This window comes from Streptomyces sp. NPDC047017 (assembly GCF_040644175.1).
Taxonomy (GTDB): domain Bacteria; phylum Actinomycetota; class Actinomycetes; order Streptomycetales; family Streptomycetaceae; genus Streptomyces.
On the sequence record NZ_JBEYVW010000029.1, the window covers coordinates 1 to 56,587 of the forward strand.

The window sequence follows — 56,587 nt, forward strand, 5'->3', positions numbered from 1 at the left end:
CGCCGGCCTCGTCTCCGACCGCACTGTCAACGTCTGAAAACCGGCCACGGCAAGGCCGAACACGCCTCACCCGCTATCACGCACCAACTCGTTAGCAGCTGGCGGTCGCAGCATTTCATGGATGCGGCCCATCGAGGTCCGGTGGCGGACACGGTCGGCGCACGCACGCCAGCGAGGAGCAACTGCACTAAGGAGAGGGCGACTTGGCCGGGCGGAACATGGCGTACCTGCGCAGGCACGAGGTGGAGAAGCTCCTCCACCTGGACAAAGGTGAGCTGGACCGACTGCTGGAGGAAGACGAAGACTTCCCTGAAGGGTCCCGGGATCATCACGACCTGTTCGACCAGGCACTCGGCAAGCAGCCGCCCGTGACGTGGGACGGCGGCTCGGTCTACATCTGGGCCGCCCGCTCAAGCCGGTTTCGTGAGCGAGGAGCCGTGCTGCTTGATCCTGCCCTGGACACACGGTCCGTCGCGCCCGGCAAGTGGCTCGGATTCCAGCCCACCTCGCAGGGCCCGGCCATGGACTGGGACACCGACCTCGGCATCGTGCGCATCGTCCACACCACTCGCCATGGCGCAGCCTGCGCTATGGCCGAAGAACTGGCCGAGGACTTCGGAGCTCAGGGCGTGATCACCGTATGCGCCCTGTTCGGTGATATCGGATTCTCGGGACCGGCCTTGATCGCGGCCGACACCGCGCAGCCGTTCCTGGAGTACGAGACCCAGTGGGGCCTTGCGACCCGGCTCGTCGGCCAGCCGCTGCCCTGGTGGCCCCGTGCGCTGCGACGCTCCGACGTGATCAGCCAGTGGTCGCCGGGCGCACCCGTCACCCTCGCCGAAGTCCTGCCCGACGAGAAGGAGACCACCCTGCGGCAGGCAGCCACCGTCCGATGGCCTGATGACGCCGCCAAGACGGCACTTGTGGACCTGGCCAACTCGCTGCGCAATCACGACATCGACAGCCTCGACAGCGAGATTCGCATCTTCGCCGAACACGGTGGGCACCCCCATGGCGACCCGCTCCTCATTGCGGCCCGACACCGTACTGAGGGCTACCCCCTGCCCCGCACCGATGACCGTGATCTGCTCGCTGCAGGCTGGCGCACCATCGCTTCCAGCCAGCTCTTCGAAGCCTACGAACCCATGGAGATCGGAATGAACTACGCCGTCGATCTCCTGCCGTACGGTCCGCGCACCGAAGTGCGCCTGCGAGGCCCCGCGGCCCGCCGATGGGGGCAGCAGCTCACGGCGTGCACACCCACCGCCGTACACGCCGTCCTCGCCGGTGACGCCCACGACGTGACCTTCCACACCGACCGCACCACCGGCATTCCCATCGTCCGCAAGGGATCCTCCCGCGAGGGCACCTGGGTCTTTCTGGCCCCACTGCAGCTAGAGGACCAAGGCGCCCAGCTCAAGTCCGTGATCCTGGAAGACACCGTATGGGTACAGACCACGGACGGCCGGATCCATCCCGGGCCGTGTACCCCAGGCGACCACCTGTGGTGGGGCCCCGGCGGAGGGGACCGGCCCACGGAAGCCGCCTGGGTCATCTCCCAGCTCATGGACGACATCAGTACGCGAGTGAGCCTGGCCGACCACTGGGACCACGCCCCCGCCGGCCTGACGAAGCTCCTCAACAAAACCCGCGGGTACGGCACCGAACTCCCGAGGGCCGTGCTCGAGCATGCCCGGACGCAGCAGGTCGACGGCCTTTCTTAGTCGACCGTCCATGCCGCCTCATCTTGATTCTCGCCACTCCTGCTGGGCCGCGAGCAGGCGAGGGAGAAGTGCGGCGCCGGCGGGTCTTACCCGCCGTCTGGGTGTGCGCCCGGGCCGTCGAGCTCGACCAGGCCGTCATCCAGGCGCAGTACCCCCCCGGTCGCCTCGGGCAGCCGGAGGGGTGTAGGTGGAGCCGGTGATGGCGATGGGTGAGTCCGTGAGAAGCACGCCGATCTCGTCGGTGGTGCGGCCATTCGCCCAGCGCACGCAGTACCGGCCATCAGGCCGGTGAGCCGGGGTGGTGGTGCCTTCATGCCCCCAGCAGCTCCACCACAGATACGCCCGCGTCAGCAGGGCACTGCGTAGCGGGGTGCAGGCGACGGGGGTCCAGTAGTGGGCGAGGTTCGTCTCGGTGGGCGTGAGCAGTGGGGCGTTCTTGAGGAGCTGTCGCTCGAAGGGCTCGTCCAGCAGCGCAAGGTCCCATCGGCCCAAATGGCCGCTGGTATCCAGGAGCTCAAGGCACGAGCCGGTCGGCAGGTGGCGTAGGACGAGGCATCGCTTGCCGACCGACTCCAGCCGCAGCCCGGGCAGGCCGGTGAGCTCGATCGTGCCGTCATCGTTGGTGCGCTGGGTGGGCAGCAGGAAGCGGGCGATGCGGGCGGCGCAGCTCAGCCGAAGGACGAGGCGATCCGGCCGGGAGCTGAGGCCGCCGAAGTAGAGCAGAAGGTCGGGAAAGCTCCGCCCCTCCATACGGTCAAGGGGGTGCTCGCGATCGCGGCTGAACAGGCAGGTGTGCAGCATCGCCTGGAAGGCCTGCTGCCCTTGATCCGCAGTGCCCAGGACGATCCGGCCGCTGCGGTCGAGTACCGGATGCAGATCGTTGTGGGACAGACCGAGCAGATGGCGACAGGCGGCGCGGTGGGTTTTGTCGCGGACGTAGGGCATGGCAGTTCTCCCTGGTGTTGTTCGCTGCCCGGTCAGCACAAGGGGAAAGCCGTCATAGGTGTGCCGCTGTCGCGAGGAGACTGGGTATCGCACCCTTTGGCCCGTGGCGGGCCCGTCCGGGGTGGGCCCTTCGACCGGCAGCCGGTCTCCGCGGCTGCGTCGAGCGGGACGCTACGCCGCCTTACGGCGCGGATCGGTGTCCGACATTCGGAACCGCGCCGCCCGTACCCGATTGGACGCGCCGTCATGTCGCCGGCAGGGCTCTTGCTGCACGGGCGTGACACCAGGAACTCTGGCTCGTTGCTCAGCGTGGGCCGCCGTCTGCGTCGGCCCCGGCTCCAGTGCGTCCTGCCCCGTGAGCGGGACACACGATCAAACGCCGAAAGTGGCAGGGCAGCGACGCAGATCACCGGTGCTGGCTCGTACCTTGACGCGCACCAGGTCACGGGACGATGTGCGCGCCACGAAGGGACACGAGCGTTATGAACCCCAACCACCGTGACAAGCAGGCGGCGAAGGCCCGCCGCGAGGCGGACGGCCGCCCGTATGCTGCGCATCTCGCCGACGTCCGGCGTGAACGTCTGGAGCACCTCGGCCGCGTCGAGCACGAGGAGTTCGTGCCCGACAAGCTCAAGGCGGACGATCCGATGCCCGCGGAACTCCCGCTGCTCGTGCGCCACCACATCAGCGAGATCAACCGCTATTTCTGCGACGTGCTGATGCACGCCTATCACGCCGACACTTACGCGGAATGGGCACGGATCGCGCTGTACCGGCTGACCGACGCTCTGGAGCACTTCCATCTGATGATCGGCACGACCGTGGCGCACCTGCAGTACAACCACATCTCCCCCGACCGGATCCGCACCTACGTCCAGGCCCGCACCTATAGAGACGTCGAGGCGTTCGTCACCCCGAAGGCCAAGGAACACCTAGACGGCCTGATCGGCAGGAACGAGACGGCCGACGGCAGGCAGCACTCCGGCATCAGCCATCACGTCGGGCGCCGCATCGCAGAGCGCACCGAATGGGCAGAGCCGGACCGCGAGGACACCCTGGAAGCCTTCCTCGCCGTGCTCTACAACAACTATCCCGACGACCCGCAGGCCTTCAGCGCCCTGCCCGAACACATCCGGGACTGCGCACTCAAGACCGCACCGCACTCCCTGGTGACGATCTCGGACGACGACGAAAGCTGACCCTTCGGGCGTAGCCCGGTGGGCGATGGTCTCCAGCACCACCGGGCTACACCGCTTACGCGGCAGGAACGGACCGGGAAACCACCTGGTCACAGGCCTGCCGCCTGAGACCGGCGAAGGGGCTGAGGGGCCGAGTTTTCGAGAAAGGCACTGGCGAGGAGAACGTCACGGACCGGGGCGACAACGGCGAGTTCGACGACACCTGGGCCGACACCGCCGGCCGCCTTGCCGAAGCCGCGGAACTCGAAGCGGAGAAGACCTGCGAAGCCTGTGGTGAGCCCGGACGCGCCCGCTTCCACGGCGACCAACACGGCACCTGGATCAAGGCCCTTTGCGATGGCTGCAGGGCAGTCCCTGGCTCCGCTCTATGTCATTTCGCGATCGGACAAGCGAAGAAAGTGAGCACATTGGGTCGCAAACATTCGACGCTCCACGCCAAATTGTGGTCAATTTCGAAGAAGGGTCGCCATCTCTGGGCAGAGGGTGCTGCCGTGGATAAATGGGCGGCGCAACGAGGGCAGTGATCCCATCGGAGTCAAGTCACCTTGACCAGTTGGCCATTGAGTATGACGGGGATGTCACCGAGCGGGATCGGCTACGGCTCGATGACGACTGGCCTCGTCGGTGGAGTTCGTCATGGCGGGTGGGTGCTGGTGAAGTCTGTTGGCCGATCCGAGACATGGCGCACGTGCCGGTGCTGTCGTCACGTCCGATGCGGGGGTTCACATGGCGGGCGAAGCAGCGGCATCGCCCCGGCCTGGAGGTGATGGTCTCAACAGGCAGGCAACACGGCTTCGAGTCGCTGGAAGAGATGCGCCTGCTGGTCGCGCTGGACTTCTTGAGGGCATCGGAGGTTCTGTCGCAGCCGTTCCGGCTGGACTTCGAGCATGTGGGCGGACAGCCCTGGCACATCCCGGACTTCCTAGCTGTGATCGACGGCGGGATGTGGCTGCTGGACGTCCGGCCGATGAAGCTGATCAAGAAAGAGGACGCACTGAAGTTCGCGGCGGCCAGGGAAGTGGCGGCCGCCTGCGGCTGGCGGTACTCGGTGATCGCGGGCTGGCGTCCGCATGTCTGGAGCGTCCTTGATCATCTGTCCTCTCGCCGGCGGCCGGCGAGGGACCTGCTCGGCATGCGGGACCAACTGCTCACCGCTATCGGCGGGCGGCCGGGACGGATGATGACGTTCTGCGAGCTGGCGGACTCGACCAGCGTGCCTGCCGTTGGCCGGGCGAACATCGTCCGGCTGCTCTGGCACCGCGAGCTCGGCGTTGACCTGGGCAGTCCTTTGCGGGACAGCTCGCTGATCTGGGCGGTGTGATGGCAGCCAGGGGCTTCCTGCAGATCGCACCGGGCAGGCGGGTCGCGCTCAACGGCATCGAGTGGACGATCGAAGCCGTCCACGGTCAGTACGGCCGGCTCGTCCTCACGGACGACGACGGCCGCGCGGAGACCCGCTCGTTCCGCTGGCTCATCAACCATCCCGACCTGCGGCTCCTGCCGAAGCCCCGAGAGCCGGGGCACCCGTCGCCAGTCGCCCAGCAGCCGAGGACCCTGGCCGACCTGACACAGGACCAGCTGGAGCGGGCCCGACTGCGGGCTGCGCACGTGCTGGAAGCCGAGACGGGGTTCCGGGAGGGCTACCCGGCTCGGGCCCTGCCGGGTGAGCCCCGCCCTGCCTACGACCCGGACCGCACGACGCTGACCGAGCGCCGCCGCTCGAAGGCTGCGGAGATGGAGGCGATGCCCCGCCCGGAAGCGGTCCGGCTCGGCCTGCAGCACCTCAGCTACCGGACGCTGATGCGTCTGTCGGGACTGTCGGGCGACAGTCTCCTGCTGGCCTGCGCGGACGGGCGCTGGACACGGCGACGCAGCGGGCACCGCAGCATCACCGAGGAGGTCCGAGAGGCGATCTTCGCGGTCAAGGCCGAGTGCCGCGAACGCGCCGGCCTGAGTCTGGCCGCCAGGCACCGGTTGATGCACCAGTACATGCGCGAGCGGTTCCCGGCCTTCCCGACCGAGAAGATCCCTTCCCGCTGGACGTTCGCGACAGTCTGGGAGGAGTGGTTCGGACCCGGCGGAGCCCGGCCGCGCTACGGGCGAACGGCCGAGGCCGCCGCGGAGGCCGGGGTCTCCGGCCGGGTGGTGGTCCACCGGCCGGGCCAGGTTCTGGTGCTGGACTCGACCCCGATGCCGGTGAAGCTGCGCGAGACCGTCTTCGGTGATGCGGTCACCGCGACGCTCACCCTCGCGCTCGATCTCTACACGCACGGGCTGCCGGCTTTCCGGCTGACGCTGCAGTCCGACACCTCGGTCGATGTCGCGATGCTGCTGAGGGACGTGATGCTGCCGCTTCCGATGCGGGACGGCTGGGGCGAGGACATGGAGTGGCCCTACGCCGGCGCTCCGGCCGACGTGATCGCCGAGTTCACCGGGCACCGGGTCGCCGCCCTGCCGTTTTTCGCCCCGGAGACGGTCACCACCGACCACGGCGGCCCCTACAAGAACCACGACCTGGTGGAGGCCGAGCGGGAGATCGGCTGCCGGATCCTTCCTGCCCGCGTCCTGCGCCAGACCGACAAGTTCGCGGTCGAGCGCCAGTTCCTCACCGTCCAGACCATGCTCTTCGAACACCTGCTGGGTTTCACCGGCGGTGACGTCGCGGACCGCGGGGCCGACCCGGAACGCGATGCGAGCCTCACACTCGCACAGGCCGAGCACATCATCGCGACCTGGATCGTCCAGATCTGGCAGAACCGCAAACTCGGCGAATACGCCCCGAGTTGGGCGCCGGGCGAGGATCACAGCCCCAACACGCTGTTCGCCGCGGCGATGGAACAGGGCGGCTTCGACCTGGACTTCCCCGAACCGAGCCTCTACTACAAGGTCCTGCGCAAGCACCACGTGAAGATCCATCCGCGTCGCGGCGTGAAGATCCTCGGGCTTTGGTATCACGACCCGGTCCTTGACGAGCCGCGGTTCCAGCAGCCCTCCGCCCGAGGCGGCAAACACGCGCGCCAATGGGTGGTCCGCAGCGACCGAAGGGACCGTCGGCAGGTGTTCCTCCAAGACGACGCCGACCATGAGACCTGGCACATCCTGCGCTGGCGAGGACTGCCTCCCGACGGCGAGATTCCCGCCTTCTCGGACAAGACCGCAGGCGCCCTTCTGGCGCACGTGAAGGCGAACAACATCAGGATCCACTCGGAAAGCGAGCTCCTGGAGCATCTGCTCGGGATCCTCGGCTCGGTCACCCCCGTCGATCAGTGGCCCAGCCAGGCCAAGAAGAAGGCCGGGAAGAAGCGACGCGTCGCCCAGGCCCGCGAGATCACCCGAGCAGAGGCCGCCGCGGCCGACCGCCCTGCCACACCGGCACCCGCCGACGAGCAGATCCCGGCCGAAATGCCCGCGGCCTGGGCCGAGCACGCCCGCACGATCGACCACGCGGTCGACGCCGACCGGCGTCGGCGACGCGAAGAAGCACTCGCCGGCACCAGGCCCGTCGCCCCAGCAACGCTGCACGCAGCCCTGAACCGGCGTCGCATGTTCCGGCTTCCGCCTTCCGACGACTCGGAAGCCGACACAACTGTCCGAGAGGACGACACGTGACCCAAGCTCTCTCGCACGACGATTCGGTGGAGGGCCTGCCTTCACGAGCCAGGATCGCCGAGTTGATCCTCGGCAGCCGCCCATCCCTCGACACCTACGCCGGCTGGCAGCACTATCGCGCCCACTGCGATCTGCTCGTCCCTGCCTCCGTGATCTCACCGAAGCAGTGGTCCATGCTTCCCGAGAGCCGCCAGTACGACTACGACCTCTACCGAGAGCTGACGAACGCGAACCTCCCCCTGCAGGACACCCCGATGCACGACAAGGTCGGCAGGCTGATCCGGCGCCGGTTGAGCGGCAACACGAGGAAGAAGAACGACCCTACCCGCGCCGGCGTCATGATCAGCGGCTGGGGCAACTACGGCAAAACCGCGTCTGTCATCTCAGCCGGGGCCGTCTTCGAAGACCAGTGGCTGGAACTGCACAGCCACCTCAACCCCGGGGCCATTCCGGGCACTCGGGACCTTCATGCGCCGGTCGTCTATGTCTCGACCCCGGTGACCGCGACCCCGAAGAGCCTTTGCGTATCGATCCTGGCCTTCTTCCGCGCCCAGACCCGCAAGTCGGCCACGCTGCCGGAACTGGTACGGCAGGTCGCCGACTCCCTCCACGACCACGGCGTCAAAGCGCTGATCCTGGACGACATCAGCCGGCTGCGGATGCACAGAGCCGACGATCAGGACGTCCTCGACCTGATGCGGGCCTTCATGAGCCTGGACGTCACCCTGATCCTGACCGGCGTCAACATCCCCGGCACTGGGCTGCTTCGCGAGGCCACGTGGAACAAGAAGACCCGGCAGTGGGAAATGCCGCCGCTGGAGTCGACCCGCATCCACGGCTTGGAGATCACCCAGACCGAGCACCGCTTCGAACTCATCGAGATCGACCGCTTCCGCTACACCACCCCGGAACAGATCCAGGCCTTCGTCGATCACCTGGAGGGAATCGAGCAACATTTGCGGCTTTCCAACGCGAAGGCGGGCATGCTCACTGACGGCACCATGCCGGAGTACCTGATGCGCCGAACCGGCGGTGTCATCGGCCTGCTGGGACGCCTGCTCGAAGACGGTGCTCAAGAGGCCATGGAGTCCGAGAAAGAACTGATCGACGAGAGCCTGCTGGACGAGATCGTGCTCCGACGGGACGCGCCCGAACAGGCACCGGACGAGCCCGTGATCCCGGCCGGCCCGCCGACCGCTGACAAGAAAACCACACCGGCGAAGCGCCCCCGGAACACCGTCTTCGATGACGCTGGCCCGGCCGCCCGCGCAGGCGCCTGACGGGTGAAGCCACGATGCATCCACTGCCCCGGAGCCTCGAACCTCTGCCCGGAGAGTCCCTGGTCAGCTACATGCTGCGGCTTGGGCACCGTCTCGGCCTCTCGCCTCTCCACCTGATTCGCGCGGCAGGCTGGATCAAGGACGGCGCCAACCCAAATCACTTCCCCGGCAGTCTGCTGCTGGACCTTCCCAGTCCTCAGATCGACGCATTCGCCCAGCTCACGGGACAGACGGCCGGGGAAGTCTCCGCTCTGACGCTGGCGCAGTGGCGAGACCGCTACCCGCCGATCGCCCGGTCCCTCCCCGACCTGGGGCGCTTGATGAGGCCAGATGCATGGCTCTACGTCGGCTCGCCCCGCTTCTGCCCATCCTGCCTGGCGGGCGACGGCACCAGGGTCCAACAACTGCACGGCGGGCCCTGGCTCAAGCTCTGGCACCTGCCCATCATCTTCGCCTGCACCGAGCACCGGACCTACCTGGAAGCGGAATGCCCGCACTGCGGTCAGCCGCACGACACACAAGGCCCCCTGCTCCAACGAGCCAACGACCATACGCTGCATCCAGCGCAATGCCGGTGGACGGTCAACACTGCCGCACCGAGGAGGAAGTCTTTCGCCTGCGCCGGCAGACTCGACCACCTCACCGCCTCTGCGCGTGACCAGCCACAACCGACCGCGGACATCATCCGCTTCCAGAAGTTCCTGCGCGACCGCCTGGAATCGCCCACTCGAACCACGGACACGTCCGAGTACTTCACCGATCTCCGGCTGGCCACCGCACTGATCAACGCGACATGGCCTCACAGCCGGGACCTCCTCGACGCCGACACCGCTGAGCGAATCGACGCCAACTCGCGGAAAATGCAAGACAGTCCGAGCAGGAGATACAACCAACAAGTCCACGACACGCCACCGCGTGACCCCATTGCCTGCGGAGCCCTGCTCATGGCCGCAGACCACCTGCTCTCGAGAGACGACCTGCCCGACCTCATCTCGGATCTCACACGCGCTGCCTTCGGCAGCCCTTCAAGCCGAACACCATGGGCCGTTCTCTACGACAGACACAAGAGCGACTGCTCCGAGCGACTCCGCCAGGTCGCTGAGCCCGTCACTCGGACGTTCCCCCAGGTCAGTGGCGGCCGCAGAGGCACACGAGGACCGCTCCGAAGCGGCTACCAGCCCGAGCACATCCCGGCGTTCCTGGAACCCGACTGGTATCAGCGCTACCTGGCCCGCTGCGCGGGCTCGGAAGTCAAGTCCGTGCGCAGGGCCGCGGCCGTCCGACTCGTCCAGTGGGCCAAGGGCGGAACCTACGACGACGCCGCAGAGTTCCTCGGGATCGCTCCCGTCCAGACACATCTACTCACTGGACGGGAGACCCGGCGCTCAGCATGGACGCGATGCAACCCCCTTGAGGTCGACAACGCCCTTCGCGCTCTTGCCTCAGAACTGCAAGCACGACGTCAACCACCAATTGACTACCAGCGCAGGCGACAAGCACTTCACGAATGGGTGCTCAGCATCGATTCCTGGGAAGCGCTATTCAATGAACTCCCGTCCGTCCGCACCCAGACCCGCACCCGGACCGACGACCGCAAGCGCCAGGACGCCTCGGTGTTCATCTGGACGCTCATCACGCGAGGCGAGCACCTCTTCGCTCCCCGCCCACTCGAAGCCGCACAGCCCACCGAGATCCAGCAAGAGTGGGCCGCGCGGCGGAACACCGCATGGTTCCAGTTCTCCCGCCCCGATCCACTGCGTCACTACGCGGACCTGCGCCGACTCCTCACCAACTACGCGCAGCGACTTGCCCGGGACATCGACTCAGGCGCTGGACAGATCATCAACATCAACACCTTCGGCAATCACCCACAGTGAGCATGCATGCCCTTGAGGTGCCAACTATCCCGCTCAGAATGTGCCAACAAGAATTCTCCACCTCGCTCTGACCTGCACAGCTCAGACCGAGATGTGCCAACTAAAGGTCTCGGTCACAGTCGGTCTTGGGCAGCATGATCCAGCGGGAGACCACGAAGGTGACCGGGATCGCCGCCGCCGAGGCGAGCAGCGGGGCGAACCGGCTCCCGGCGTGCAGCACGTCCACGATCACGTAGACGCCCGCCGTGGTGATCAGGAAGTTGGCCGCGTTGGTGAGCGGGAACAGCAGGAACTTCCGCCAGGTGGGCCGGGTGCGGTAGGTGAAGCGGGCGTTCAGGAAGAACGAGCCGATCATGCTCAGCCCGAAGGCGAGCACATGCGCGAGGAGGTAGGGCAGGCGCATGAGGAACAGCAGGTACAGGCCGTAGTACGTGGCCGTGTTGATGACGCCGACCACGGCGAAGATCAGGATCTGCCGCGGCATCGGGCGGGCCATCGCGTTGCGCATCAGGGAATGAGGTCCTTCGTCCGTTCCACGTTGCTCTCCTTCACCAGGAAGTGCGGGCGGCCCTTGACCTCGTAGTAGATCCGGCCGGTGTACTCCCCGATGACCCCGAGCATGACCATCTGGACACCGGCGAGCGCGGTGACCGCCGTGATGATCGTGACATATCCGGGGGTCTGCACGCCGTTGACGAGCGCGGCCCCCACGATCCAGGCCGTGTAGACCCCGGCGCACAGCAGCAGGCCCATGCCCAGGTGCAGGGCGGCGCGCAGCGGCCGGTTGTTGAACGACAGCAGCCCGTCCAGCCCGTAGTTGAGCAGGGCCTTCAGCGTCCAGGAGCTGCGGCCGTGCTCGCGTACGGCGTTGCGGTACTCGAAGGTGGTGCTGGGGAAGCCGACCCAGGCGAACAGGCCCTTGGAGAAGCGGTTGTACTCGGTCAGGGCGAGCACCGCGTCCACCACGCGCCGCGACAGCAGCCGGAAGTCGCCCACGCCGTCGACGAGTTCCACGTCCACGAGCCGGTTGACCAGCCGGTAGTACAGGCGGGCGGTGAGGGTGCGGGTGACGCGGTCGCCGTCCCTGCTGCGCCGGGCCAGGACCTGGTCCCAGCCCTGGTCGCGCAGCTCGACCATGCGCCGGATCAGCTCCGGCGGGTGCTGGAGGTCGGCGTCCATGACGATCACGGAGTCCCCGGAGGCGTGGCGCAGGCCGGCGAGCAGGGCCGCCTCCTTGCCGAAGTTGCGGCTGAAGGAGACGTAGCGCACCCGCGGGTCGCGGCCGGCCAGGCGCTGCAGCAGGGTCAGGGTCCGGTCGCGGCTGCCGTCGTCGACGTACACGAACTCCATGTCGTGGCCGAGCGGCAGCAGCTCGTCCGCCACCTTCTGGACCGCGTCGTGGAAGCGTTCGACGACGTCTTCCTCGTTGTAGCAGGGCGCGACGATCGAGATGAGCATGGTCTCCCCCGGGGGGCGCGGTCAGAGAGCGCTGGTGGTGCGCTCGCGCGGGCGTGTGGTCGGGCGGGGCAGGGGGCGTCCGCCGGCGCGCCGCGCGCGGACGGCGGCGAGGGCGCCCAGCAGGGCCAGGATCAGGAGCGAGGCACCGCCGACGGCCGCGCCCAGGCGCAGGCCGGGCGGCCGGAAGGTGCAGGTCACACTGGTCGCGGAGCCGTCCAGGGGCACGGCGATCAGCCCGTAGAACTGCCGGGCGGGCTCGGCCGGGCCGTCGCCCGCGGCGCACCGCCAGCCGGCGATCCGGGGGGCCGCGAGCACGGCGGTGCCCGTGCTGCCGGGCGGGAGCTGCGCCCGGACGGTGCCGTCCGAGACGCGCACCTCGGTGGCGCCGGTGGACGTGAGCCGCCGCACGGCGGTGCGCAGCCGGGCGGGGTCCAGGCAGCCGACCGCGCCGTCCGGGACGGTGCCGGTGCGGTTCGGGGACAGGTCGACGCGCACCTGTCCCGAGGCCGGGACCGTGCCGAGCCGCTGCATGGCGGCGATCTTGGTGACGGGGTGGTCGGAGCGGAACCGTCCGACGGGGGCGGCGGCCGCGGCGCCGGCCAGCCGCGCGGTGCCGGAGAAGTGCGGCGCCCACAGGTACACCTCGTCGCCCGCCGCGCACCGGGCCGTGATGGTCGGCCCGCGCCCGGCGGCGGTGCCGCGGGCCGGGGCGCCGATGCGCAGGCCCGGCCGGTCGTCGTCGCTGGGGTCGGGCCGGCCACCCGCGGCGGTGCGCACGGTGAGGCGGGGCACGGTGTAGACGCGGGCGCCCAGCAGCAGTTCCTGGTTGCGGTACGGGGACGGGCCGAAGGCCGAGACCCCGGTGTGCGCGGTGGGCGCGGCGGCGGGCCGCACCGTGACCAGCGGCGGCACCTCCTCGCGGGACACGGTCACCCGCTCGCCGTCCGGCGGGTACCAGTTCTGGTGCGGGTCCGGCGGCGAGTGCACCCGGGCGCCCACGGAGAAGACGGCGTCGGTGACGTCGTTGTCCAGGCTCTGCAGGCTCCGGCCGCGCGAGGTCCAGCCGTCACCGAGGGCGGTGAGCATCCGGCTGAGCACGTCGGCGGTCAGGCTGCTGTAGTACTGGGCGCCCTCGCCGCCCACCAGCAACGGGTCGTTGCCGACGGTCTGCTCCCGGCCGGGGTCGGTGCGGTAGCGGGGCCAGCCGTCGGCCCGCGCGATCGCGTCCGCCTGCGTCCGCTGCCTGCTCCCCCAGGGCGCGTAGTCGTCCAGGTGCGCCAGGCGCAGCCGGGTGGCCACGGCGGAGGTGGCGGTGGCCTCACCGAGCTGGGCGCCGGTCAGCAGCAGCACGGCGAAGCCGACGAGGAGGGAGCGGTGGCGGCCCGGGCGGGGGGCGCGGCCCGGTGGGGCGTCGGATGTCCCGGTGCCGGCGTCGCCGTCCGCCTCGGCGGGGTCGTCCGCCGCCGTACGCCCGCTCCGGCCGCCCCGCTCCGCGCGGGCGAGGAGGGCGAGGCCGCCGAGGGCGCCGGTGGCGCCCAGGGCCAGCACGGGCCAGGCGACGGAGCGCACCACGCCGCTGCCGCTCGCGGCGGCGGCGATCACGGCGAGCAGCGCGCCCGCCGCGCCCAGCGCGCGCGGGCCGGGCGCCCCGTAGGAGAGCGCGTACCAGGCGGTGATCACCAGCAGCGCGCACAGGACGAAGGTCTGGCGGTAGGGGCTGCCGTTCGGGGTGGCGAAGGCGTGCCAGGCCAGATGGGTCGGCGTCCACTGCAAGGACAGCGTCACCAGGGCCACCAGCACCGGCCACCCGGCGCGCACCCGCCCCGGGGCCGCCCGGTGGAAGGGCAGCGCGAGGGCGAGCAGCAGTGCCGTGGTGCCCACGAAGAGGGCGGGGCTGCTGAAGCTGTACGTCGTCGGCAGCAGCCGCGCCAGCAGGTCCTCGGTGCCCACCGGGGCGAAGTGGGTGACGCGGCCCGGGTAGGCGTGCTTGGTGCCGTAGTAGATCACCGTCACCAGCGGCGCGGACAGCCCCACGCCGAGGGCGACGGTGGCCGCGGCCCGGCCCGCGACGGCCAGCGCCCGGCGGCGCTCCAGGCCCAGCAGCCACAGCCGCAGCAGCAGCACCAGGCCGGCGCCGAGCGTGGCCATGTACGCGGTGTAGAAGTTGGCGATCCAGGCGAGCGCCACGACCAGGACGCCCGCCAGGCGGTGCCGTCCGGTCAGCGTCCACTCGCCGACCAGGCACAGCAGGGGCAGGGCGACCAGGCCGTCGAGCCACATCGGGTTGTAGGCGGCGTCCGCGAGGGTCCAGCCGCACAGGGCGTACGCGGCGCCCAGCAGCCCGGCCGCCCACCACCGGCCGGGGCGCAGCCGCGGCAGCAGCCAGGCCATGGCCGCACCGGCGCACGCCGTCTTCAGCACGGTGACCACGTAGACGGCGAGGTCGATCTCGTCCCGCGGGAAGACCGCCACGAGCAGCGCGAACGGGCTGCTCAGATACGTCCCGAGGTCGGGCAGGAAGCTGGAGCCGTACCCGGACTGCCAGTTGACCAGCAGGCCGCCGTCGGCGCGGCCGTGCAGCAGGTCCCACAGGTGGGCGTGGAACGGCACGTACTGGTTGCCGAGGTCGTTGACGCTGCGGGTGCGCGGGCCGAAGGGGTAGCTGCGGGCGACGGCGTCGGCGGCGCAGAAGGCGGTGACGGTGAGCAGCGCGGCGAGCGCGGCGGCCCGTCCGGGCCGGGACTCCGGGGCACCGGGGAAAACGGCCCTCGACAGGGTAGAGCGGTCCATTCTCGGCAGGCTCCCAAAGAATTCGGCACCGCGAATTCGAATTCGCAGGCATTATTCTCCGGCACCCTGTTTCCGTCAGGGAAACAAGAGCCGTCCCGTAAATGAGCCGAGGATTAATTGCCTTCCGCGGGCGCCCTCGGGACGCCCCGGGCCCGACCCTCGGGGGCGGCCCGGCGAGCGGCCCGCGACCCGCGCTTGACCTGGAGCACGCTCCAGGTTCTAGGGTGTTCCCATGACCAGCGGACAGCCCCTCCGGCAAGGCGGGGAGACCACCCTGACCATCGCCCAGGTCGCCGAGCGCACGGGCCTCACGCACGACACCCTGCGCTACTACGAGAAGGCCGGCCTGATCGAGCGTGTCGGCCGGACCACCGGCAACCAGCGGCGGTACCAGACGGCGGACCTGGCCTGGCTGGAGTTCCTGCTGCGGCTGCGCGAGACGGGCATGTCCATCGCCGACATGCAGCGCTTCGCCCGGCTGCGGGCCCGCGGCGACGCGACGGTCCCCGACCGGCTGGCGATGCTCCGGGAGCACCGCGCCGAACTGGCCCGCCGGATGCGCGCGCTGCGCCGCAGCGCGGGCGCGCTGGACGACAAGATCGATCATTATGAACGGCTGCTCGACGAGACGGACGAACAGCCGGGAACGGAAGAGACGACATGAACGAGAACACCACCCGCAGCGCCACCGCCGGCACCACCCGTGACGAGCGTTTCGCCCACGGACTGGAGATTCTGCGGAAGATCGACGGGGACGCCGGGCAGCGGGTCGTCGATTCGCTGGCCGACGTCAGCCCTGAGCTGGGCCATCAGGTCGTGGCCTGGGCGTTCGGCGACATATACGACCGGCCGGGCCTCGCGCCGCGCGACCGCCAGCTGGTCACCCTGGGCATGCTCACCGCGCTCGGCGGCTGCGAGGCCCAGCTCGACGTGCACGTCAACGCGGCGCTCAACGTGGGCCTCACGGCCGAGCAGATCATGGAGGCGCTGCTGCACTCGGCGGTCTACTGCGGCATGCCCAAGGCGCTGAACGCCACCTTCGCCGCGAAGAAGGTCTTCGCCGAGCGCGGTCTGCTGCCGGTCGGCGGACCGGCCGCCGAGGGGGCCGCGGCCGCCGCCGTCTGAGGCGGGGCGACAATGTCGGTCGGCAGGCGGAGGCGGACGAGACGGGAAGCGGGGCGCGGATGGGCGAGTTCTGGCCGGTGCGCGACGTACTGGCCCATCTGGCCGGGAGCTGGCGGGTGGAGCGGTCGGTGCGGGATCTCGCGGGCGGGGACGCGGGCGAGTTCACCGGGGTGACCGTCTTCGGGCCGCTCGCGGGCGGCGGGCTGCTGCACCACGAGTCCGGGACGTTCCGCTGGCGGGGCGTGGCCCGTCCCGCCGAACGCACCCTGCGGTTCCTGCCCGGCGCCGCTCCGGGCACGGCCGACGTGCGGTTCGCGGACGGGCGCCCCTTCCACGGCCTCGACCTCACCTCGGGCCGGCACGTCGTCGGCCATCCGTGCGCGGCCGACCTCTACGAGGGCGAGTTCACCGTCCGGGACGCCGGGCACTGGCGGTCGGTGTGGCGGGTGGGCGGCCCCGCGAAGGATCTGGTGCTGGTCACGGAGTACACGCGCGGGGACTGAGCATCCGCTGAGCGCCCCCTCCTCCCCCCTCTTGCGGCACCTCCCGTTGCCCTGTGGCACCTCCCTCGACCGTGCCGGTCTCACCCGAACACCTCGTCGCAGGCCGTCCGTAGCCGTCGTACGCCCTCCGCGATCTCGGCCGTCCCGCCGACCGCGGCGAAGCTCAGCCGGGCGTGGGCGGCGGGCGGTTCGGCGCTGAAGTACGGGCGGCCCGGGGTGAGCGCGACACCGGCGCGCAGGGCGGCGGCGGCGAAAGCGGACTCGTCCGCGCCGTCCGGCAGGCGCACCCACAGGTGGTAGCCGCCGGCCGGGACGTGCGAGAGGGCGAGTTCGGGCAGGCGCAGCCGCAGGGCGGCGGTCATGGTGTCCCTGCGGGCCTTCAACTCGGCGGACAGGGCGCGCAGATGGCGCGGCCAGGCGGGCGAGCCGACGAGTTCCAGGGCGGCCTCCTGGAGCGGCCGGGGCACGAAGAACGTGTCGACCACCTGGATCGCGCGCAGCCGTTCCAGCACCGGTCCGCGGGCGGCCAGCGCGCTGACCCGGAAGCTGGGCGAGGTCGCCTTGGTCAGCGAGCCGACGTGCACGACGACCCCGTCCGGGTCGGTGGCGGCCAGCGGCGGCGGCAGCGGGCCCGCGTCCTCGTGCACGAGCCGGCGTACGAAGTCGTCCTCGACGACGAACGCGCCGGCCTCGCGGGCGATCCGCAGCACCCGGGCGCGCCGCTCGGGCGCGAGCACGGCCCCGGTGGGGTTCTGGAACAGCGGCTGGCAGACGAAGACCCGGGCGCCGCTGGCCCGGAACGCCTCGGCCAGCAGTTCGGGCTTCACCCCGTCGGCGTCCACCGGCACGGGCACCGGGCGCAGTCCGGCGGACCGGGCGATGGCCAGCATGCCCGGGTAGGTCGGGGACTCCACCAGCACGGGGGCGCCCGGCGGGGCCAGGGCGCGCAGGGCGGCGGTCAGCCCGGACTGGCCGCCGGCGGTGACCAGCACCTCGGCGGCGGTGACCGTACCGCCGGGCCCGCCGATGCCGCGGGCGAACCACTCGCGCAGTTCGGGCAGTCCCTCCAGCGGCGGCCGTCCCCAGACGCCGGGGCGGCGCCCGGCCCGGGAGAGCGCGGCGGCCATGGCCCGCTCGGGCTGGAGGCAGGGGTGCAGATAGCCGCCGTTGAACTCGATCACACCGGTCGGCGGCGCGGCGAGCGAGACGGTGACACCGGAGGCGTCCACCGTGCGCGGGACGAGGTCCGCTGCGGCGTCCGCGCTGAGCGCCACCGCCTGCCAGGAGGTGTCCCCGGCGGCGGGCGCGGCGGCGGGCGGCCGGGCGCGGAAGGCGCCGGCGCCGGGGCGGGTCACCACCAGGCCCTCGGCGGCCAGCCGCGCCAGGGCGCGGGAGACGGTCACCGGGCTCACCCGGTACCGCTCGACGAGAACCCTGCTGGACGGCAGCTTTCCGCCGGGTGAGTAGCGGTCCAGATCCTGTCGCAGCTGTTGGGCCAGCTGGGCGACGCTGCTACGCTCTTGCATGGAAGCACAGAGTAGCGCTACTGCGCGGCCCCGGATAGCGGTCGACCGTCAGTCATCCGACGGCGACCCGTCGGCCCCACCGGCCGCCGCGGCCCCCGCCGCCCCGCGCGTCCCCGCCGCCCCGGGCTCCGCCGCCCCCGGCCCCGCCCGCCCCGGTCTGCTCCAGGCCGGCCTCGGGGTCGTCGCCTTCTCCCTCACCTTCCCGGCCACCGCCTGGGGCCTGGAGGGCTTCGGTCCCTGGTCGCTGGTGGCCGTGCGCAGTGTGCTCGCCGCCCTCGTCGCGGGCGGCTGCCTGCTGGCGCTGCGGGTCCGGCTGCCCGCGGCCCGGCACTGGGCCTCGCTCGCGGTGGTGGCCGCCGGTGTGGTCCTCGGCTTCCCGCTGCTCACCACGATCGCCCTGGAGACCTCCACCACCGCGCACGCCGCGGTCGTCGTCGGCCTGCTCCCGCTCACCACGGCCCTGCTGTCCGCGCTGCGCGTGGGCGCCCGGCCGTCGCGGACCTTCTGGGCGGCGGCGCTGGCGGGCGCGGCGGCCGTGGTCGCCTTCACCGTGCAGCAGAGCGGCGGCGCCCTGACCGCCGCCGACGGCTATCTGTTCGCCGCCCTGCTGGTGTGCGCCGCCGGTTACACCGAGGGCGGCCGGCTGGCCCGGCTGATGCCGGGCTGGCAGGTGATCGGCTGGGCGCTGGTGCTGTGCCTGCCGGTCACCGTGCCCGTCGCCGCGGTCGCGCTGTCGTACGAGCCGGTGCAGCTGGGGGCGCACAGCGTGGCCGGGCTGCTGTGGGTCGCGGTGGGCTCGCAGTTCCTCGGGCTGGTCGTCTGGTACCGGGGCATGGCCGCCGTGGGCATCCCCAAGGCCAGCCAGTTGCAGCTGGCGCAGCCGCTGCTCACACTGGTGTGGTCGGTGCTGCTGCTCGGCGAGCGGCTGACGCCGGCCGCCCCGCTGACGGCCGCCGCCGTGCTCGTCTGCATCGCCGTCACCCAGCGGGCGCGCGGCTGACCGGCCCGCACACCACGGTCCCGGCCCCGCCACAGACGCACACATCCAGGACAGCTGCCCCCGAATCCGGTGAGGAGGCCCCGCCCATGCGCGCAGCCAAAGGCGACCAGCTCGTCCAGCACGGCCGGGTGGTCGGCCAGCACGACCAGATCAGCGAGGTCGTCGAAGTGATGGGCTCGGAGGGCAATCCGCCCTACCGGGTCCGGTTCGCGGACGGGCACGAGGCCGTGATGTCGCCCGGCCCCGACTGCCAGATCCGCCACAAGGAAGAGGAACACCGGCACATCTGACCCGTCTCGTCCCCGACTGGCCCGACGGTTCAGCGCGGCGGGCTCGCCGGCTCGCGGTAGTGGTCGGCGACCACCCGCGCCAGCGCGCCGGACGGGTCCGCCGCGACCTCCTTGGCCGCGAAGAAGACGTGCCCGCGCACCTCGGGGTACTTCTTCGCCAGGGCCAGGTGCCGGGACAGCTCGCCCGGGTCCCGCCAGGCCGACCCCGGCGCCCCGCTGCCCGCCCGGTACAGCCCCTCCCCCACGTACAGCCGGGTCCGGCTGCCCCGCGCCACCTCGGCCCACCAGGGCAGCAGGGCGGCGTAGTCGGCGGCGGCGAAGCCGATGTTCCAGTACAGCTGCGGGACGACGTAGTCGATCCAGCCCTCCCGCACCCACTTGCGGGTGTCGGCGTACAGGTCGTCGTACGTCTGCGCGCCCGCCTTGGTGTCCGAGCCGCGCGCGTCGGTGGCGGCGTTGCGCCACACGCCGAAGGGGCTGATCCCGAACGGGGTGCCGGGCCGGACGCGGGCGATACCGGCGGCCGTCTCGCGCACCAGGCGGTCGATGTTGTCGCGCCGCCAGTCGGCCCGGCTCGTGAAGCCGCCCCCGTACCGGTCGTAGGAGGCGTCGTCGTCGAAGGTCTGCCCGGCCACCGGGTACGGGTAGAAGTAGTCGTCGAAGTGGACGCCGTCCACCGGGTACCTGCGCACCGCGTCCAGCATCGCCTGCCGCACGAAGGCCCGAACCTCGGGCAGCCCCGGGTCGTAGTACAGCTTGCCGCCGTGGCGCACCACCCAGTCGGGGTGCTTGCGGGCCGGGTGCGAGGCGACGAGCGCGGACGGGTCGTCGTGCAGGGCGACGCGGTACGGGTTGAACCAGGCGTGCAGGCGCAGGCCGCGCGCGTGCGCCTCCTCGACGGCCGTGCCCAGCGGGTCCCAGCCGGGGTCCTTGCCCTGGGTGCCGGTGAGGAACCGCGACCACGGCTCGTACGGCGAGGGCCACAGCGCGTCGGCGGCGGGGCGCGCCTGGAACATCACCGTGTTGAGCCTGCGGCGCACCGCCGCGTCGAGCAGCGCGGTCAGCTCCCCGCGCTGGCGGGCGGTGCTCAGCCCGGCGCGCGAGGGCCAGTCGCGGTTGTCCACGCTCGCCAGCCACATCCCGCGCATCTCGGTGACCGTCCGCGCGCCGCGCGCCCCGGCGCTCGCGCCCGGCGGCTGGGGCGCGGCCTGCGCCCCCCGGGCCACCGCCAGGGTGGACAGGGCCGCCGCGGTGAACGCCCGCCGGGTCACTCGGCCCATCCGGGCACCCCCAGTACGCCGTGGATCCGCTCGGTCACGGATCGTGCACCGGGTCAGCATGCCCGACCCGGCCGGTCGATCCGCGGCACGACGGGGGTAACGTGCACGATCGGAGCAGGCATGCACGAGGGGCCGCCTGCCACAGCCGAAGATCAGCAGCGAAAGGGACGATGTGACCGACATCGAACGCGTCGGAGTGGTGGGCTGCGGCCAGATGGGCGCGGGCATCGCCGAGGTGTGCGCCCGGGCCGGCCTGGACGTCCGGGTCGCCGAGACCACCGGCGAGGCCCTGGAGATCGGCCGCACCCGGCTGTTCAACTCCCTGGCGAAGGCGGCCGAGCGCGGCAAGATCTCCGAGGAGGAGCGGGACGCCACGCAGGCGCGCCTGAGCTTCACCACCGACCTCGGCGAGTTCGCCGACCGCGATCTGGTGATCGAGGCCGTGGTGGAGAACGAGCAGGTCAAGACCGAGATCTTCCAGGTGCTCGATCAGGTGGTGGCCCGGCCGGACGCCATCCTGGCCTCCAACACCTCCTCGATCCCGCTGGTCAAGCTGGCCGTCGCCACCGCACGGCCGGACCATGTCATCGGCATCCACTTCTTCAACCCGGCCCCGGTGCAGAAGCTGGTCGAGCTGATCCCGGCGCTGACCACGTCCGAGGGGACGCTGAGCCGGGCGCAGCTGTTCACCGAGAAGGTGCTCGGCAAGCACGCGATCCGCGCCCAGGACCGGTCCGGTTTCGTGGTCAACGCGCTGCTGATCCCCTACCTGCTCTCCGCGATCCGGATGTTCGAGTCGGGCATCGCCTCCCGCGAGGACATCGACAACGGCATGGAGCTGGGCTGCGCCCACCCGATGGGCCCGCTCAAGCTGTCCGACCTGATCGGCCTGGACACGGTGGCCTCGGTCGCGCACTCGATGTACGAGGAGTACAAGGAGCCGCTGTACGCCGCTCCGCCGCTGCTCCAGCGCATGGTGGACGCCGGCCGGCTGGGCCGCAAGAGCGGCTCGGGCTTCTACACGTACGCCTGACCGCGCGCCGCTCCCCACCGGGCCCGGCGCCGTACAGCGGGGCGCCGGGCCCCGGGCTAGCCGAGCCGGAGATGGTGCAGGAGCAGCAGCGCGGCGGCCATGTTGGCGGCCGGGACGTCGCCGCGGGCGATCAGGTCGGGTACGAGCTTGAGGGGCACCCACGCGCGGCGGTCGGACTCGAAGTCGTCCACCGGGTGACCGGTGTACTCGGCCCGGTCGGACCAGTAGATGTGGTGGCGGGCGTCGGTGAGGCCGTTGGACGGCTCCACGCTCATCAGGTGGTGCAGCGGACCGGGCCGCCAGCCGGTCTCCTCCTCCAGCTCCCGGGCGGCGGCGCGGGGGACGTCCTCGCCGTCCTCGACGACACCGGCGGCCAGCTCCCAGCCCCAGCTGTCGGTGATGAAGCGGTGCCGCCACAGCAGGAGGACCTCGTCGGCGTCGTTGACCACCGTGGCCACGGCGACCGGCCGCAGCCGTATCAGGAAGTGGTCGAGGTGCCGGCCGTCCGGCAGTTCGACATCCGCGAGGTTGACGGTGAACCAGCGGTTCGCATACACCGTTTGTTCGTTCTTGTTCGCCCATTGCACGGTTCTGCCACCTTCCGTCGGGTCAGTGGCAATATCGCAGCCGGTACGGCCCCCGCAGCAGGCGCACGGCGGGCCGCGCACGGGGCACGGTTCGGCACGGCGGTCGTCACAGCGGCACGCGCAGCGCCCCGTCGATGAGTTCGGCCGCCTCCGCGGTGCCCGGGCAGCCGCTGTGCAGCAGGTGCTCACGCACCGCCCGCAGCCGGTCCCGCAGCCGCTGCGACTCCATCCCCCGGGCCTGCTCGGCCATGCGCACGGCCGTGAGCACCGCCTTGTCGGCGTCGCCCCGGCGCAGCTCGACGGTGCTGAGCATGGCCAGCCGGTGCACCCGGCCGCGGTCGTGCGCGGGGTTGTCCACCGCGGCCGCGGCGTGCTCCCCGGCGGCGGCCAGCTCACCGAGGCCGAGCAGCGCCTCTGCCACCTGGACATTGACCAGGCCCGGCTGGACATAGCCGGTCTCGTCGGGCTCCTGCCCGCGCCGGATGCGCTCGGCGGCCTGCTCGGCCTGCCGGATGCAGGACAGCGCGCCGGGCCCGTCGCCGAGATGCGCGTACGCCTTGGCCTGCATCGCGTACAGATCGGAGGCGAGCGCGGGAGTGAGCCGGCGGCCGGCGGCGCGCAGCGCGGCCTCGGCGAAGGCGACGGCCTGCCGGTGCTCGCGCAGGAACAGCGCCTGGTTCACCAGCAGCGCTATCACATAGGCCCCCAGCCCCCGGTCCCCGCTGGCCTTGGCCAGCCGCAGCGCCTGGTGGAAGTAGCGCTGGGCGAGCCCGTGCGCGTCCGAGTCGTACGCGCAGATGCCCGCGATCGCCACCAACGCGCCGGTGGCCCGGTGCAGTTGGCGGCCGGTGGCGTCGGTGTAGCCGCCGCGCAGCAGCGGGGCGGCCTCGGCGTTGAGGAAGCCCACCACCCGGCCGCGGGTCGCCACCCCGCCGGTCTTGCGGTACATCTGCTCGTAGTGCGCCCGGGCCGCGCGCAGCATCTCTATGTCTCCCGGGGTGACCCGGTGCGGGCCGCCCCGGGAGACGTCCGTGTCCTCGGGCGGGTTCTCCCACTCCCACACCGGCATCACCGCGGGCGTGCCGGTCATGGCGGGCGCGTCCAGGACGTGCGGGCGCTGCTGCTCGTCGCCGCGCCACAGGGCGGTGGCACGCTCCACGAAGCCGGGCAGCGAGCTGGTGTGCGGGGCGGCGGGAGCGCCGGGCACGCCCAGGCCGATGTCGTCGAGGGTGACGGGCCGGCGCAGGCGGGCCGCCAGCACCTGGCAGATGAGGTCGGGCACCTGGCCGCGCGGCCGCTGGCCCTTCAGCCAGCGGGCCACGGCCGTGTGCTCGTAGCGCAGCGCCAGGCCGCGGGCCCGGCCCGCCTGGTTGACGTGCGCGGCCAGCCCGGCGTGCGAGACGCCGGCCTCGTCCAGGATCGCGTCCAGCAGAGTGTTGGGCTGCATGTCGGGCCCCCCGGTGGCTCGGTGCGGACAGCGTAGTGCGGACGGGTTCACACGGGGTGTGAACGCAGTGCGCGCATCCGTGGCGTGCGCGCGCTGTCGCGGACGGTGACCCGCCGCTTCACTGGATCCCTCGCAAGAGGCCGGCCGGGCCGCCGGCTCCCCCTCGTACAGTGCGGCGGCCCGCCGCGTCGTCGCCCGTCCCGTCGCCCGACACTCCACGGGGCGGGCGGCGGCCACCGGCGGGCGTGTCCAGGGCCGTGGGCGGTTCAGGCGGCGGGTGCCGGGGTCAGCGTCAGGACGGCCGCGTCGTCCGTCGGCCCGGCGCCGGCGTGCTGGGCGAGCCGGGCGAGGACGGCGTGCAGGAGGGGCCGCGGGGAGGTCAGTCCGGCCCGGGCGGCCTCGGTCAGTACGTCCGGCAGCGGGAAGAAGCGGCCCCGGGCGTCCCGGGCGTCCTCGACCCCGTCCGTGAAGAGGACCAGGGCCTCGCCGGGCAGTAGCCGCCCGGCGGTCTCGACGGGCAGGTCGGGCGGCAGCGGGAAGGGGCCGAGCGGCGGTAACGGGGCGATGCGGGAGACGGGTTCGGCGCGCTCCCCGCTCAGCCGGTACGGCCAGGGGTGGCCGCAGTTGAGGGCGCGCAGGGTGCCGTCCCGGGCGATCTCCACCAGGAGCACGGTGACGAAGTCCTCGGTGACCGGATGGCCCGTCCCCTCCCGGGTGCGCAGGTGGCGGGCGAGCGCCCGCTCCAGGCGGCGCAGCACGCCCGCGAGTTCGGGCTCGTCGTGGGCGGCCTCGCGGAAGCTGCCGAGGACGACGGCGGCGGTGCCGAGGGCGGCGAGGCCGTGCCCCCGGACGTCGCCCATCACCACCCGTACGCCGTGCTCGGTGGCGATCACCTCGTACAGGTCGCCGCCGACGGCCGCGCCGCGGTCCGCGGACAGCAGGGCGGCGGCCACGGCCAGTCCGGCCACCCGCGGCGGCAGCGGCCGCAGCAGCGCGTCCTGGGCGGCGCCGGCGACCGCGCGGGCCTGCCGCAGCTCGCGCAGCATGGCCCGCCGGGCGTGCAGGAAGAGGCCGGTGCAGGTGCCCACGGCCAGGACGACGGCGCCCTGCCGCACTCCGCGCGGAGCCCCAGCCCTGATACGGATCATGACCATGGCCCCCCAGAAGGCGCTGACAGCGCGGACCGGCCCCGAGGGGCCGGTCCGATTCTGTCGATCCCGTCCGGCGGAAGGAACCGGAACCCCGGCTTCTACCACCCGAACGAGTGAGAGAGCGGCGAAGCGCGCCCCGAAAGGGGCGCGGGGCGCTTTCAACAGCGGCTCCGCCGCGCGGGCGCGACCGGCCACACCGGACCCGCACCCGGCGGACCGGACCCGCAGTCCCCCACCGCTTCCCCGCAAAAAAGCGCGGCTAGCCGCGCAACACCGCCCCCGTCCGCTCAGCGGCCAGCGCCACCGCCGCGTCACGGGCGGCGGACGCCTCGTCCACCGTCAGCGTGCGGTCGGCGGCCCGGAAGCGCAGCGCGTACGCCAGCGACTTCGCGCCGTCCCCGAGCTGCTCGGCGTTCTCATAGACATCGAACAGGCGGATGGACTCCAGGAGTTCACCGGCGCCCTCGCGCAGCGCGGCCTCGACGTCGGCGGCCGGGACCGGCTTGTCGACGACGAGGGCGACGTCCTGCGTGGCCACCGGGAACGCCGAGATCCGCGGCGCCCGCGCGATGCCGTCCCCGGCCTGCTGGAGCAGGTCGAGGTCGATCTCCATCGCGCAGGTGCGCTCCGGCAGGTGCATCGCCTGCACCACGCGCGGGTGCAGCTCACCGGCGTGGCCGACGAGGGTCTCGGCGCCGTCCACCGCGACGTACAGCGCGGCGCAGCGGCCCGGGTGCCAGGGGGTGTGCCGGTCGGCGCGGACGGTCAGCTCCACGCCGGCCTCGCGGGCGACGGTGCGGGCCGCCTCGACGGCGTCCGCCCAGTCGGCCGGGCGGCCCTTGCCCCACCAGCCGGCCTGCTCCCGGGCACCGGCGAGCACCACGGCGGCCCGGCGGGGCTGGCGCGGCAGCGCGGCGTCGAGGGCGGCGAGCTGCTCGTCGGTGGGTCTGCGGTCGGCGGGCAGCCGCAGGGCCGTCTCCTCCGCGCCGGTGGGCCGGAAGACCAGGCCGGTCTCGAACAGCGCCAGGTCGTGGCCGCCGCGCCCGTCGTTGCGGCGCAGCGCGCCGAGCAGGCCCGGCAGCAGCGTCGTGCGCAGGGCCGGCTCCTCGTCGGAGAGCGGGTTGACGAGGGTGACCTGGGTACGGCGCGGGTCGTCGGCGGCCAGGCCGAGCTGGTCGAGGGCGGCCGGGCCGACGAACGGGTAGCTCGGCGCCTCCACGTACCCGGCGCCGGCCAGCGCGCGGCCGACCCTGCGGTGCAGCCGCTGGCGGCCGGTCAGGCCGCGGCCGGGCACCGGCCGGGGCAGCGTGGAGGGCAGGTTCTCGTAGCCCTCCAGGCGGATGACCTCTTCGGCCAGGTCGTTCGGTTCGGCCAGGTCGGGCCGCCAGGACGGCACGGTGACGATCAGCTCGTCCAGCCCGCCCGTCGCCCGACCACCACCCCTCAATGACGCGTTCCACGCGGCAGTATTTCCCATGACGTCGCAGCCGACCTGCTGGAGCCGCCGTACGACGGTCTCCCGGCCGTAGGTGACGCCCGCGACCTTGTCGGGGTGGTCGGCCGGGACGGTGACCGTGCGCGGCGCGGAGGGCGCCACGATCTCGGTGACGCCGGCCTCGGCGGTGCCGCCCGCGAGCAGCACCAGCAGGTCCACGGTGCGCTGCGCGGCGGCGGAGGCGGCCTGCGGGTCGACGCCCCGCTCGAAGCGGCGGGACGCCTCGGAGAACAGCTTGTGCCGGCGGGCGGTGCGCGCGATGGTGACCGGGTCGAAGTGGGCAGCCTCGACGACGACCTCGGTGGTGGTGCCCTCGGTGTCGTCGATCTCGGTGTCGGCGCCGCCCATGACGCCCGCCAGGCCGATGGCGCCCCGGTCGTCGGTGATGACGAGATCGTCGGTGGAGAGCGTGCGGGTGACGCCGTCGAGGGTGGTGAGCTGCTCACCGCGCTCGGCCCGGCGCACGCCGACGGTGCCCTGGACGCGGGTGCGGTCGTAGGCGTGCAGCGGCTGGCCCAGCTCCAGCATCACGTAGTTGGTGATGTCCACGGCGAGCGAGATCGGGCGCATGCCGGCCTTCTGCAGGCGGCGCTGGAGCCAGATCGGGGAGCGCGCCTCGGGGTCGAGGCCGGTCACCGTGCGGGCGGTGAAGCGGTCGCAGCCGAACGGGTCGGAGATCTGCACCGGGTGGCCGAAGGCGTTGGGCGCCGGTACGTCCAGCAGGGCCGGGTCGAGCAGCGGGCGGCCGTAGGCGATGGCGGCCTCGCGGGCCACGCCGCGGATCGACAGGCAGTCGCCGCGGTTGGCGGTGACGGCGATGTCGAGGACCTCGTCGACGAGCTGGAGCAGCTCGATGGCGTCGGTGCCGGCCTCGTGCTCCGGCGGCAGCACGATGATGCCGTGCGTGCCGTCGTCGCCCATGCCCAGTTCGCCGGTGGAGCAGATCATGCCGTGGGACGTCCTGCCGTACGTCTTGCGGGCGCTGATCGAGAAGCCGCCGGGCAGGGTGGCGCCGGGCAGGACCACGACGACCTTGTCGCCGACGGCGAAGTTGCGGGCGCCGCAGACGATCTCCTGCGGTTCACCGGTGCCGTTGGCCCGGCCGACGTCGACGGTGCAGAACCGGATCGGCTTCTTGAAGCCCTCCAGCTCCTCGATGGTCAGCACCTGGCCGACCACCAGGGGGCCCTTGAGGTCGGCGCCGAGCTGCTCGACGGTCTCGACCTCCAGGCCGCTCGGAATGAGCTTGGCCTGCACGTCACGGCCGGTCTCGGTGGCCGGCAGGTCGACGTACTCCCGCAGCCAGGAAAGCGGGACCCGCATCAGATCTCCATCCCGAACGGCCGGGTGAACCGGACGTCACCCTCGACCATGTCTCGCATGTCCTCGACGTTGTGGCGGAACATCAGCATCCGCTCGATGCCGAACCCGAAGGCGAAGCCGCTGTACTTCTCCGGGTCGACGCCGCAGGCGGTGAGCACCCGCGGATTGACCATGCCGCAGCCGCCCAGCTCGATCCAGCCCTCGCTGGAGCAGGTGCGGCAGGGCCGGTCGGGGTTGCCGACGGACTCGCCGCGGCAGACGTAGCACACCATGTCCATCTCGGCGGACGGCTCGGTGAACGGGAAGAAGTTCGGCCGCAGCCGGGTCTTCATGCCCTCGCCGAACAGCGACTGGACCATGTGGTCCAGGGTGCCCTTGAGGTCGGCCATGGTCAGCCCCTCGTCCACGGCCAGCAGCTCGACCTGGTGGAAGACCGGGGTGTGGGTGGCGTCCAGCTCGTCCGTGCGGTACACGCGGCCGGGGCAGATCACGTACACCGGCAGGTCGCGCCGGAGCAGGGAGCGGATCTGCACGGGCGAGGTGTGGGTGCGCAGGACGAGGCCCGAGTCGGCGGCGGAGTCGGCGCCACGGACGAAGAAGGTGTCGTGCTCGCTGCGCGCCGGGTGGTCCGGGCCGATGTTCAGGGCGTCGAAGTTGAACCACTCCGCCTCGACCTCGGGGCCCTCGGCCACCTCGTAGCCCATGGCGACGAAGATGTCCTCGATGCGCTCCGAGAGCGTGGTCAGCGGGTGGCGGGCACCGGCCGGCACGCGGTCGTGGGGCAGCGTGACGTCGACGGCCTCCTCGACCAGCACACGGGCGTCCCGCTCGGCCTCCAGCTCGGCCTGGCGGGCGGCCAGTGCCTTGTTGGCCGCGCCGCGGGCCATGCCGACGCGCTTGCCCGCGTCCGCCTTGGCGTGCGGGGGCAGGGCGCCGATCTCGCGGTTGGCGAGGGCCAGCGGGGAGGCGGGGCCGGTGTGGGCGACCTTGGCCTCGTGGAGCGCGTCGAGCGAGTCCGCGGCGGCGAAGGCGGCGAGCGCCTCGTCCCGCATGCGCTCGATCTCTTCCGGTTTCAACGCCTCGACCTCGACAGGGTCGTACGACTTATTCGGTGCCGACATCTCTTCCCGTGCTTCCGATTGTCCCCCAGCTGACGCTGGGAGGTGCCCCCAGGCTGACGGTCCCCGTCTCCGACTCGTAGACGAACGTCTCCGTTTCTGGGACGCAAAGGTGCCAAGGGCCGAGTCTAACGGGGCTGGACAAAGCGAATGCGCCCGTGGGTCCCCGGCCGGCGGTCAGAGCAGGTGCGCCGGGGTGCCCACGGGCAGCGTAAATCGGAACCGCGCGCCGGCGCCCGGCGCGCGGCCGACCGTGATGGTGCCGCCGTGGGCCTCCACGATGCCCTTGACGATGTAGAGCCCGAGGCCGGTGCCGCCGCGCTTGCTGCCCCGCCAGAAGCGGGTGAAGACGCGGTTCATGGACTCCTCCGGGATGCCGGGCCCCTCGTCGCTCACCGTGACCGACGTGCCGGCGTCCTCTCCCTCCCGGGGGGACGCGGCGGGCGTGACGTCGATGGTGACGGTTCCCTCGCCGTGCCGCACCGCATTTTCGATGAGGTTGCTCAGCACCTGGTCGATCTTGTCCGGATCGGCCCACAGCACGGGCAGCGGCTGCTCCAGTCGGACGAGGAAGCGGTCGGCGGGCTGGCCGGCGGCGACGTACGCCTGGACGTGCCGGCCGACGGCGGCCCCTATGTCGACGAGCTGGCGGCGCACCTCCAGGCGGCCGGAGTCGATGCGGGAGATGTCGAGCAGTTCGGCGATGAGCCGGGTGACGCGGTCGGCGTCGGCGTCCACCGTCTCCAGCATCAGCCGCTTCTGGTCGTCGGTGAACCGCTCCCACTTGGCGAGCAGGGTGGCGGTGAAGCCCTTCACGGAGGTCAGCGGGGAGCGCAGTTCGTGGGCCACGGTGGCGATCAGCTCGGCGTGGCTGCGCTCGGTGCGGCGGCGGGCCTCGGTGTCCCGCAGGGAGACGACCAGGCGGCGCACGGGTCCGGTGGGGTGCTCGCGGACGTAGCGCGCCGAGACCAGGACCTCCCGGCCGCCGTGGAGCAGCAGGTTGCGTTCGGGCTGGCCGGTGCGGACGGCGAGGCCGCCGTAGGGGTCGGTCAGCGGCCACCAGCGGCGGCCCTCCAGGTCCTCCAGCGGCAGCGCCTTCTCCAGGTGCCGCCCGAGGGCCTGGTCGGCGGGGACGGCGGTGATCCGGGCGGCGGCGGCGTTGAAGCAGACGATCCGGCCGTGCTCGTCGGCGATCACCAGGCCGTCGGGCAGCTCGTCGGGATCGATGCCCGCCGCCGCCCCGCCGCCCGTACCCACACTCATCCCGTACCCCATCTTCCCGACGGTGCAGTCGGCCCCCGGGCAGGTCACCCTACTAGGGCCTGTTGCGAAAGTGGCGTCGTCGCCCGGAGGGCGGCCGGGCGGCGTCCGGTGCGTGCTCTGGGGGCCCCTGCTCGAAGAGCTTGGGGGAATGCCGCCCGGAAGCCCCCGTACTGGGCGTACTCGGGCTTTCGGGCGGTGCGGCGAGAGGGCGTGCCGGGCGTCGCGCGGCAGGCGCCACTTTCGCAACAGGCCCTGGGCCTGACGTCGGATTTCCGGCCGTCCGCAGGCCGGGCGGCCGGAATCCTGCGGTGGCCGGTCAGCCGCGGGCCGCGCCGCGGGGGCGCTGGGCGCGGGCCGACGCGTACAGGCATACGGCGGCGGCGGTCGCCAGGTTCAGGCTCTCGGCCCGGCCGTGGATGGGGACGCGGACGACGGCGTCGGCCAGGGCGCGGGTCTCCGCCGGCAGGCCCCATGCCTCGTTGCCGAACACCCAGGCGGTGGGGCCACCCATGGTGCCCCGGTCCAGTTCGTCGTCGAGGTCGTGCTCGCCGGCGCCGTCGGCGGCCAGGATCCGCACCCCGGCGGCGCCGAGTCCGGCCACCGCCTGCTCGACCGGGACGCCGACCGCGACCGGCAGGTGGAACAGGGAGCCGACGGAGGCGCGCACGGCCTTGGGGTTGTACAGGTCCACGGAGGCGTCGGTCAGGACCACGGCGTCGGCCCCGGCGGCGTCGGCGCAGCGCAGTACGGTGCCGGCGTTGCCGGGGTCGCGTACGTGGGCGAGCACGGCGACGAGGGCGGGGCGGGCGGCCAGGATCTCCTCGAACGGGGTGTCGAGGAACCGGCAGACGCCGACCAGGCCCTGCGGGGTGACGGTGGTGGAGATCTCGGCGATGACCTCTTCGGAGGCGAGGTGCGTCCGGGCGCCGGCGGCGCGGGCCTCGCCGATGATGTCGGCGTAGCGCTCGGCGGCCTCGACGGTGGCGAACAGCTCGACGAGCGTGGCCGCGCCGTCCGCGCCCCGGTGCCCGGCGGCCTCCCGTACGGCCTGCGGCCCCTCCGCCAGAAACAGCCGGTCCTTCCCCCGGAAGTTCCGCTTGGCGAGCCGCCGGGCGGCCGAGACACGGGCGGAGCGGGAGGAGATCAGCTCGGGGCTGACGGGGGGCATGCTCTTCTTCACCTTCAGGACGACTTCAGGACGGCTTCAGGACGGCTTCGGCAGACGGATCGCGCCCCCGAAAGGGGGCGGGGAACTGCGCGCCCGGCCACGACGGCCCCGCGGCGGACGGACGGCCGCGGGCCCCCGAGACCGCGGGCCCCCAACAACAGGACCCGCAAGCCGTGAAGCCTGCGGGTCCTTCAAGTCACCGGCTCAGGGCCAGTGCGGCGTCACGCGGCCTTCGGCGCGTTGACGTCGCTGGGCAGAGCCTTCTGCGCGACCTCGACGAGCGCGGCGAACGCGTTCGCGTCGTTGACGGCCAGCTCGGCCAGGATCTTGCGGTCGACCTCGACGTTCGCGGCCTTCAGACCCTGGATGAAGCGGTTGTACGTGATGCCGTTGGCGCGGGCAGCGGCGTTGATGCGCTGGATCCACAGCTGGCGGAAGTCACCCTTGCGCTTCTTGCGGTCGTTGTAGTTGTAGACCAGCGAGTGGGTGACCTGCTCCTTGGCCTTGCGGTACAGGCGCGAACGCTGACCGCGGTAGCCGGAGGCCTGCTCGAGGATCGCCCGGCGCTTCTTGTGGGCGTTGACTGCCCGCTTGACGCGTGCCACTTGTTAACTCCTTGTAGCGGGGTCGTGGGGATCTGCACACGACCCGGAAACGATTGGGTCCCGGTTCTGACGCACGGCGCTCACAGGGCGCCGCGGCGTCACTTGCCGAGAAGCTTCTTGATCTTCGCGGCGTCGCCCGGGGCCATCTCGGCGTTGCCGGTGAGGCGACGCGTCACGCGGGACGACTTGTGCTCGAGCAGGTGGCGCTTGCCGGCGCGCTCACGGAGCACCTTGCCGGAGCCGGTGACCTTGAAGCGCTTGCTGGCACCGCTGTGCGACTTGTTCTTCGGCATAGCGCCGTTCTCTCCTCGTCGGTGGCGCTCCGGTGCCCGGTCGGGAAAACCGGGCACGGTGGAGCGTCGCTCTTGTTTCGGTTACATCCTGGGACACGGGGTCCCGGGGGGTCACGCCTCGGCGTGCTCCTCGGCGGGCGCTTCGGCCGGCGCTTCGGCCGACTCTTCGTCCGGCGCCTCGATGTCCGCGGCGTTCTGCGAGCGGCCCGGGTTGGCCTTCGCGTCCGCCTTGCGGGCTTCCTGCGCCTGACGGGCCTCGGCCATCGCCTCGGTCTTCTTCTTGTGCGGACCGAGAACCATGATCATGTTGCGGCCGTCCTGCTTCGGGTTCGACTCGACGAAACCGAGGTCCTGGACGTCCTCCGCGAGGCGCTGCAGCAGCCGGTAGCCCAGCTCGGGCCGGGACTGCTCGCGACCACGGAACATGATCGTGATCTTGACCTTGTCGCCCTGCTTGAGGAACCGGACGACGTGACCCTTCTTGGTGTCATAGTCGTGCGGGTCGATCTTCGGCCGGAGCTTCATCTCCTTGATGACCGTGTGCGCCTGGTTCTTGCGCGCCTCACGGGCCTTCATGGCCGACTCGTACTTGAACTTCCCGTAGTCCATGAGCTTGCACACGGGCGGACGGGCGGTCGCCGCGACCTCGACCAGGTCCAGGTCGTACTCCTGCGCAAGCTCCAGTGCCTTGGCCAGCGGGACGATACCCACCTGCTCGCCACTGGGACCGACAAGTCGCACCTCGGGAACGCGAATCCGGTCGTTGATGCGGGGCTCGGCGCTGATGGATCCTCCTCGGTAGCACCACACGGCGGTCTGGCGGACAGCCGCGTACGTCTGTGTTCGTGGGACCTGACCGCGCCGAAGCAGCAAAAATGCCCCGGGACGATCACAGGCGGGGCTCCTCGAACTACCGGAGCGACCGCCGCGATGGTCGCGGGGCGCGCTTTCGGGCGGGTCCGCGCCGCTGGGACGGGACCGCCTGACCGGTGACCCGCCGCCCGGGGGGCGGTCAGGTGGGAGTTCGAAGCCTCCACTTGTGGCCGGGCTCGCTCGCCATCAGGCATGCGCGTCCGGCCGGTCGCCCACCAGATTAGCAGGATCGCTTGACAAGGGCGAATTCAAGGGCGAGGGACCGGACCGCCTATCGTGTGGGGCATGAGTGAGACCTCCCCCGACAGCCCCGACTTCGACGCCATGACCCGCGACATCGCGGAGGTTCCCGCGGTCGAGGTGATCGTGACGGTCGCCGTCAACCTGATGAGCGCCGCCGCCGTGAAGCTCGGACTGACCGAGGAGGGCGACACCTACAAGGACCTGGACGAGGCCCGCAAGCTGGTGACCGCGCTCGCCGGGCTGCTGGACGCCGGCACGACCGAGATCAGCTCCTTCCACGCGGCGCCGCTGCGCGACGGCCTGAAGTCGCTGCAGCTGGCGTTCCGCGAGGCCTCGCTCGTCCCGGACGAGCCGGGCCAGGGCCCCGGCGAGAAGTACACGGGCCCGGTCTACGGCTGACCTACTCCGCCGCGTACTCCTTCACGTACAAGGGCTCGCCCGGCGGCGTCGCCCCGGCCGGCAGCAGTGCCAGGTCGAGGCCGCGCTCCAGGCGGGCCCTCAGTGTGTCGCTGGCGGCCAGCCGCGCGGCGACGGCGCGGGCGACCTCCGCCGGGGCGGCGGCCGAGGCCGGGTCGAGGACGAGGGCCAGGGTGCCGTCGGCCTGCCCGGGTCCGAGGTGGGCGCGGAGCACCGCCGGTTCACCGGCCACCGCCTCCCGCACGGCCGCCACGACCGCCGGGTCGGCGAGCGGGTCGGCCGTCGTACGGCCCTCCGCGAGCGCCCGCAGCGCGGCCCCGGTCAGCTCGAAGGCCACCGGCCCGGCCAGGTCGAGGACCACCGTGTCCGCCCGCTCGTGCGCGGCGGCCTCCAGGGCCTGGTGCAGGCGTACGGCGACGGGGCGGGCCGCCGGGTCCCAGCGGGCCAGGGACGCGGTGGAGGTGAAGGCGGGCAGCGCCGTGCGGTGACCGGCCTTCAGCGTCGGTACGGCCATGTCGCTGGTCTTCTCGCGGCGCAGCCCCTTCTCGTCCTCCTCCACCTCGCCGAGCACGGCGACGACGGGCACGAGCAGCCGGGCGCCGGCCAGGGCGCGCAGCACCGGGTCCACGGCGCTGCGGTCCCCGGCCCAGGCGGCGAGCGCCGCGGCCAGGACGGGATCGGCACCGCCGTCGTCGTCGGAGAAGCCGGAGTCGGGAATGTTCTTGTTCGCCACGGTCCCGACCTTATCCGGGGGCGGGGGGTGGCCTGTCTGGGGGCGGGGCGGCTTGCCTGGGGGCCATGGGGTGGGGGTGGGGGTGGAGGCTGGGCCCGGGACTTGGGTCGGGGTCGGGGCTTAGGGCGGGGCCGGGCCTTGGGGCGGGGCCGAGGCATGGGGGCGGGGCCGAGGCATGGGGGCGGGGCCGAGACGCTGGGCTGGAGCCTCGGGCCGGGTCCGGAGTCGGGGCCTTGGGCCGGGGCTGGAGCCTCGGGCCGGGACCGGGGGCCGGGGCCGAGATCTTGGGCCGGAGCCGGAGCCGGAGCCTTGGGCCGAGCCGAGCCGAGCCGGGCCGGGCCGGGACCTGGAGCTGGGGCCTTGGGCCGGGGACCCAGGCCATGAGCCGAGGGCCCGGGCCGCGAGCCGGGGGTCGGAGCTGAGATCTTGGGCTGGGGCCTTGGGCCGGAGCCTTGGGTCGGGCCGGAGCCGGAGCCTTGGGTCGGGCCGGAGCCGGGACCTGGGGCTGGGGCCTTGGGCCGGGGTCCCGGGCCGTGAGGCGAGGGCCCGGCCCGCGAGCGGGAGGTCGGAGCCGAGATCTTGGGCCGGGGCCTTGGGCCGGAGCCGGGACCTGGGGCTGGGTCATTGGGCCGGGGACCCGGGCCATGAGCCGAGGGCCCGGGCCGCGAGCGGGAGGTCGGAGCCGAGATCTTGGGCTGGGGCCTTGGGCCGGAGCCGGAGCCTTGGGTCGGGCCGGAGCCGAGATCTTGGGCCGGGGCCTTGGGCCGGAGCCGGAGCCTTGGGTCGGGCCGGAGCCGGGACCTGGGGCTGGGGCCTTGGGCCGGGGACCCGGGCCATGAGCCGAGGGCCCGGCCCGCGAGCCGCGAGCCGGGGCCGTCTGGGGGCCGGGCCCGTCCGGGGGCCCGGGCCGGGGCGGAGCGGGGGCTACAGGCGGAAGGCGTTCTCGTCCTCGCGGCGGCCCCGCCACAGGACGCCCGCGACGACCAGCAGGACGCCCCCGGCGCTGCCCGCCAGCGGGCCGGCCCAGCCGGAGGTGGTGGTGCCGGTGGTGACCGGGTCGGGGCCGGGGCCGAAGTAGCGGCCGCCGTAGGCCGTCGTCCGCAGGCCCTCCGGCTTGAGCCGGCCGGCCGCCGCGAGGGCGGCGACCGGGTCGACCATGCCGTACCCGCGGGAGTCGTCGCGGCCGCCCACGGGGGCGTCGTCGGCCGTGTCCTCCAGGAGTTTCTTGATCTGCGCGGGCGTCAGCCCGGGGTGCGCGGCCTTGACGAGGGCGACGGCGCCCGAGACGAAGGCGGAGGCCGCGCTCGTGCCCCAGCCCTCGTAGTACCTGTGGTCCGGGTCGGCGATGACGATGCCCACGCCGGGCGCGCTGACCGTGGCGTACCAGCGGCGGGTGGAGAAGTCGGCGCGGGTGCCGTAGCGGTCGACGGCGGTCGCGGCGATCACGCCCGGGTAGGCGGCCGGGTAGGAGACGTGGTCGCCCTTGTCGCCGCCGTTCCCGGCCGAGGCGACGACGACGGTGCCCTTCTTCAGGGCGTACTGGACGGCCTCGTCCTCGGCGGGCTCGGGGTGCGCGGCGTCCGAGTCGTCGCCGAGCGAGAGGTTGATGACGTCGGCGCCCTGGTCGGCGGCCCAGCGGATGCCGTCGGCGAGGGCGTCGGCGCGGGTGGTGCGGGCCCGGGTGCGGGCGGGGTCGCCGTCCTCCAGGATCACCCGGACGGGCAGGATCTTCGCCTCGGGGGCGATCCCCATGACGCCCTCGGAACGTCCGGGGCCGTGGCCGTGCCCGGCGATGATGCCGGCCATGGCGGTGCCGTGCCGGGCCCAGGTGCGCTCACCGGGGTGCGCGCCGAAGCCGACCAGGTCCTTGGTGGGCAGGACGTTCCCGGCGAGGTCGGGGTGGTCGGTCTCGACGCCGGTGTCCAGGACGGCGACGGTCACGCCCTGGCCCTTGGTGGTCCGCCACGCCTGCTGGGTGTGCAGGGCGTCCAGGGCCCACTGCTGGGCGCGGATGCCGTCGGCGTACGCGGTGGTGGCGGGGCCGAGGGCGAGGGCGGCGGCGAGCAGCAGGCCGAGCGCGCCGCGGGTGCGGACGGCTTTCACGAGGGCCACCTCTCCGGGGCGGGGCCGGCGGTCGTCACGAGGGCTGCTCCGTGGCCGGGGCGGCGGTCGTGCGGAATCCTCGTTCGATGCGGTCGGCCAGGCCCTGCGCCTCGTTGCCGAGCCCGGCCTGGGCGGCGGCCGTGGTGGCGCCGGCCTTCATCGCGTCGGCGGCCGGCTGCGGGGTGTCGGCGGCGCGGCCGTCGGCCCAGCCGGAGACGGCGTAGACGACCACGGGGGCCTCGGTGAGCACGGAGACGGTCCAGGACGCGCGCTGCCGGTCGCCGAAGGCCGCGGCGACGGTGTCCGGGGCGGGGTAGGGGCGGGGCACGAGGTCGGTGCGCCGGGCGAGGTCCTCGGTCCTGAACCGGGTGGCCAGGGAGCGCATGGCGGGGGCGTCGGCCGTGGTGAAGAGCAGGCCGACCGTGGTGACGAAGCTCTGGGTGGCGTCCGTGTAGGTGGCGCGCAGCAGGCGGGCGCAGCCGACGGGGGCCAGGACCTTGTGCAGCAGCGGGTCGAAGGCGTTGACGCAGCCGCTGTCGGGGGCGACGGCGAGACGCGTCCAGGTGCGGTCGGCGCCGCCGGGTCCCGCGCCGCGGCCGTCCACCGTGGGCGGGAACAGCCTGTCGACGGGGACGCTGTGCCACAGCGTGCCGGCCGTGGCGTAGGTACCGGCCGTGCCGCCACCGCCGGAGTCACCGGTGAGCCAACTCCCGGTCGCGGCACCGCCGATGAGGCCGACCCCGAGGACGACGCACGCGGCGGCCACGGCGACGCGGGGCCGCACCCGCGCGCCGAGCGCCCGCCCGCGCCCTCGATCGTCGTAGCCCTCGGGCTCACCGAGGGCCACGACGAAGTCGGGAGCCGGGGCGGGTGCGGCGGTGCTCCAGGACGGCTCCGGTCCGGACGCGGCGGCGGTACGCCCGGCCGGTGGGGCCACCGAAGGCGGCGGGCCCTCTGCGCAGGGCGTGCCCGCGGCGGACGGTTCGTGCGCGGGGACGGGCCGCAGCCGGACGGTGGTCTCGGAGGCGACTTCGGCCGGGGCCGGACCGGTCCGGCGGGCCGCGGCGGAGGCAGGGGCCGGAGCGGGGGTGGAGGCAGGGATGTTCCCCGCCGTGTCCCAGGGGGTCCTGGGGGGCGGCGGGGCCGCGGTCTCCGCGACCGGCCGCGGCGGCGCGGTGGCGGGCGCGGGGTCCGGTACAGGGCCCGGTGCGGGGGCAGTTGCCGCGGAGGCGGCCGGTGCTCCGGCGGCTGGACGTGCCGACGGCGGCCGGTGGTCCGGGCGCGGCGGTACGCCCCCCGGCGCGGGCCGGCCGGGCGTCTCGCGGCCGGATGTGGCCGAGGTGCCCGTACGGGGGCTGGTGGGGCCGCCGGGACGCGTGGCGGTGGGGCGGCCCATGGTGGGCCGCTGGTCGGGGAAGCGGGCCGAGGCCGGGGGCGGAGGGGCCGGGTCCGTGGGGCGTCGACCGCCGGGGGCCGCCGTGCCGGTAGGCGCGGACGTGTCCTCGTGAGTGCCGGGGAGCGGCGGCGGAGCGGCAGGGGGCGTCGGGCGGGGAGGTCTCGGGGGGCGCGGGGGTATCGGAGCGTGGCGTGCTTCCGTGCTCATGCACCCCCCGTTTCCCGTGCCCGGGCCGTTTCCTCGTGCGCGGCCGTCGTTCTCCTCGCCCCGGTGCCGACTGGTCGTCACCGGGCACGCATACCCGTACGGACGACGTGCCATCCCGGCTCGACTCCGCGACCGGGGCTTCGCGCCGCGGGTGCGGGCCCGCCGTACGTGCGCGTCACTCTACGGGCTGGCCGGGCACCGGAGGGAACCGGTCCGCGGCCCCGGGGCATCTGCCCGGAACGTCCCCCTACCCTGCGGTAATCCTGTCTGGCAGGCTGCGCACATGACCGCACGCGCCGCCGACCGGGCCCGCTACGACCGGGCCACCGCCCACCTCGACGCCCCCGTCGCGATCGTCGACCTGGACGCCTTCGACGCCAACGCCGACGATCTGCTGCGCCGGGCCGGCGGCAAGCCGGTCCGGGTGGCCAGCAAGTCCGTGCGCTGCCGGGCGCTGCTCGAACGCGCCCTGGCCAAGGACGGTTTCGCGGGTGTCATGTCGTTCACCCTGGCCGAGTCGCTGTGGCTGGCCCGCTCCGGGTTCGAGGACGTGCTGCTCGCCTATCCGTCGGCCGACCGGGCCGGGTACGCCGAACTCACCGCCGACCCCAAGCTCGCCGCCGCCGTCACGGTGATGATCGACGACCCGGCGCAGCTCGCCCTCGTCGACGCCGCGCGCGAGGGCGGCCGCGAAGTGGTCCGGGTCTGCCTGGAGTTGGACACCTCGTTCAAGCTGCTCGGTGGACGGGTGCGCGTCGGCGCCCGCCGCTCCCCGCTGCACTCCCCCGCCGAGGTCGCCGAGCTGGCCCGCGCGGTGGCCCGCCGGCCGGGGTTCCGGCTGGTGGGCGTCATGGCGTACGAGGGGCACATCGCGGGGGTCGGTGACGCGGTGGCCGGGCGGCCGGTGCGGTCGCGGGCGATCCGGCTGATGCAGGCGGCGGCCCGGCGGGAGCTGGCCGAGCGGCGGGCGGCCGTGGTGCGGGCGGTCCGGGCGGTCGTCCCGGACCTGGAGTTCGTCAACGGCGGCGGGACCGGCAGCGTCCAGTACACCGCGGCGGAGGACGCCGTCACGGAGATCGCGGCCGGTTCCGGGCTGTACGTGCCGCGGCTGTTCGACAACTACACGTCCTTCCACGGCCGTCCGGCGGCCCTGTTCGCGCTGCCCGTGGTGCGGCGGCCCGGGGTGGGGACGGTGACGGTCCTGGGCGGCGGCTACCCGGCGTCCGGCGTGGCAGGTCCCGACCGCCTGCCGGTGCCGTACCTGCCCGAGGGGCTGCGCTACGACCCGCAGGAGGGGCCGGGCGAGGTGCAGACGCCGCTGCTCGGCTCGCCCGCCGACGACCTGCTGATCGGTGACAAGGTGTGGTTCCGGCACGCGAAGGCCGGGGAGCTGTGCGAGCGGTTCGACGCGCTGCAGCTGGTCGAGGGCGACCGGGTGACGGCCACCGTGCCGACGTACCGGGGCGAGGGCCGCGCCTTCCTGTGAGCCCCGGGCCGCCCGGACGGTGGTCACGGCCGTCCGGCGGTCCGGTCAGGTGGACGGGCCGAGGCTGCTGCCGACGCCGCCGCCCGTGGCGGCGTCGCCGACCGCCCGGATGCCCTTGGTGATCTTGTCCATGTCGCTCAGGGGCGGTCCGTCCGGGCCCGCGTCGAAGGCGAAGCGGACGACGACCGGCGCCTCGGTGCCCGTACTGGACGCGAAGGCCAGCGACTCGACGTAGCCGCCGGGCCCCTTGGCGGTCCGCACCCGCCAGCGCACGTAGTACCCGGCGCGGCCCGCGACCGCCACCGGCCCGGAGGCGACCGCCCGGTGGGAGGTGATGCCGTCGTAGAGGCGCTGCCCGGCCGCGTTCTGGTCGTACGCCGTGTCGGCCGCGTCCTCGATGTCGCTCTCGGCCAGCGCCCGCGGTGACGTCTCGGCCGTGTTCGGCGTCTTGGTGCTGACCAGGCCGTGCCGGCAGAAGCCGCCGCCGGCGGGGCAGTCGTAGGTCCCGTGGGTGGTCATGATGACGTCGTCGTCGGAGACGTACTGCGGCCGCTCCCAGCCGTGCGGCAGCGGCAGGGTGACGCCGTTGAGCTGGTCGACGACGCGGGACGGGTCGCCGGTGGCCGAAGGGGACGGGGAGGCGGGGGCGGGGGCGGCGCTGGTGGCGGACCGGTCGCCCGGGGTGGCCGTGGTGGTGGTCGCGGTGGTGGCCGCGTCGCCGCCGCGGCCGAGCAGCACCACGCCGGTGACGGCCGACGCGACCAGGACGGCCCCCGCGCCGGCCAGGGCGATCGCCTTCCCCCGGGCCGGGCGCCCGCCGGCGGGCGGGGCCGACCGCACCGCCAACGGGCGTGTGGGCGGCGTGGGCACCGGCGTCGCGAACGCGGGCGGTGCGGGCGCGGGTGGCCGGTCCGGCGGCGCCCCGGGGGTGCGCCGGTGGTCGGTCCAGGACATGCCGTCCCACCAGCGCTCCAGGTGCGGGGCCGACGGATCGCGGTACCAGCCGGGCGGGGGTGTCATGCTCACCCCGGCACTGTAGGCCGGTTCGCTGTGGCCCACCTACGGCGGAGTCACCTACAGCGGAGTGACGTACGCGCCCGAGATGCCCCCGTCCACCAGGAAGTCGGTGGCGTTGACGAAGGAGGAGTCGTCGCTGGCGAGGAAGGCGACGGCGGCGGCGATCTCCTCGGCCCGCGCGAACCGCCCGAGGGGGATGTGCACCAGACGGCGCGCGGCCCGCTCGGGGTCCTTGGCGAACAGCTCCCGGAGCAGCGGGGTGTCGACCGGGCCCGGGCAGAGGGCGTTGACGCGGATGCCCTCGCGGGCGAACTGCACGCCCAGTTCCCGGGACATGGCCAGCACGCCGCCCTTGGAGGCGGTGTACGAGATCTGCGAGGTGGCCGCGCCCATCCGGGCCACGAAGGAGGCGGTGTTGATGATGGAGCCCCGGCCCTGGCGGCGCATGTGGGGCAGGGCGGCCTTGCAGCACAGGTACACGGAGGTGAGGTTGACGTCCTGGACGCGCTTCCACGCCTCCAGGCCGGTGTCCAGGATGGAGTCGTCGTCGGGCGGGGAGATACCGGCGTTGTTGAAGGCCACGTCGACGCTGCCGTAGGTGTCGTACGCGGCCGCGAACAGCGCCTCGACCTGCTCGGGGTCGGTGACGTCGACCTGCACGAAGAGCCCGCCGGTCTCCTCGGCGGCGGCCTTGCCGCTGGTCTCGTCGATGTCGGCGCAGACGACGTGGGCGCCCTCGGAGGCGAGCCGGCGGGCGGCGGCCAGGCCGATGCCGCTGCCGGCTCCGGTGACGACGGCGGTACGGCCGACCAGGCGGCGGCAGACGGTCTCGGGAGTCTTCTCGGTCACTGTGCGGGGCCCTCCGTGCTGATGAAGACGTTCTTGGTCTCGGTGAAGGCGCTCAGGGCGTCGGGGCCGAGTTCACGGCCGACGCCGGACTGCTTGAAGCCGCCGAACGGGGTCCCGTAGCGGACGCTGGAGTGGGAGTTGACGGACAGGTTGCCCGCGCGGACGGCTCCGGCCACGCGCAGGGCGCGGCCCAGGTCGCGGGTCCAGACCGAGCCGGCCAGGCCGTAGGGCGTGTCGTTGGCCAGGCGGACGGCGTCCTGCTCGTCGGTGAAGGGGAGCAGGACGGCGACGGGCCCGAAGATCTCCTCGCGGGCCGCCGGGCTGTCGGGCCGCTCGCCGGTGAGGACCGTGGGCGGGAACCAGAAGCCGGGTCCGTCCGGGGCGCCGCCGCGCAGGGCCGGGGCGTCCTCGGGGACGTAGGACCGTACGCGGTCCAGCTGCCGCCGGGAGATCAGCGGGCCCAGCTGGGTCTTCTCGTCGGCCGGATCGCCCACCACGACGGCGGCCAGCGCGTCGGCGAGGACGTCGCGGGCCTGCTCGTACACCGTCTCCTGGACGAGGATCCGGGTGCGGGCGCAGCAGTCCTGGCCGGAGTTGTCCAGGAAGGAGAAGGGGTCGAGGGCGGCCTCGATGTCGGCGTCGGCGAAGACGATGTTCGGGCTCTTGCCGCCGAGTTCGAGGGTGACCGGCTTGACCAGGCGGGCGCAGCGCTCCATGATCTCGCGGCCGGTGCGGGTGGAGCCGGTGAACACGATCTTGGCGACGTCCGGGTGGTCGGCCAGGGCGCGCCCGGTGATGTGGCCGTGGCCGGGCAGCACCTGGAAGAGGTGTTCGGGCAGGCCCGCCTCCAGGGCCAGTTCGGCCAGCCGGAGCGAGGTGAGCGGGGTGGTCTCGGCGGGTTTGAGGACGACGGCGTTGCCCGCGGCGAGCGCCGGGAAGGAACCCCAGGCGGCGATCGGCATCGGGAAGTTCCAGGGGGCGATCACGCCGACGACGCCGAGCGGTTCGAGGAAGGTGACGTCCCAGCCGCCGGGCACCGGGATCTGCCTGCCGAGCAGGCGTTCGGCGCCGCCGGCCGCGTACAGCAGCAGGTCGCGGGCGTTGCCGGCCTCCCAGCGGGCGTTGCCGAGGAGGTGGCCGGCCTCGCGGACCTCCAGCCGGGCGAGTTCCTCGGTGTGGGCGTCGACGGTGTCGGCGAAGCGGCGCAGCAGGCGGGCCCGGTCGGCGGGGGCGGCGGCGGCCCATCCGGCCTGGGCGCGCGCGGCGCGGGCGACGGCGGCGGCCACGTCCTGCGCGGTGGCGGCGGGGACGGTGGCGACGACCTCCTCGGTCGCCGGGTCGAGGACCGTCAGCTCGTGCGGGTCGGACACGTGGGGACCTTTCACAGGCGTTGGTCGGGCACGTCGGGGCGTTCGCCGGACGCGTGCGGGCCTCGGGGCTCTCACAGGCGTTCGAAGGAGCGGCGCAGCTCCCAGTCGGTGACCGCGGCGTCGAAGGCGTCCAGTTCGACGCGGGCCATGTTGCGGTAGTGGGCCACGACCTCCGCGCCGAAGGCGGCTTCGGCGATCGGGCTGCGCTCCCACAGGTCCGCGGCCTCGCGCAGGGTGGTGGGGACGTGTGCGTAGTCGGCGGTGTAGGCGTTGCCGGGGCAGGGGTCGGGCAGTTCGAGCCGGTGCTCGACGCCGTGCAGGCCGGCCGCGACCAGTGCGGCGACGGCGAGGTAGGGGTTGACGTCGCCGCCGGGCAGACGGTTCTCGAAGCGCAGGGAGCGGCCGTGGCCGACCACGCGCAGGGCGCAGGTGCGGTTGTCGTGGCCCCAGGCGACGGCGGTCGGGGCGAAGGAGCCGGGCTGGAAGCGCTTGTAGGAGTTGATGTTGGGGGCGTACAGCAGCGAGAAGTCGCGCAGCGCGGCGAGCTGGCCGGCCAGGAAGTGCCGCATGAGGCCGGACATGCCGTCCGGGCCGTCGCCGGCCATGGCGTTGTCGCCGGCGGCGTCGGTGAGCGAGAGGTGGATGTGGCAGGAATTGCCCTCGCGCTCGTTGTACTTGGCCATGAAGGTGAGCGAGACGCCTTCCTGCGCGGCGATCTCCTTGGCGCCGGTCTTGTACAGGGCGTGCTGGTCGCAGGTGACGAGGGCCTCGTCGTAGCGGAAGGCGATCTCGTGCTGGCCGGGGTTGCACTCGCCCTTGGCGGACTCGACGGTGAGGCCGGCGCCGGCCATCTCGTTGCGCACGCGGCGCAGCAGGGGTTCGACGCGGCCGGTGCCGAGGACGGAGTAGTCGATGTTGTACTGGTTGGCCGGGGTCAGGCCCCGGTAGTTCGCGTCCCAGGCCTGCTCGTAGGTGTCCTTGAAGACGATGAACTCCAGCTCGGTGCCGACCTGGGCGGTGAGGCCGAGGGCGGCGAGCCGCTCCAGCTGGCGGCGCAGGATCTGGCGGGGCGCGGCGCGGACCGGGGAGCCGTCGTGCCAGGCGAGGTCGCCGAGGAGCAGGGCGGTGCCGGGGTGCCAGGGGATGCGGCGCAGGGTGGTGAGGTCGGGGTGGAGGGCGAAGTCTCCGTAGCCGCGGTCCCAGGAGGACATCGCGTAGCCGTCGACGGTGTTCATCTCGGTGTCGACGGCGAGGAGGTAGTTGCAGCCCTCGGTGCCGTGGTGCAGGACCTCGTCGAGGAAGAACCGGGCGGCGAACCGCTTGCCGGCCAGCCGCCCCTGCATGTCGGGGAAGGCCAGGACGACGGTGTCGATCTCCCCGCTCGCCACGAGTTCGCGCAGTTCCTCGACGCCGAGCGGGGGTGTGCGGTCTGCCACGGGAGAGCCTCCTTGGGCGCCTTCGCGCTTCTTCGGCCGAACCGGAAGCCATAAGGTATTGCGGAGAACCATTGGTTGGGAAGGGGACACGGGGCATGTCGCGCGGGACGGAGGGGCACGGGGCGGAGGAGCGCGGGGCGGGCGATGGGCTCGGCGCGGTGCTGCGGCCGGTGCGGGCGGGCAACGGCTTCGAGGAGGCACTGGAGCAGATCCTCCAGGTGCTGCGGCTCGGGCTGGTGCCGGCCGGTGAGCGGCTGCCCGCCGAGCGGGAACTGGCGGAGCGGCTGGGGGTCAGCCGGGTGACGCTGCGCGAGGTGCTGCGGGTGCTCCAGGACCAGGGGCTCGTGGCGGCGCGGCGCGGGCGCTACGGCGGCACGTTCGTGCTGCCGCGCGCGGAGCGGGCCGAGACCGGCGGCGGGGACGAGCTGCGGCGGCGGATCGCCGGCACCGACATCGAGGACGTACTGCGCTTCCGCGAGGTGCTGGAGGTGGGCGCGGTGGGCCTGTGCGCGGCGCGTCCGCTGGACGGGGAGGGGGCGGCGCGGCTGCGCGAGGCGCTGGAGCAGACGTACGACGCGCCCTGGGCCGACTACCGCCGCCGGGACACCCTGCTGCACCTCACGCTCGCCGAGCTGTGCGGCTCGCCCACGCTCACCGCGCAGTACGCGGCGGTCCGCGCCACGGTCAACGGCCTGCTCGACTGCATCCCGCTGCTGGTGCGCAACCTGGAGCACTCCCAGCGGCAGCACGGCGCACTGGTGGAGGCGGTGCTGGAGGGCGACGCGGACGGGGCGCGGGAGATGATGCGCGAGCACTGCGCGGGGACGGCGGCGCTGCTGCGGGGGTTCCTCGCGTGAGGGCGGCGGGGAAGGGTAGGGCTGGGAACGGTACGGCCAGAAAAGGTACGACTGGAGACCATTGTGGACCGGGGAGGACCGTATGACCGCACCGGGCGGGCATCCACCGCTGATCGGCGTCAGTACGTACCTGGAGACGGCGGCGCGCTGGGGCGTGTGGGAGCTGGAGGCGGCGCTGCTGCCGGCCGGCTATCCGCGGCTGGTCCAGCGCGCGGGCGGGCTCGCCGTGATGCTGCCGCCGGACGCGCCCGGGCGGGCGGCGACGACGGTGGCCCGGCTGGACGGGCTGGTGATCGCGGGCGGCCCGGACGTCAATCCGGCGCGTTACGGCGCCGAGCGCGACCCGCGGACGGGGCCGCCCGCCCGGGCCCGGGACGCCTGGGAACTCGCCCTGATCGAGGCCGCCCTGGCCGCGCGGGTGCCGCTGCTCGGCATCTGCCGGGGCATGCAACTGCTGAACGTCGCCCTCGGCGGCACCCTGGTCCAGCACCTGGAGGGGCACGCGGAGGTCGTCGGTGTCTTTGGCGGCCATCCGGTCACCCCGGTCCCCGGCACCCGCTACGCCGCCGCCGTCCCCGAGATGACGACCGTCCCGACCTACCACCACCAGGCCGTCGACCGCCTCGGCGAGGGCCTGATCCCCTCCGCCCACGCCGCCGACGGCACCATCGAGGCGATCGAGCCACCGCCCGACGCCCCCTGGACCCTGGGCGTCCAATGGCACCCGGAGATGGGCGAGGACGAGCGGGTCATGCGGGAACTGATCCGGGCGACGGGCCGCACCTGAGCCTCCGCCGCGGGGCACCGGAGACAGGGCAGGCGGGGTAGGGCGAGCGCGGAGGGCGCGGCCCCAGGGGCAGCACCGGCCCGGCCGACCGCGTCTTCACGGCAGCGCGCGACCCGGGCCTCGGCGGCTCGGCCGTACACCGGCCGCCACCCCGGCGCCCGCCCGATCCGACCCCCGCACACGGCCACGCCGGCGACAGCAGGCCCCGACCCGGGCCACCAGATCACCGGGCCACGGCCCGTGGAACCGCTGCGCGCGCAGGGCGCCGGCCCCCGACCGCAGGGCACCACGCGGCAACGGCAGCGCACCTCGGGCCGAGCGGTACGGACCGCTCTGCGCGCCACCTCCCCCGGGCTCGGCCCCACCCCGAAGCGCCACTCGGCCCCACCCCGAAGCGCCGCCACCCCGCGCTCAAGCCCGCCCCGGCGCTCCCCCGCCCCCCGTCCCCGACCGGGTCAGGGACAGCAGGTCGCGGGCCGGGCCCGCTGGGCGGTGGCCTGTGGGCCAGACGGCGCGGAGGTCGCGGCGCAGGGCGATGCCCTGGACCGGGACGGTCACCAGGCGGCGCAAGGAGAGTTCGTCGCCCACCGCCAGTTCGCTCAGCACCGCCGGTCCCGCGCCGCTGACCGCCGCGGCCTTCACCGCCGTGGTCGAGGAGAGTTCGATCAGCGGGCGGGCCAGGCCGCCGAGCGCCGCGTCCAGGACCTGCCGGGTGCCGGAGCCGGTCTCCCGCAGGATCAGCGGGGTGGTCGCGAGTTCCTCGGCCTCCAGCGGGCGCCGGCGGCGGGCCCAGGGGTGGGCGGGGGCGGTCACCACGATCAGGCGGTCGTGGGCGATCACCACCGAGTCGAGGCCGGACGGCACCGAGACCCCCTCCACGAACCCGAGGTCCGCCTCGCCCGCCAGCAGCCGTTCGGCGACCACCGCGGAGTTCCCGGCGAGCAGCGAGACCGCCGTGTCGGGGCGCCGCGCGCGCAGCGCGATCAGCCAGCCGGGCAGCAGGTACTCCGCGATCGTCATGCTGGCCGCCACCCGCAGCCGCGAGTCGCGCCGGTCCCGCAGCGCCTGCGCGCCCGCGTCGAACGCCTCGGCCGCCTCGACGACCCGCCGGGCCCAGTCGGTGACCAGCGCGCCCGCGTCGGTCAGCCGCGAGCCGCGCGGCGAGCGGTCCACCAGCGCCACGCCGAGCTGCCGTTCCATGGAGCGGACGCGGCTGCTGGCCGCGGGCTGCGTGATGCCCAGCTCCCGGGCCGCGCCGCCCAGGCTGCCCAGCCGGGCCACCGCGAGCAGCAGCTCCATCGCGCCCAGATCCGGCACCCGGTGCGACAGCGACACCCCGGGCGTCCGCCCGCCCCCGCCGCCGGTATCGCTTCCGGTGCCGCTCCCGTTCGCTCCGCCCACCTCCGGCCTCCTCCTCACCACATCACCACATCACTACTTGATTCCCAGCCCCAGCCGCCCGCGCCTCATAAACCCAGCTTATGTCCCGATAGCCACAGACCCCCTGGTGGGGACCCCGGACCTGCGAAAGCCTCACATCATGGTCTTCGCAGCGCATTCCCCCTCCCGGCGACAGGCAGCCGCCCGCCCGGCCGCCCCCCGGCCCCGGGTGCCCGCCGTGCGGCATCTGGGCCCCCACTGGTACGGCTCCGTCATGGGCACCGCCGCCGTCGGCTCGGCGGGCGCCGCGCTGCCGGTGCACGTGCCCGGGCTGCGGGCGGTCTGCGCCGCCGTCTGGGCGTTCTCGCTGCTCTGGCTCGCGGTCCTGCTGGCCGCCCGCGCCCTGCACTGGATCCACCACCGCGACCAGGCCCGCGCACATCTCCTCGACCCCATGGCGGCGCCCTTCTACGGCTGTCTGGCGATGGCGCTGCTGGCCGTGGGCGGCGGCGCGCTGTCCGTCGGGCGGGACGTGATCGGCGCGCGGGCCGCGCTCGCCCTGGACACCGTGCTGTTCACCGCCGGCACGGCCGTCGGGCTGGTGGCCGCGGTGGCGGTGCCGTACCTGATGGCCGTGCACCACCGGATCGAGCCGCGGCAGGCGTCCCCGGTGTGGCTGCTGCCGGTCGTCGCGCCGATGGTCTCCGCGGCGCTCGGGCCGGCCCTGATCGGGCACCTGCCGGCCGGTCAGGCGCGCGAGACGCTGCTGCTGGGCTGCGTGGCGATGTTCGGGCTGAGCCTGCTGGCGACGCTGGCCCTGCTGCCGCTGATCCTGGGCCGGCTGCTGCTCGCCGGGCCGCTGCCGCTCGCGCTGACCCCGACGCTGTTCCTGGTCCTGGGCCCGCTCGGCCAGTCCACCACGGCGGCCGGCGCCTTCGCGGACGCCGCCCCGGGCGTCGTACCGGACCCGTACGCCACCGGGTTCTCCGTGTTCGCCCTGCTCTACGGGGTGCCGGTGATGGGTTTCGCCCTGCTGTGGTGCGCCTTCGCCGCCGCCCAGGTGGTGCGCGCCGCCCGGCGGGGCATGGGCTTCGCGATGACCTGGTGGTCGTTCACCTTCCCGGTGGGCACCTGCGTGACCGGGGCCTCGTCCCTGGCCCGGCACACCCACCTCACCGCGTACTCGGCGCTGGCGCTCGCCCTGTACGCGGTGCTGGCCGTCGCCTGGGCCGCGGCGGCCGTGCCCACCGCGCGCGGCCTGCTCAGCGGCGCGCTGCTCGCAGCGCCGCGCCCAGCACCCGCGGAGCCTCGGCCAGCGACGGCCCGTACCACGTCAGGTGCCGCCCGCTGACCAGCGCGCACGGCAGCCCGGGGAAGGACTCCGGGCCGTCGTCGGCGGTGAAGCGGTACGGCTCGTCCGGCAGGACGACGACGTCCGGGGCCGCCGCCCGCAGCGCGTCGAGCGGGACCCGCGGATAGCGCTCGGTGTGGTGCGCGTACAGGTGGTCGACGCCGAGCCGGGCCAGGACGTCCCCGGCGAAGGTGTCCCGGCCGAGCACCATCCAGGGCCGCCGCCACACCGGTACGACGGCGGTCCGGCGCCCGGCAGCCACCCCGCCGGGGCCGGGCGCGGCCCAGGCGGCCTCGGCCTCGTCCAGCCAGCGCGGCCGGGACGGCGCCCCGCAGGCCGCCAGCACCCGGGCCAGCTCACGGAAGGCGCCCGGCACGTCGCGCACCTCGGTCACCAGGACGCCGAGTCCCGCCGCGCGCAGGGCGTCGAGGTCGGGGGCGCGGTTCTCCTCCTCGTTGGCGATCACCAGATCGGGGGCGAGGGCGGTGATCCGGTCGACGTCGGGGTTCTTGGTGCCGCCGACGCGGACCACGTCCAGGTCCGCCGGGCGGTCGCACCAGTCGGTGGCGCCGGCCAGGGCGCCGGGCAGTGTCACGGCGACCGCCTCGGTGAGCGAGGGGACCAGGGAGACGACGCGCATCAGCGCGTCCGGTCCTGCACCGCCTCGATGTGCTCGGCCACCGCGACCACCACCACCCGGGTGTCCGGCACGGTCGCCCGCCAGCGGTGGCGGACCCCGCCGGTCAGGTACATCGTGTCGCCGCGCGCCAGCCGGTAGGCGCGGCCCTCCGCCTCGATCTCCACCGCGCCGTCGGCGACGTACATCAGCTCGTCGTTGCGGTGCTGGAACTCGCGGCCCGCGTCGTGGTCGCCGGTGAACTCCGAGGCGTGCAGCTGGTGGTGGCCGCGCACCAGGGTACGCACCCGGGGCTCGGGCCCCACCCCGGCTGCCTCGGCCGCCTCAGCCGCCTCGGTGATCTCGGCCCGTACGACGTCGACGCTGCACGCCGGGTCGGCCGCCGCCAGCAGTTCCACGGCGGTGGTGCGCAGCGCGTCGGCGACCTTCTCCAGGGAGCTGCGGCTGGGCCGGGCCCTGTCGTTCTCGACCTGGCTCAGGAAGGGCACCGACAGGCCGCTGCGCCCGGCCACGACGGCGAGGGTAAGGTCCAGCGCCCGGCGGCGCCGCCGGACAGCCGCGCCCACCCGCAGGGACTGCTCCTTGTGGTCGCCCATCGCCCCGGCTCCCTCCTTCGCTCGTCGGCCGGTCCGCTGTCCGGTGCCCGCGTCCGGGCGCACCGCTCCTGATGACTTCTCTGCACCCTACGCATGTTCGGCAAACCGTTTCACGCGGTCTTCATGTCCGCGTAAGGAGCGCGTGCCGCCGACCTCATGTTTCGCGCCACGGGCACCGGGACGAGTGTGCCACTCTCCGTGATGGTCCGGATTCCCGCGGTGGACCGGGCGGACGGCCGAAGGGGCGGGCCCGGCTCCACGGTGTCAGGACCATGGGCGGGCCCGCCCCTTCGGCGGTGTATGGCGCGCCCCACGGGATCACATCGGGGTCGCCAAGAACGTCCGCGTCACTTCGGGGTCATCCGCGCCACGACGTCCGGGTGCTGCTTGATCCAGGCGTCGACCGCCTCGTCCTCGTGCCCCTGGCCGCGCGCGTTGATCTCGCTCTCCAGGCTGCCCAGCTCGTCCTCGCTCATCCGGAAGTTCCTGATGGTCTGGGCCAGGCGCGGGTACTGGCCGGGGAACTTCTCGCTGGAGATGGTGCGGATGGTGTTGCCCTCGCCGAAGAGCTTCTTGTCGTCCTTCAGCTTGGTCAGGTCGTAGCGGCTGTACGCCCAGTGCGGCGACCACAGCACGACGGCCACGGGCTCCTTCTTGGCGTAGGCGCGCTTCAGCTCGGCCAGCATCGCGGGCGTGGAGCCGTCGACGACCTTGTACTCCTTGTCCAGGCCATAGCCGGGCAGTACCTTGCTCTTGAGCAGGGACATCTCGCCGGTGCCCGGCTCGATGCCGATGATCTTCCCGCCGAACTCGGACGACTTGCCCTTGAGGTCCTCCAGGGACTTCACGTCCTTGACGTAGGAGGGCACGGCGATCTCCAGCGACGTCGGTCGGTACCAGGTGCCGAGGTCCTTGAGCTTGTCCTTGCTCTTGTCCCAGTAGTTCTGCTGGGCGTAGGGCAGCCACGCGTCGAAGTTGAGGTCGATGTCGCCGCCCGCCAGGCCGGTGTAGACCGGGCCGACGTCCATCTGCTTGAGGTTCAGCCGGTAGCCGTCGCGTTCCAGGACGTTCTTCCACAGGTGGGTGACGGCGATGTCCTCGTCCCAGGGGAACCAGGCCACGTTCAGGGGCCGCTTCGCCTCGGCCGGCTTGCCGCCGCCGGTGCCGCCGGGCACCGGGGCCAGCTTGTCGACCTGGCCCGGGTTCGACTTCAGCCAGGCGCGCACGGCGTCCTGCTGCCGGCCCTTGCCCGCCTTGTTGATCTCGGCTTCGAGGCTGGTGAGCTGCTTCTCGTCCAGCTTGAACTTCTTCAGCCAGTCGCCGACGACCGGGTTGTCGGCGGTGAAGCCCTTGCGGGCCAGGGTGTGCACGCCGTCGCCCTTGCCCCAGGCGCCCTTGGGGTCCTTGAGCTTCTTCAGGCCGTAGTCGTTGTACGCCCAGTGCGGCGACCAGAGGGTGACGAGGACCGGCTGCTTCTTGGCGTAGGCGCGCTTCAGCTCGGCCAGCATCGCGGGCGTGGAGCTGTCGACGACCTTGTACTCCTTGTCGAGGCCGTACGTGGGCAGCACCTTGCTCTTGAGCAGGGACATCTCGCCGGCGCTCGACTCGATGCCGGTGACCTTGCCGCCGAACAGGCCGGCCTTGCCCTTGAGGTCGTCGAGGCTGTTGATGTCCTTCATGTACGACGGCACGGTCAGCTCCAGCGAGGTGGGGCCGTACCAGGAGCCGAGGTCGTCGAGCTGCTTGCCGTACTTCTGCCAGTACTGGGCGTGGGTGGTCGGCAGCCAGGAGTCCGTCTCGAAGTCGACGCTGCCCTGGGCGAGCGAGGTGTAGAGCGGTCCGGCGTCGAACTGGCGGGCGTCCACCTGGTAGCCGCGCTGTTCGAGGATCTCCTTCCACAGGAAGGTGGAGGCGACGCCCTCGTCCCAGGGGATGTAGCCGAGGGTGATCTTCTTGCCCTTGCCGACGTTCTGGCCGTCGGCGGCGGCCGTGGCGCCCGAGCCGCCACCGCCGAAGATCCCCATGCCGCCCGCGACGAGGGCGAGGACGACCACGCCGACCATGGCGATCTGCGGGCGCGGCCGGTAGGACCAGATCTTCAGGCCCTGGGCGGCCCGCAGCCGGGCGGCGGCGCGCCGGCCGAGCGGCGAGACCTGGGTGCCCAGCGCGCTGGTCATCCGGTCGAGGTAGATCGCGAGGATCACGATCGCGATGCCGGCCTCGGAGCCGAGGCCGACGTTGAGCTGCCCGATGGCCTCGTTGACGTCGCCGCCGAGGCCGCCGGTGCCGACCATGCCGGCGATCGCGGCCATGGACAGGCCGAGCATGATGACCTGGTTGACGCCGGCCATCACGGTGGGCAGGGCCAGCGGCAGCTGGACGCGCAGCAGCGTGCTGCGGGGCGTGGTGCCGAACGCCTCGGCCGCCTCCACCAGTTCCTTGTCGACCTGGCGGATGCCCAGCTCGGTCATGCGCACGCCGGGGGCGAGCGCGAAGATCAGGGTGGCGACGATGCCGGCCGGGCCGCCGGTGCCGAAGAACAGGATGGCCGGGATGAGGTAGATCATCGCGGGCAGCGTCTGCATGAAGTCGAGGAACGGCCGGACCACGGCGCTGACCCGGTCCGAGCGGGCCGCCCAGATGCCGACCGGCACCGAGATGACCAGCGCGATGATCGTGGCGACCAGGACGAGCGAGAGGGTCACCATCGCGTCGTCCCACAGTTCGAGGGAGTCGATGAAGGCGAACCCGGCGAAGGTGAGGACACCGGCGAGCGTGCCGCGCAGCCAGAAGGCGAGCACGGCGAAGATGCCGGCCAGCAGCAGCGGCTGGGGCGCCTGGAGCACGGCGTCGATGCCGTCGTAAGCGCCGTTGAAGACGGTCTTGAAGAAGTCGAAGAGCCAGGCCATGTGGCCGAGCAGCCAGTCGACCGCGGAGTTGACCCAGCTGCCGAGCGGGATCCTAGGCACGGGCCACCTCCTTGCGGCCGCCCCCGCCGCGCGGGGCGTCGCACGGGCCGGGTTCCTCGGCGTCCTCGTCGCCGAGGAACCCGACGAGCTGCCGGCGCGGCACGACACCGACCACGGTGTGGTGCTCGTCCAGGACGGCCACGGGGTGGGAGACGCGGGCGCTGATCGCGCACAGTTCGGTGAACGGGGTGTCCGGGGTGGCCGTCTCGCAGCCGCAGTCCGCCTCGTCGCCGCGTACGCCGCGGTCCATGACCGCCTCGGCGGTCAGCACCCGGGAGCGGTCGACGTCCTGGGTGAAGGAGGCGACGTAGTCGTCGGCGGGGTGCAGCAGGATGTCCTCGGCGGAGCCGGTCTGCACGATCCGGCCGTCGCGCATGACGGCGATGCGGTCGCCCAGGCGCATGGCCTCGTTGAGGTCGTGGGTGATGAACACGATGGTCTTCTTCAGGGTCTTCTGCAGCTGGAGGAGCTGGTCCTGCATGTCGCGGCGGATCAGCGGGTCCAGGGCACTGAAGGACTCGTCCATCAGCAGCAGGTCGGCGTCGGTGGCCAGGGCTCGGGCGAGGCCGACGCGCTGCTGCATGCCGCCGGACAGCTCGTCGGGCCAGGAGTCCTCCCAGCCGGCCAGGCCGCACAGGGCGAGCGCCTCGTCGGCGCGGCGTGCGCGCTCGGCGCGGGGCACGCCCTGCACTTCCAGGCCGTAGGCGGCGTTCTCGCGGACGCTGCGGTGCGGGAAGAGCGCGAAGTGCTGGAAGACCATGCTGATCTTCCTGGAGCGCACCTCGCGCAGCTCGCGGTCGGTGAGCGCGGTCAGGTCCTGCCCGTCGAAGCGCACCTGCCCGGCCGTGGGCTCCAGCAGCCCGTTCAGCATCCGCAGCAGCGTGGACTTGCCGGAGCCGGACAGTCCCATCACGACGAAGATCTGGCCGGGGTCCACCGTGAAGGAGGCGTCGATCACGGCGGCGGTGGTGCCGTCGGCGCGCAGCTCCTTCCGGTCGGCGCCCTGCCGGAGTCTTTCCACTGCCTGGTCCGGTCGTCTGCCGAACACCTTGTACAGGTGTTCGGCCTCAAGCCTTGATGACACGCGCACCTCTCTCGTCGGGGACAGGACAGGAGCCGAAGCGTCGATAACAGTTGAATAACGCAACTACTTCCGCTCGGGCGCGCGCCTGCCCAGACCCCCCGGGGCCAAACTCAGAAGTGGCCCGCCTCACACCGGGCCGGGCGCCTGTCAGTGCCGTACGGCATGATCGGGACGTGACCGGACGACTGATGCTCCTCGACACCGCCTCCCTGTACTTCCGCGCCTATTTCGGCGTCCCGGAGTCGGTCAGGGCCCCCGACGGCACCCCGGTGAACGCGGTGCGCGGACTGCTCGACTTCATCGACCGCCTGGTCAAGGACCACCGGCCCGACCACCTCGTGGCCTGCATGGACGCCGACTGGCGCCCGCACTGGCGGGTGGAGCTGATCCCCTCCTACAAGGCGCACCGGGTGGCCGCCGAGCACCCGGCCGGCCCGGACGAGGAGGAGGTCCCGGACACCCTGTCCCCGCAGGTCCCGGTGATCGAGGCGGTCCTCGACGCCGTCGGCATCGCCCGCGTGGGCGTCGCCCGGTACGAGGCGGACGACGTGATCGGCACGTTCACCGCCCGCGCCACGGGCCCGGTGGACATCGTCACCGGCGACCGCGACCTGTACCAGCTGGTGGACGACGCGCGCGGGGTGCGGGTGCTGTACCCGGTCAAGGGCGTCGGCACGCTGCAGACCACGGACGCGGCGGTGCTGCGCGAGAAGTATGGCGTCGACGGCAGCGGGTACGCGGATCTGGCACTGCTGCGCGGCGACCCGAGCGACGGACTGCCGGGGGTGCCCGGCATCGGGGAGAAGACGGCGGCCAGGCTGCTCGCCGAGTTCGGCGACCTGGCCGGGATCATGGCGGCCGTCGACGACCCGGAGGCGAAGCTCACGCCGTCGCAGCGGGGACGGCTCGACGCGGCCCGTCCGTACCTCGCGGTGGCGCCGAAGGTCGTCCGGGTCGCCTCGGACGTGCCGCTGCCGGACATCGACACGGCGCTGCCGCGCGCCCCGCGCGACGCGGCCGCGCTCCGGGAGCTGGCCGGCCGCTGGGGGCTGGGCGGCTCGCTGCAACGGCTGCTCACGACCCTGGCGGCGTGAGGCGGCCGGCGACGCGGGATGGAGGGAGTCGGAAAGGAACGGGCCGGGGCCGCGCGGGGATGCTAACTTAGGCTTACCTAAGCAAGTCGATGAGGAGGCCGTCATGGCAGAACGTCCGGCGCGCAAGCCGCGGAGCGCGCACACCGCGCAGGTCGTCCGCACCGAACGGCTGACCCCGCACATGCAGCGCGTGGTCCTCGGCGGCGAGGCGCTGGCCGACTTCTCGGCCGACACGTGCACGGACCACTATGTGAAGCTGCTGTTCCCGGCCGAGGGCGTCAGCTACCCCGAACCGTTCGACCTCCAGTTGATCCGCGAGCGGTTCCCGCGCGAGCAGTGGCCCGTGACCCGCACCTACACCGTGCGCGCCTGGGACCCCGAGCACCGCGAGCTGACCCTGGACTTCGTCGTGCACGGCGACGAGGGCCTGGCCGGCCCGTGGGCGCTGGGCGTCCGGCAGGGCGAGACCATCCGCTTCATGGGCCCCGGCGGCGCCTACGCCCCCGACCCGAGCGCCGACTGGCACCTGCTGGCCGGCGACGAGAGCGCGCTGCCGGCCATCGCCCGCTCCCTGGAGGCGCTGCCCGCCGGCGCCACCGCCCGCGCGTTCGTCGAGGTCTCCGGCCCCGAGGAGGAGCAGAAGATCGACTCCGACGTGGAGGTGGTCTGGCTGCACCGCGGGGACCGCCCGGTCGGCCAGGCGCTGGTGGAGGCCGTACGGGCGCTGGACTTCCCCGCGGGCCGCGTGCACGCGTTCGTCCACGGCGAGGCCGGCTTCGTCAAGGAGCTGCGCCGGCTGCTGCGGGTGGAGCGGGCGATCCCGCGCGAGGACCTGTCGATCTCCGGCTACTGGCGCCTGGGCCACAACGAGGACGGCTGGCAGGCCTCCAAGCGCGAGTGGAACGCCCGCATCGAGGCCGAGCAGGAGAGCGCGGCACCGGCCGCGTAGACCACGACGCAGAACACGACGGCGGGGCCGTGAAGGGCGGCGGGACCAGCGCTTTCCCGGCCGTGCGTCACCTCGTAGGCTTCGGGCGATGAGACGCAAGACCCGCATCCCGCCCGCTCCCCTGCCCCAGCGTCACGGGGTGGACCCGGTCCGGGTACGGCTGCCCGCCGGGGGGACGTGGACCACCGTGCGCGAGCACCTGGTGGAGCGGCTGTCGGGAGCCGCGCCCGGGGCGGTGGAGGCCATGTTCGCGGCGGGCCAGGTCGTCGGGGCCGACGGGCGGGCGGTCGCGCCCGGGGCGCCGTACGAGCCGGGGATGTACGTCTGGTTCCACCGGGAGCTGCCCGCGGAGGTGCCGGTGCCGTTCCCGCTGGAGGTGGTCCACCGCGACGAGCACCTCGTCGTCGTGGACAAGCCGCACTTCCTGGCCACCACCCCGCGCGGCTCGCACGTCACCGAGACCGCGCTGGCCCGGCTGCGGCGCGAGCTGGGCATCCCGACACTCGGCGCCGCGCACCGCCTGGACCGGCTCACCGCGGGGCTGGTGCTGTTCACCGTGCGCCCCGAGGAGCGCGGCGCCTACCAGACGCTGTTCCGCGACCGGCTGGTGCGCAAGGAGTACGAGGCCGTCGCCCCGTACGACCCGGCGCTCGTCCTGCCCCGG

48 protein-coding genes (1 of these 48 cut by a window edge) are annotated in these 56,587 nt (G+C 73.1%); 20 read left to right on the forward strand and 28 right to left on the reverse strand.

Annotation, left to right across the window (positions count from 1 at the left end; translation table 11 throughout):
• Positions 1–203 precede the first annotated feature (203 nt).
• A complete protein-coding gene (locus tag ABZ858_RS34310) occupies positions 204–1,724 on the forward strand; it encodes a hypothetical protein (protein WP_361387868.1) in 1,521 nt (506 codons plus the stop codon).
• A gap of 135 nt (positions 1,725–1,859) precedes the next feature.
• Here ABZ858_RS34310 and ABZ858_RS34315 read toward each other — a convergent pair whose 3' ends face one another.
• Positions 1,860–2,669: a hypothetical protein gene (locus ABZ858_RS34315; RefSeq protein WP_361387871.1), complete on the reverse strand. Its 810-nt coding sequence runs from the start codon at positions 2,667–2,669 to the stop codon at positions 1,860–1,862.
• 482 nt (positions 2,670–3,151) lie between these two features.
• Between ABZ858_RS34315 and ABZ858_RS34320 the strand changes: the two genes are divergently transcribed.
• From ABZ858_RS34320 to ABZ858_RS34340, 5 genes are all read left to right on the forward strand, one after another.
• A complete protein-coding gene (locus tag ABZ858_RS34320) occupies positions 3,152–3,868 on the forward strand; it encodes a hypothetical protein (protein WP_361387874.1) in 717 nt (238 codons plus the stop codon).
• A 679-nt stretch (positions 3,869–4,547) separates the two neighbouring features.
• A complete protein-coding gene (locus ABZ858_RS34325) occupies positions 4,548–5,189 on the forward strand; it encodes a TnsA-like heteromeric transposase endonuclease subunit (RefSeq protein ID WP_361387877.1) in 642 nt (213 codons plus the stop codon).
• Positions 5,189–7,477 carry a transposase gene (locus ABZ858_RS34330; RefSeq protein ID WP_361387880.1) on the forward strand — a complete coding sequence of 763 codons (2,289 nt, stop codon included), beginning with the start codon at positions 5,189–5,191 and terminating at the stop codon, positions 7,475–7,477. The genes ABZ858_RS34325 and ABZ858_RS34330 overlap by 1 nt, the downstream gene beginning before the upstream one ends.
• Positions 7,474–8,757: a TniB family NTP-binding protein gene (locus tag ABZ858_RS34335; protein WP_361387883.1), complete on the forward strand. Its 1,284-nt coding sequence runs from the start codon at positions 7,474–7,476 to the stop codon at positions 8,755–8,757. The genes ABZ858_RS34330 and ABZ858_RS34335 overlap by 4 nt, the downstream gene beginning before the upstream one ends.
• 14 nt (positions 8,758–8,771) lie before the next feature.
• The gene (locus tag ABZ858_RS34340; protein WP_361387886.1) at positions 8,772–10,634 is read left to right on the forward strand and encodes a TniQ family protein; all 1,863 of its coding nucleotides are present in this window, start codon (positions 8,772–8,774) and stop codon (positions 10,632–10,634) included.
• Positions 10,635–10,734: 100 nt separating this feature from the next.
• Here the strand turns inward: ABZ858_RS34340 and ABZ858_RS34345 are convergent, their stop codons facing one another.
• The 3 genes from ABZ858_RS34345 to ABZ858_RS34355 are packed head-to-tail and all read right to left on the reverse strand — an operon-like array spanning position 10,735 to position 14,882.
• Complete coding sequence (locus ABZ858_RS34345; RefSeq protein ID WP_361387889.1) at positions 10,735–11,142, reverse strand: GtrA family protein; 408 nt, start codon at positions 11,140–11,142, stop codon at positions 10,735–10,737.
• On the reverse strand, positions 11,142–12,092 hold the full coding sequence (locus tag ABZ858_RS34350; RefSeq protein ID WP_361387892.1) for a glycosyltransferase family 2 protein: 951 nt from the start codon (positions 12,090–12,092) through the stop codon (positions 11,142–11,144). Before ABZ858_RS34350 ends, ABZ858_RS34345 begins: the two co-directional genes overlap by 1 nt.
• Before the next feature lie 21 nt (positions 12,093–12,113).
• Complete coding sequence (locus ABZ858_RS34355) at positions 12,114–14,882, reverse strand: YfhO family protein (RefSeq protein WP_361387895.1); 2,769 nt, start codon at positions 14,880–14,882, stop codon at positions 12,114–12,116.
• 232 nt (positions 14,883–15,114) lie between these two features.
• On the opposite strand from ABZ858_RS34355, the gene ABZ858_RS34360 reads away from it, so the two are divergent.
• From ABZ858_RS34360 to ABZ858_RS34370, 3 genes are read left to right on the forward strand one after another with little or no spacing between them, the layout of a single operon-like run.
• Complete coding sequence (locus ABZ858_RS34360) at positions 15,115–15,546, forward strand: MerR family transcriptional regulator (protein WP_361387898.1); 432 nt, start codon at positions 15,115–15,117, stop codon at positions 15,544–15,546.
• On the forward strand, positions 15,543–16,007 hold the full coding sequence (locus ABZ858_RS34365) for a carboxymuconolactone decarboxylase family protein (RefSeq protein WP_361387901.1): 465 nt from the start codon (positions 15,543–15,545) through the stop codon (positions 16,005–16,007). The genes ABZ858_RS34360 and ABZ858_RS34365 overlap by 4 nt, the downstream gene beginning before the upstream one ends.
• 59 nt (positions 16,008–16,066) lie before the next feature.
• The gene (locus tag ABZ858_RS34370) at positions 16,067–16,510 is read left to right on the forward strand and encodes a DUF6314 family protein (RefSeq protein WP_361387904.1); all 444 of its coding nucleotides are present in this window, start codon (positions 16,067–16,069) and stop codon (positions 16,508–16,510) included.
• Between the two features lie 80 nt (positions 16,511–16,590).
• On the opposite strand, the gene ABZ858_RS34375 is transcribed toward ABZ858_RS34370, so the two are convergent.
• Positions 16,591–18,036 (reverse strand): PLP-dependent aminotransferase family protein, encoded by a 1,446-nt coding sequence (locus ABZ858_RS34375; protein WP_361387907.1) that lies wholly within the window; start codon positions 18,034–18,036, stop codon positions 16,591–16,593.
• Between ABZ858_RS34375 and ABZ858_RS34380 the strand changes: the two genes are divergently transcribed.
• A complete protein-coding gene (locus tag ABZ858_RS34380; protein ID WP_361387910.1) occupies positions 18,035–19,036 on the forward strand; it encodes a DMT family transporter in 1,002 nt (333 codons plus the stop codon). The genes ABZ858_RS34375 and ABZ858_RS34380 overlap by 2 nt on opposite strands.
• An 86-nt stretch (positions 19,037–19,122) precedes the next feature.
• A complete protein-coding gene (locus ABZ858_RS34385) occupies positions 19,123–19,326 on the forward strand; it encodes a DUF1918 domain-containing protein (RefSeq protein ID WP_361387913.1) in 204 nt (67 codons plus the stop codon).
• A 29-nt stretch (positions 19,327–19,355) separates the two neighbouring features.
• Here ABZ858_RS34385 and ABZ858_RS34390 read toward each other — a convergent pair whose 3' ends face one another.
• Entirely contained in the window at positions 19,356–20,606 is a 1,251-nt protein-coding gene (locus tag ABZ858_RS34390) for a family 10 glycosylhydrolase (protein ID WP_361387916.1), read from the reverse strand.
• A gap of 172 nt (positions 20,607–20,778) precedes the next feature.
• Between ABZ858_RS34390 and ABZ858_RS34395 the strand changes: the two genes are divergently transcribed.
• The gene (locus ABZ858_RS34395; protein WP_361387919.1) at positions 20,779–21,639 is read left to right on the forward strand and encodes a 3-hydroxybutyryl-CoA dehydrogenase; all 861 of its coding nucleotides are present in this window, start codon (positions 20,779–20,781) and stop codon (positions 21,637–21,639) included.
• A gap of 56 nt (positions 21,640–21,695) precedes the next feature.
• On the opposite strand, the gene ABZ858_RS34400 is transcribed toward ABZ858_RS34395, so the two are convergent.
• The 10 genes from ABZ858_RS34400 to infC form a co-directional block, all read right to left on the reverse strand.
• A complete protein-coding gene (locus ABZ858_RS34400) occupies positions 21,696–22,226 on the reverse strand; it encodes an NUDIX hydrolase (protein ID WP_361387922.1) in 531 nt (176 codons plus the stop codon).
• Between the two features lie 106 nt (positions 22,227–22,332).
• Positions 22,333–23,673, reverse strand: coding sequence for a transcriptional regulator (locus ABZ858_RS34405; protein ID WP_361387925.1), 1,341 nt, complete (start codon positions 23,671–23,673; stop codon positions 22,333–22,335).
• A 266-nt stretch (positions 23,674–23,939) separates the two neighbouring features.
• The gene (locus tag ABZ858_RS34410; protein WP_361387928.1) at positions 23,940–24,821 is read right to left on the reverse strand and encodes a PP2C family protein-serine/threonine phosphatase; all 882 of its coding nucleotides are present in this window, start codon (positions 24,819–24,821) and stop codon (positions 23,940–23,942) included.
• Positions 24,822–25,083: 262 nt separating this feature from the next.
• Positions 25,084–27,642 carry a phenylalanine--tRNA ligase subunit beta gene (gene pheT / locus ABZ858_RS34415; RefSeq protein WP_361387931.1) on the reverse strand — a complete coding sequence of 853 codons (2,559 nt, stop codon included), beginning with the start codon at positions 27,640–27,642 and terminating at the stop codon, positions 25,084–25,086.
• Entirely contained in the window at positions 27,642–28,763 is a 1,122-nt protein-coding gene (gene pheS, locus ABZ858_RS34420; RefSeq protein ID WP_361387934.1) for a phenylalanine--tRNA ligase subunit alpha, read from the reverse strand. The genes pheT and pheS overlap by 1 nt, the downstream gene beginning before the upstream one ends.
• 174 nt (positions 28,764–28,937) lie before the next feature.
• Positions 28,938–30,023 carry an ATP-binding protein gene (locus ABZ858_RS34425; RefSeq protein WP_361387937.1) on the reverse strand — a complete coding sequence of 362 codons (1,086 nt, stop codon included), beginning with the start codon at positions 30,021–30,023 and terminating at the stop codon, positions 28,938–28,940.
• A 316-nt stretch (positions 30,024–30,339) separates the two neighbouring features.
• Positions 30,340–31,191 (reverse strand): RNA methyltransferase, encoded by an 852-nt coding sequence (locus tag ABZ858_RS34430; protein WP_361387940.1) that lies wholly within the window; start codon positions 31,189–31,191, stop codon positions 30,340–30,342.
• A 221-nt stretch (positions 31,192–31,412) separates the two neighbouring features.
• Positions 31,413–31,796 carry a 50S ribosomal protein L20 gene (gene rplT / locus ABZ858_RS34435; protein ID WP_006141703.1) on the reverse strand — a complete coding sequence of 128 codons (384 nt, stop codon included), beginning with the start codon at positions 31,794–31,796 and terminating at the stop codon, positions 31,413–31,415.
• Positions 31,797–31,894: 98 nt separating this feature from the next.
• On the reverse strand, positions 31,895–32,089 hold the full coding sequence (rpmI, locus tag ABZ858_RS34440; RefSeq protein WP_004933563.1) for a 50S ribosomal protein L35: 195 nt from the start codon (positions 32,087–32,089) through the stop codon (positions 31,895–31,897).
• Positions 32,090–32,200: 111 nt separating this feature from the next.
• Positions 32,201–32,899 carry a translation initiation factor IF-3 gene (gene infC, locus ABZ858_RS34445; RefSeq protein ID WP_361387943.1) on the reverse strand — a complete coding sequence of 233 codons (699 nt, stop codon included), beginning with the start codon at positions 32,897–32,899 and terminating at the stop codon, positions 32,201–32,203.
• Positions 32,900–33,247: 348 nt separating this feature from the next.
• Between infC and ABZ858_RS34450 the strand changes: the two genes are divergently transcribed.
• Entirely contained in the window at positions 33,248–33,604 is a 357-nt protein-coding gene (locus ABZ858_RS34450) for a DUF1844 domain-containing protein (RefSeq protein WP_361387946.1), read from the forward strand.
• A gap of 1 nt (position 33,605) precedes the next feature.
• On the opposite strand, the gene ABZ858_RS34455 is transcribed toward ABZ858_RS34450, so the two are convergent.
• From ABZ858_RS34455 to ABZ858_RS34465, 3 genes are all read right to left on the reverse strand, one after another.
• The gene (locus ABZ858_RS34455) at positions 33,606–34,355 is read right to left on the reverse strand and encodes an SseB family protein (RefSeq protein WP_361387949.1); all 750 of its coding nucleotides are present in this window, start codon (positions 34,353–34,355) and stop codon (positions 33,606–33,608) included.
• A 924-nt stretch (positions 34,356–35,279) separates the two neighbouring features.
• A complete protein-coding gene (gene mycP / locus ABZ858_RS34460) occupies positions 35,280–36,458 on the reverse strand; it encodes a type VII secretion-associated serine protease mycosin (protein WP_361387952.1) in 1,179 nt (392 codons plus the stop codon).
• A gap of 34 nt (positions 36,459–36,492) precedes the next feature.
• Entirely contained in the window at positions 36,493–37,395 is a 903-nt protein-coding gene (locus ABZ858_RS34465; RefSeq protein WP_361387955.1) for a hypothetical protein, read from the reverse strand.
• 949 nt (positions 37,396–38,344) lie between these two features.
• Between ABZ858_RS34465 and ABZ858_RS34470 the strand changes: the two genes are divergently transcribed.
• On the forward strand, positions 38,345–39,547 hold the full coding sequence (locus tag ABZ858_RS34470; protein WP_361387958.1) for an amino acid deaminase/aldolase: 1,203 nt from the start codon (positions 38,345–38,347) through the stop codon (positions 39,545–39,547).
• A 45-nt stretch (positions 39,548–39,592) separates the two neighbouring features.
• On the opposite strand, the gene ABZ858_RS34475 is transcribed toward ABZ858_RS34470, so the two are convergent.
• From ABZ858_RS34475 to ABZ858_RS34490, 4 genes are all read right to left on the reverse strand, one after another.
• A complete protein-coding gene (locus ABZ858_RS34475; RefSeq protein WP_361388045.1) occupies positions 39,593–40,567 on the reverse strand; it encodes a DUF2510 domain-containing protein in 975 nt (324 codons plus the stop codon).
• A 54-nt stretch (positions 40,568–40,621) separates the two neighbouring features.
• On the reverse strand, positions 40,622–41,413 hold the full coding sequence (locus ABZ858_RS34480) for a 3-oxoacyl-ACP reductase (RefSeq protein WP_361387961.1): 792 nt from the start codon (positions 41,411–41,413) through the stop codon (positions 40,622–40,624).
• A complete protein-coding gene (locus ABZ858_RS34485; RefSeq protein ID WP_361387964.1) occupies positions 41,410–42,783 on the reverse strand; it encodes an aldehyde dehydrogenase family protein in 1,374 nt (457 codons plus the stop codon). Before ABZ858_RS34485 ends, ABZ858_RS34480 begins: the two co-directional genes overlap by 4 nt.
• A gap of 71 nt (positions 42,784–42,854) precedes the next feature.
• The gene (locus tag ABZ858_RS34490) at positions 42,855–44,219 is read right to left on the reverse strand and encodes a glutamine synthetase family protein (RefSeq protein WP_361387967.1); all 1,365 of its coding nucleotides are present in this window, start codon (positions 44,217–44,219) and stop codon (positions 42,855–42,857) included.
• A 95-nt stretch (positions 44,220–44,314) separates the two neighbouring features.
• On the opposite strand from ABZ858_RS34490, the gene ABZ858_RS34495 reads away from it, so the two are divergent.
• On the forward strand, positions 44,315–45,076 hold the full coding sequence (locus tag ABZ858_RS34495; RefSeq protein WP_361387970.1) for an FCD domain-containing protein: 762 nt from the start codon (positions 44,315–44,317) through the stop codon (positions 45,074–45,076).
• Positions 45,077–45,158: 82 nt separating this feature from the next.
• Complete coding sequence (locus tag ABZ858_RS34500) at positions 45,159–45,863, forward strand: gamma-glutamyl-gamma-aminobutyrate hydrolase family protein (protein WP_361387973.1); 705 nt, start codon at positions 45,159–45,161, stop codon at positions 45,861–45,863.
• 411 nt (positions 45,864–46,274) lie between these two features.
• On the opposite strand, the gene ABZ858_RS34505 is transcribed toward ABZ858_RS34500, so the two are convergent.
• Positions 46,275–47,162 carry a LysR family transcriptional regulator gene (locus ABZ858_RS34505; protein WP_361388048.1) on the reverse strand — a complete coding sequence of 296 codons (888 nt, stop codon included), beginning with the start codon at positions 47,160–47,162 and terminating at the stop codon, positions 46,275–46,277.
• Positions 47,163–47,403: 241 nt separating this feature from the next.
• Here ABZ858_RS34505 and ABZ858_RS34510 point away from each other — a divergent pair, with 241 nt between their 5' ends.
• On the forward strand, positions 47,404–48,594 hold the full coding sequence (locus ABZ858_RS34510) for a C4-dicarboxylate ABC transporter (protein WP_361387976.1): 1,191 nt from the start codon (positions 47,404–47,406) through the stop codon (positions 48,592–48,594).
• On the opposite strand, the gene ABZ858_RS34515 is transcribed toward ABZ858_RS34510, so the two are convergent.
• The 4 genes from ABZ858_RS34515 to ABZ858_RS34530 form a co-directional block, all read right to left on the reverse strand.
• Positions 48,506–49,234 carry a helical backbone metal receptor gene (locus ABZ858_RS34515; protein WP_361387979.1) on the reverse strand — a complete coding sequence of 243 codons (729 nt, stop codon included), beginning with the start codon at positions 49,232–49,234 and terminating at the stop codon, positions 48,506–48,508. The two genes, ABZ858_RS34510 and ABZ858_RS34515, sit on opposite strands and share 89 nt — an antisense overlap.
• Complete coding sequence (locus ABZ858_RS34520; RefSeq protein WP_361387982.1) at positions 49,234–49,827, reverse strand: XRE family transcriptional regulator; 594 nt, start codon at positions 49,825–49,827, stop codon at positions 49,234–49,236. The genes ABZ858_RS34515 and ABZ858_RS34520 overlap by 1 nt, the downstream gene beginning before the upstream one ends.
• A 347-nt stretch (positions 49,828–50,174) precedes the next feature.
• Positions 50,175–52,796, reverse strand: coding sequence for an ABC transporter permease/substrate binding protein (locus ABZ858_RS34525; protein ID WP_361387985.1), 2,622 nt, complete (start codon positions 52,794–52,796; stop codon positions 50,175–50,177).
• Positions 52,789–53,880 (reverse strand): glycine betaine/L-proline ABC transporter ATP-binding protein, encoded by a 1,092-nt coding sequence (locus ABZ858_RS34530; protein ID WP_361387988.1) that lies wholly within the window; start codon positions 53,878–53,880, stop codon positions 52,789–52,791. The genes ABZ858_RS34525 and ABZ858_RS34530 overlap by 8 nt, the downstream gene beginning before the upstream one ends.
• Positions 53,881–54,068: 188 nt before the next feature.
• On the opposite strand from ABZ858_RS34530, the gene ABZ858_RS34535 reads away from it, so the two are divergent.
• From ABZ858_RS34535 to ABZ858_RS34545, 3 genes are all read left to right on the forward strand, one after another.
• Positions 54,069–54,974, forward strand: coding sequence for a 5'-3' exonuclease (locus ABZ858_RS34535; protein ID WP_361388051.1), 906 nt, complete (start codon positions 54,069–54,071; stop codon positions 54,972–54,974).
• 103 nt (positions 54,975–55,077) lie between these two features.
• Positions 55,078–55,923 (forward strand): siderophore-interacting protein, encoded by an 846-nt coding sequence (locus ABZ858_RS34540; RefSeq protein ID WP_361387991.1) that lies wholly within the window; start codon positions 55,078–55,080, stop codon positions 55,921–55,923.
• A gap of 88 nt (positions 55,924–56,011) precedes the next feature.
• Positions 56,012–56,587: the 5' portion of an RluA family pseudouridine synthase gene (locus ABZ858_RS34545; protein WP_361387994.1), read on the forward strand. It continues 375 nt past the right edge of the window; 576 of the gene's 951 nt are visible here — the first part of the coding sequence; its start codon is at positions 56,012–56,014; its stop codon lies off the right edge, out of view.

Bases quoted from the DNA above. Each gene is read 5' to 3' on its own strand.
- ABZ858_RS34425 (WP_361387937.1), bottom strand. From the start codon at position 30,023: ATGAGTGTGGGTACGGGCGGCGGGGCGGCGGCGGGCATCGATCCCGAC.
- ABZ858_RS34315 (WP_361387871.1), bottom strand. From the start codon at position 2,669: ATGCCCTACGTCCGCGACAAAACCCACCGCGCCGCCTGTCGCCATCTG.
- ABZ858_RS34385 (WP_361387913.1), top strand. From the start codon at position 19,123: ATGCGCGCAGCCAAAGGCGACCAGCTCGTCCAGCACGGCCGGGTGGTC.
- ABZ858_RS34540 (WP_361387991.1), top strand. From the start codon at position 55,078: ATGGCAGAACGTCCGGCGCGCAAGCCGCGGAGCGCGCACACCGCGCAG.
- ABZ858_RS34365 (WP_361387901.1), top strand. From the start codon at position 15,543: ATGAACGAGAACACCACCCGCAGCGCCACCGCCGGCACCACCCGTGAC.
- ABZ858_RS34470 (WP_361387958.1), top strand. From the start codon at position 38,345: ATGACCGCACGCGCCGCCGACCGGGCCCGCTACGACCGGGCCACCGCC.
- ABZ858_RS34450 (WP_361387946.1), top strand. From the start codon at position 33,248: ATGAGTGAGACCTCCCCCGACAGCCCCGACTTCGACGCCATGACCCGC.
- ABZ858_RS34430 (WP_361387940.1), bottom strand. From the start codon at position 31,191: ATGCCCCCCGTCAGCCCCGAGCTGATCTCCTCCCGCTCCGCCCGTGTC.
- ABZ858_RS34330 (WP_361387880.1), top strand. From the start codon at position 5,189: ATGGCAGCCAGGGGCTTCCTGCAGATCGCACCGGGCAGGCGGGTCGCG.
- ABZ858_RS34475 (WP_361388045.1), bottom strand. From the start codon at position 40,567: ATGACACCCCCGCCCGGCTGGTACCGCGATCCGTCGGCCCCGCACCTG.
- ABZ858_RS34360 (WP_361387898.1), top strand. From the start codon at position 15,115: ATGACCAGCGGACAGCCCCTCCGGCAAGGCGGGGAGACCACCCTGACC.
- ABZ858_RS34370 (WP_361387904.1), top strand. From the start codon at position 16,067: ATGGGCGAGTTCTGGCCGGTGCGCGACGTACTGGCCCATCTGGCCGGG.
- pheS (WP_361387934.1), bottom strand. From the start codon at position 28,763: ATGTCGGCACCGAATAAGTCGTACGACCCTGTCGAGGTCGAGGCGTTG.
- ABZ858_RS34350 (WP_361387892.1), bottom strand. From the start codon at position 12,092: ATGCTCATCTCGATCGTCGCGCCCTGCTACAACGAGGAAGACGTCGTC.
- ABZ858_RS34520 (WP_361387982.1), bottom strand. From the start codon at position 49,827: ATGGGCGACCACAAGGAGCAGTCCCTGCGGGTGGGCGCGGCTGTCCGG.
- ABZ858_RS34345 (WP_361387889.1), bottom strand. From the start codon at position 11,142: ATGCGCAACGCGATGGCCCGCCCGATGCCGCGGCAGATCCTGATCTTC.
- ABZ858_RS34375 (WP_361387907.1), bottom strand. From the start codon at position 18,036: ATGCAAGAGCGTAGCAGCGTCGCCCAGCTGGCCCAACAGCTGCGACAG.
- ABZ858_RS34320 (WP_361387874.1), top strand. From the start codon at position 3,152: ATGAACCCCAACCACCGTGACAAGCAGGCGGCGAAGGCCCGCCGCGAG.
- ABZ858_RS34325 (WP_361387877.1), top strand. From the start codon at position 4,548: ATGGCGCACGTGCCGGTGCTGTCGTCACGTCCGATGCGGGGGTTCACA.
- ABZ858_RS34410 (WP_361387928.1), bottom strand. From the start codon at position 24,821: ATGATCCGTATCAGGGCTGGGGCTCCGCGCGGAGTGCGGCAGGGCGCC.
- ABZ858_RS34535 (WP_361388051.1), top strand. From the start codon at position 54,069: ATGCTCCTCGACACCGCCTCCCTGTACTTCCGCGCCTATTTCGGCGTC.
- ABZ858_RS34500 (WP_361387973.1), top strand. From the start codon at position 45,159: ATGACCGCACCGGGCGGGCATCCACCGCTGATCGGCGTCAGTACGTAC.
- ABZ858_RS34405 (WP_361387925.1), bottom strand. From the start codon at position 23,673: ATGCAGCCCAACACTCTGCTGGACGCGATCCTGGACGAGGCCGGCGTC.
- ABZ858_RS34495 (WP_361387970.1), top strand. From the start codon at position 44,315: ATGTCGCGCGGGACGGAGGGGCACGGGGCGGAGGAGCGCGGGGCGGGC.
- ABZ858_RS34505 (WP_361388048.1), bottom strand. From the start codon at position 47,162: ATGGAGCTGCTGCTCGCGGTGGCCCGGCTGGGCAGCCTGGGCGGCGCG.
- ABZ858_RS34515 (WP_361387979.1), bottom strand. From the start codon at position 49,234: ATGCGCGTCGTCTCCCTGGTCCCCTCGCTCACCGAGGCGGTCGCCGTG.
- ABZ858_RS34380 (WP_361387910.1), top strand. From the start codon at position 18,035: ATGGAAGCACAGAGTAGCGCTACTGCGCGGCCCCGGATAGCGGTCGAC.
- ABZ858_RS34510 (WP_361387976.1), top strand. From the start codon at position 47,404: ATGGTCTTCGCAGCGCATTCCCCCTCCCGGCGACAGGCAGCCGCCCGC.
- ABZ858_RS34340 (WP_361387886.1), top strand. From the start codon at position 8,772: ATGCATCCACTGCCCCGGAGCCTCGAACCTCTGCCCGGAGAGTCCCTG.
- ABZ858_RS34355 (WP_361387895.1), bottom strand. From the start codon at position 14,882: ATGGACCGCTCTACCCTGTCGAGGGCCGTTTTCCCCGGTGCCCCGGAG.
- pheT (WP_361387931.1), bottom strand. From the start codon at position 27,642: ATGCGGGTCCCGCTTTCCTGGCTGCGGGAGTACGTCGACCTGCCGGCC.
- rpmI (WP_004933563.1), bottom strand. From the start codon at position 32,089: ATGCCGAAGAACAAGTCGCACAGCGGTGCCAGCAAGCGCTTCAAGGTC.
- ABZ858_RS34390 (WP_361387916.1), bottom strand. From the start codon at position 20,606: ATGGGCCGAGTGACCCGGCGGGCGTTCACCGCGGCGGCCCTGTCCACC.